Annotated in this window: 51 protein-coding genes and 1 pseudogene; 24 read left to right on the top strand and 28 right to left on the bottom strand. The window is 67.2% G+C overall.

The features are described 5' to 3' along the window. Positions 1–333: hypothetical protein (locus G3O00_RS10515; protein ID WP_206142909.1), on the bottom strand; the 333-nt coding region annotated here is incomplete at its 3' end. A 493-nt stretch (positions 334–826) separates the two neighbouring features. Between G3O00_RS10515 and G3O00_RS10520 the strand changes: the two genes are divergently transcribed. The 3 genes from G3O00_RS10520 to G3O00_RS10530 all read left to right on the top strand — a co-directional run bounded on the left by G3O00_RS10520 (position 827) and on the right by G3O00_RS10530 (position 3132). Further along, positions 827–1180 (top strand): DOPA 4,5-dioxygenase family protein, encoded by a 354-nt coding sequence (locus G3O00_RS10520; RefSeq protein WP_206142910.1) that lies wholly within the window; start codon positions 827–829, stop codon positions 1178–1180. A gap of 117 nt (positions 1181–1297) precedes the next feature. Continuing rightward, positions 1298–1729 (top strand): nuclear transport factor 2 family protein, encoded by a 432-nt coding sequence (locus tag G3O00_RS10525; RefSeq protein ID WP_206142911.1) that lies wholly within the window; start codon positions 1298–1300, stop codon positions 1727–1729. After that, the gene (locus G3O00_RS10530) at positions 1726–3132 is read left to right on the top strand and encodes an MFS transporter (RefSeq protein ID WP_206142912.1); all 1407 of its coding nucleotides are present in this window, start codon (positions 1726–1728) and stop codon (positions 3130–3132) included. The genes G3O00_RS10525 and G3O00_RS10530 overlap by 4 nt, the downstream gene beginning before the upstream one ends. A gap of 59 nt (positions 3133–3191) precedes the next feature. On the opposite strand, the gene G3O00_RS10535 is transcribed toward G3O00_RS10530, so the two are convergent. The 3 genes from G3O00_RS10535 to G3O00_RS10545 form a co-directional block, all read right to left on the bottom strand. Continuing rightward, the gene (locus G3O00_RS10535; protein ID WP_206142913.1) at positions 3192–3812 is read right to left on the bottom strand and encodes a hemolysin III family protein; all 621 of its coding nucleotides are present in this window, start codon (positions 3810–3812) and stop codon (positions 3192–3194) included. A gap of 194 nt (positions 3813–4006) precedes the next feature. Next, positions 4007–4213, bottom strand: a complete 207-nt coding sequence (locus tag G3O00_RS10540; protein ID WP_011353713.1) for a YbdD/YjiX family protein — start codon at positions 4211–4213, stop codon at positions 4007–4009. 12 nt (positions 4214–4225) lie between these two features. Next, positions 4226–6304, bottom strand: coding sequence for a carbon starvation CstA family protein (locus G3O00_RS10545; RefSeq protein ID WP_174934734.1), 2079 nt, complete (start codon positions 6302–6304; stop codon positions 4226–4228). A 431-nt stretch (positions 6305–6735) separates the two neighbouring features. Here G3O00_RS10545 and G3O00_RS10550 point away from each other — a divergent pair, with 431 nt between their 5' ends. Then, positions 6736–7464 carry a lysozyme inhibitor LprI family protein gene (locus G3O00_RS10550; RefSeq protein ID WP_206142914.1) on the top strand — a complete coding sequence of 243 codons (729 nt, stop codon included), beginning with the start codon at positions 6736–6738 and terminating at the stop codon, positions 7462–7464. 147 nt (positions 7465–7611) lie between these two features. Here the strand turns inward: G3O00_RS10550 and G3O00_RS10555 are convergent, their stop codons facing one another. Beyond that, positions 7612–9102, bottom strand: a complete 1491-nt coding sequence (locus tag G3O00_RS10555) for an alanine/glycine:cation symporter family protein (protein WP_206142915.1) — start codon at positions 9100–9102, stop codon at positions 7612–7614. Between the two features lie 324 nt (positions 9103–9426). Between G3O00_RS10555 and dapF the strand changes: the two genes are divergently transcribed. The 7 genes from dapF (at position 9427) to G3O00_RS10590 (ending at position 14901) form a co-directional block, all read left to right on the top strand. Further along, positions 9427–10227 (top strand): diaminopimelate epimerase, encoded by an 801-nt coding sequence (gene dapF, locus G3O00_RS10560; RefSeq protein WP_206142916.1) that lies wholly within the window; start codon positions 9427–9429, stop codon positions 10225–10227. Next, positions 10224–11108, top strand: coding sequence for an RNA polymerase sigma-70 factor (locus G3O00_RS10565; RefSeq protein ID WP_011353709.1), 885 nt, complete (start codon positions 10224–10226; stop codon positions 11106–11108). The genes dapF and G3O00_RS10565 overlap by 4 nt, the downstream gene beginning before the upstream one ends. Before the next feature lie 206 nt (positions 11109–11314). Further along, the gene (locus tag G3O00_RS10570; RefSeq protein WP_011353708.1) at positions 11315–11794 is read left to right on the top strand and encodes a carboxymuconolactone decarboxylase family protein; all 480 of its coding nucleotides are present in this window, start codon (positions 11315–11317) and stop codon (positions 11792–11794) included. Between the two features lie 76 nt (positions 11795–11870). Beyond that, positions 11871–12275: a cupin domain-containing protein gene (locus G3O00_RS10575; protein WP_011353707.1), complete on the top strand. Its 405-nt coding sequence runs from the start codon at positions 11871–11873 to the stop codon at positions 12273–12275. Positions 12276–12385: 110 nt separating this feature from the next. Further along, the gene (locus G3O00_RS10580) at positions 12386–13399 is read left to right on the top strand and encodes a LysR family transcriptional regulator (protein ID WP_041493144.1); all 1014 of its coding nucleotides are present in this window, start codon (positions 12386–12388) and stop codon (positions 13397–13399) included. A gap of 205 nt (positions 13400–13604) precedes the next feature. After that, the gene (locus G3O00_RS10585; RefSeq protein WP_206142917.1) at positions 13605–14360 is read left to right on the top strand and encodes an SDR family oxidoreductase; all 756 of its coding nucleotides are present in this window, start codon (positions 13605–13607) and stop codon (positions 14358–14360) included. 25 nt (positions 14361–14385) lie between these two features. After that, positions 14386–14901 (top strand): Ohr family peroxiredoxin, encoded by a 516-nt coding sequence (locus tag G3O00_RS10590; protein ID WP_011353704.1) that lies wholly within the window; start codon positions 14386–14388, stop codon positions 14899–14901. Between the two features lie 55 nt (positions 14902–14956). Here G3O00_RS10590 and G3O00_RS10595 read toward each other — a convergent pair whose 3' ends face one another. The 4 genes from G3O00_RS10595 to G3O00_RS10610 form a co-directional block, all read right to left on the bottom strand. Continuing rightward, positions 14957–15385: a PRC-barrel domain-containing protein gene (locus G3O00_RS10595; protein ID WP_174934723.1), complete on the bottom strand. Its 429-nt coding sequence runs from the start codon at positions 15383–15385 to the stop codon at positions 14957–14959. A 174-nt stretch (positions 15386–15559) separates the two neighbouring features. Then, positions 15560–16525, bottom strand: a complete 966-nt coding sequence (locus G3O00_RS10600) for a hypothetical protein (protein WP_206142918.1) — start codon at positions 16523–16525, stop codon at positions 15560–15562. A 16-nt stretch (positions 16526–16541) separates the two neighbouring features. Then, positions 16542–17672 (bottom strand): 3-deoxy-7-phosphoheptulonate synthase, encoded by a 1131-nt coding sequence (locus G3O00_RS10605; RefSeq protein ID WP_241025078.1) that lies wholly within the window; start codon positions 17670–17672, stop codon positions 16542–16544. 193 nt (positions 17673–17865) lie between these two features. Continuing rightward, complete coding sequence (locus G3O00_RS10610) at positions 17866–19182, bottom strand: lipase family protein (RefSeq protein WP_206142919.1); 1317 nt, start codon at positions 19180–19182, stop codon at positions 17866–17868. Between the two features lie 400 nt (positions 19183–19582). On the opposite strand from G3O00_RS10610, the gene G3O00_RS10615 reads away from it, so the two are divergent. The 3 genes from G3O00_RS10615 to G3O00_RS10625 are packed head-to-tail and all read left to right on the top strand — an operon-like array spanning position 19583 to position 21857. Then, positions 19583–20137 (top strand): hypothetical protein, encoded by a 555-nt coding sequence (locus tag G3O00_RS10615; protein ID WP_206142920.1) that lies wholly within the window; start codon positions 19583–19585, stop codon positions 20135–20137. Between the two features lie 29 nt (positions 20138–20166). Continuing rightward, positions 20167–20589 carry a hypothetical protein gene (locus tag G3O00_RS10620; protein ID WP_206142921.1) on the top strand — a complete coding sequence of 141 codons (423 nt, stop codon included), beginning with the start codon at positions 20167–20169 and terminating at the stop codon, positions 20587–20589. Continuing rightward, the gene (locus G3O00_RS10625) at positions 20589–21857 is read left to right on the top strand and encodes a hypothetical protein (RefSeq protein ID WP_206142922.1); all 1269 of its coding nucleotides are present in this window, start codon (positions 20589–20591) and stop codon (positions 21855–21857) included. Before G3O00_RS10620 ends, G3O00_RS10625 begins: the two co-directional genes overlap by 1 nt. 89 nt (positions 21858–21946) lie before the next feature. On the opposite strand, the gene G3O00_RS10630 is transcribed toward G3O00_RS10625, so the two are convergent. Then, positions 21947–22654 (bottom strand): YceH family protein, encoded by a 708-nt coding sequence (locus tag G3O00_RS10630; protein WP_206142923.1) that lies wholly within the window; start codon positions 22652–22654, stop codon positions 21947–21949. A gap of 381 nt (positions 22655–23035) precedes the next feature. On the opposite strand from G3O00_RS10630, the gene G3O00_RS10635 reads away from it, so the two are divergent. Next, positions 23036–23800 carry an SDR family oxidoreductase gene (locus tag G3O00_RS10635; RefSeq protein WP_206142924.1) on the top strand — a complete coding sequence of 255 codons (765 nt, stop codon included), beginning with the start codon at positions 23036–23038 and terminating at the stop codon, positions 23798–23800. A gap of 29 nt (positions 23801–23829) precedes the next feature. Here G3O00_RS10635 and G3O00_RS10640 read toward each other — a convergent pair whose 3' ends face one another. The 3 genes from G3O00_RS10640 to G3O00_RS10650 are packed head-to-tail and all read right to left on the bottom strand — an operon-like array spanning position 23830 to position 26263. Continuing rightward, the gene (locus G3O00_RS10640) at positions 23830–24537 is read right to left on the bottom strand and encodes an MOSC domain-containing protein (protein ID WP_174934710.1); all 708 of its coding nucleotides are present in this window, start codon (positions 24535–24537) and stop codon (positions 23830–23832) included. Continuing rightward, a complete protein-coding gene (locus G3O00_RS10645; RefSeq protein ID WP_206142925.1) occupies positions 24534–25430 on the bottom strand; it encodes a dihydrodipicolinate synthase family protein in 897 nt (298 codons plus the stop codon). The genes G3O00_RS10640 and G3O00_RS10645 overlap by 4 nt, the downstream gene beginning before the upstream one ends. A 50-nt stretch (positions 25431–25480) precedes the next feature. Continuing rightward, on the bottom strand, positions 25481–26263 hold the full coding sequence (locus G3O00_RS10650) for an aldolase (protein WP_206142926.1): 783 nt from the start codon (positions 26261–26263) through the stop codon (positions 25481–25483). Positions 26264–26397: 134 nt separating this feature from the next. Here G3O00_RS10650 and G3O00_RS10655 point away from each other — a divergent pair, with 134 nt between their 5' ends. Together G3O00_RS10655 and hutC are read left to right on the top strand one after the other, a co-directional pair. Continuing rightward, a complete protein-coding gene (locus tag G3O00_RS10655; RefSeq protein ID WP_011353691.1) occupies positions 26398–26940 on the top strand; it encodes an XRE family transcriptional regulator in 543 nt (180 codons plus the stop codon). A 30-nt stretch (positions 26941–26970) separates the two neighbouring features. Continuing rightward, positions 26971–27708: a histidine utilization repressor gene (gene hutC, locus G3O00_RS10660; RefSeq protein WP_174940596.1), complete on the top strand. Its 738-nt coding sequence runs from the start codon at positions 26971–26973 to the stop codon at positions 27706–27708. Positions 27709–27789: 81 nt separating this feature from the next. On the opposite strand, the gene G3O00_RS10665 is transcribed toward hutC, so the two are convergent. Further along, positions 27790–28638, bottom strand: coding sequence for a phytanoyl-CoA dioxygenase family protein (locus G3O00_RS10665; RefSeq protein WP_206142927.1), 849 nt, complete (start codon positions 28636–28638; stop codon positions 27790–27792). Positions 28639–28669: 31 nt separating this feature from the next. Beyond that, positions 28670–29473, bottom strand: coding sequence for an ABC transporter substrate-binding protein (locus G3O00_RS10670; RefSeq protein ID WP_174934704.1), 804 nt, complete (start codon positions 29471–29473; stop codon positions 28670–28672). Positions 29474–29961: 488 nt separating this feature from the next. On the opposite strand from G3O00_RS10670, the gene G3O00_RS10675 reads away from it, so the two are divergent. Then, positions 29962–30441, top strand: coding sequence for a helix-turn-helix domain-containing protein (locus G3O00_RS10675; RefSeq protein WP_206142928.1), 480 nt, complete (start codon positions 29962–29964; stop codon positions 30439–30441). A 27-nt stretch (positions 30442–30468) separates the two neighbouring features. Here G3O00_RS10675 and G3O00_RS10680 read toward each other — a convergent pair whose 3' ends face one another. Continuing rightward, positions 30469–31143, bottom strand: coding sequence for an ankyrin repeat domain-containing protein (locus tag G3O00_RS10680; protein ID WP_206142929.1), 675 nt, complete (start codon positions 31141–31143; stop codon positions 30469–30471). A 190-nt stretch (positions 31144–31333) separates the two neighbouring features. Here G3O00_RS10680 and G3O00_RS10685 point away from each other — a divergent pair, with 190 nt between their 5' ends. After that, positions 31334–32194, top strand: a complete 861-nt coding sequence (locus G3O00_RS10685; RefSeq protein WP_011353685.1) for a LysR family transcriptional regulator — start codon at positions 31334–31336, stop codon at positions 32192–32194. 112 nt (positions 32195–32306) lie between these two features. Here G3O00_RS10685 and G3O00_RS10690 read toward each other — a convergent pair whose 3' ends face one another. The 3 genes from G3O00_RS10690 to G3O00_RS10700 form a co-directional block, all read right to left on the bottom strand. Next, positions 32307–32780 carry a nuclear transport factor 2 family protein gene (locus G3O00_RS10690; RefSeq protein ID WP_206142930.1) on the bottom strand — a complete coding sequence of 158 codons (474 nt, stop codon included), beginning with the start codon at positions 32778–32780 and terminating at the stop codon, positions 32307–32309. 68 nt (positions 32781–32848) lie between these two features. Next, positions 32849–34033, bottom strand: coding sequence for an amidohydrolase family protein (locus G3O00_RS10695; RefSeq protein WP_174934698.1), 1185 nt, complete (start codon positions 34031–34033; stop codon positions 32849–32851). Between the two features lie 85 nt (positions 34034–34118). Beyond that, the gene (locus G3O00_RS10700) at positions 34119–35318 is read right to left on the bottom strand and encodes an amidohydrolase family protein (RefSeq protein WP_206142931.1); all 1200 of its coding nucleotides are present in this window, start codon (positions 35316–35318) and stop codon (positions 34119–34121) included. 464 nt (positions 35319–35782) lie between these two features. Between G3O00_RS10700 and G3O00_RS10705 the strand changes: the two genes are divergently transcribed. Beyond that, positions 35783–36433, top strand: coding sequence for a glycine zipper 2TM domain-containing protein (locus G3O00_RS10705; RefSeq protein WP_011353681.1), 651 nt, complete (start codon positions 35783–35785; stop codon positions 36431–36433). A gap of 226 nt (positions 36434–36659) precedes the next feature. Here the strand turns inward: G3O00_RS10705 and G3O00_RS10710 are convergent, their stop codons facing one another. The 3 genes from G3O00_RS10710 to G3O00_RS10720 form a co-directional block, all read right to left on the bottom strand. Further along, positions 36660–38051 carry an amino acid permease gene (locus G3O00_RS10710; protein WP_174934690.1) on the bottom strand — a complete coding sequence of 464 codons (1392 nt, stop codon included), beginning with the start codon at positions 38049–38051 and terminating at the stop codon, positions 36660–36662. Positions 38052–38157: 106 nt separating this feature from the next. Then, on the bottom strand, positions 38158–39408 hold the full coding sequence (locus G3O00_RS10715; RefSeq protein WP_206142932.1) for an FAD-binding oxidoreductase: 1251 nt from the start codon (positions 39406–39408) through the stop codon (positions 38158–38160). Between the two features lie 31 nt (positions 39409–39439). Next, a complete protein-coding gene (locus G3O00_RS10720) occupies positions 39440–39793 on the bottom strand; it encodes a RidA family protein (RefSeq protein WP_011353678.1) in 354 nt (117 codons plus the stop codon). A gap of 295 nt (positions 39794–40088) precedes the next feature. On the opposite strand from G3O00_RS10720, the gene G3O00_RS10725 reads away from it, so the two are divergent. From G3O00_RS10725 to G3O00_RS10735, 3 genes are all read left to right on the top strand, one after another. Next, the gene (locus G3O00_RS10725; RefSeq protein ID WP_206142933.1) at positions 40089–40724 is read left to right on the top strand and encodes an XRE family transcriptional regulator; all 636 of its coding nucleotides are present in this window, start codon (positions 40089–40091) and stop codon (positions 40722–40724) included. A 135-nt stretch (positions 40725–40859) separates the two neighbouring features. Further along, complete coding sequence (locus G3O00_RS10730; protein WP_206142934.1) at positions 40860–41369, top strand: GNAT family N-acetyltransferase; 510 nt, start codon at positions 40860–40862, stop codon at positions 41367–41369. A gap of 295 nt (positions 41370–41664) precedes the next feature. Then, positions 41665–43023: an aspartate aminotransferase family protein gene (locus G3O00_RS10735; RefSeq protein WP_206142935.1), complete on the top strand. Its 1359-nt coding sequence runs from the start codon at positions 41665–41667 to the stop codon at positions 43021–43023. 87 nt (positions 43024–43110) lie between these two features. On the opposite strand, the gene G3O00_RS10740 is transcribed toward G3O00_RS10735, so the two are convergent. The 3 genes from G3O00_RS10740 to G3O00_RS10750 all read right to left on the bottom strand — a co-directional run bounded on the left by G3O00_RS10740 (position 43111) and on the right by G3O00_RS10750 (position 46543). Beyond that, on the bottom strand, positions 43111–43671 hold the full coding sequence (locus tag G3O00_RS10740; protein WP_206142936.1) for a fimbrial assembly protein: 561 nt from the start codon (positions 43669–43671) through the stop codon (positions 43111–43113). 404 nt (positions 43672–44075) lie between these two features. Next, complete coding sequence (locus G3O00_RS10745; protein WP_206142937.1) at positions 44076–45251, bottom strand: M20 aminoacylase family protein; 1176 nt, start codon at positions 45249–45251, stop codon at positions 44076–44078. 59 nt (positions 45252–45310) lie between these two features. Next, positions 45311–46543: a diaminopropionate ammonia-lyase gene (locus tag G3O00_RS10750; protein WP_206142938.1), complete on the bottom strand. Its 1233-nt coding sequence runs from the start codon at positions 46541–46543 to the stop codon at positions 45311–45313. Between the two features lie 158 nt (positions 46544–46701). On the opposite strand from G3O00_RS10750, the gene G3O00_RS10755 reads away from it, so the two are divergent. After that, positions 46702–47178, top strand: a complete 477-nt coding sequence (locus G3O00_RS10755; RefSeq protein WP_011353671.1) for an Lrp/AsnC family transcriptional regulator — start codon at positions 46702–46704, stop codon at positions 47176–47178. A 69-nt stretch (positions 47179–47247) separates the two neighbouring features. Here the strand turns inward: G3O00_RS10755 and G3O00_RS10760 are convergent, their stop codons facing one another. From G3O00_RS10760 to G3O00_RS10770, 3 genes and pseudogenes are all read right to left on the bottom strand, one after another. Further along, positions 47248–48969: a tannase/feruloyl esterase family alpha/beta hydrolase gene (locus tag G3O00_RS10760; RefSeq protein WP_206142939.1), complete on the bottom strand. Its 1722-nt coding sequence runs from the start codon at positions 48967–48969 to the stop codon at positions 47248–47250. 28 nt (positions 48970–48997) lie between these two features. Then, positions 48998–50146: a porin gene (locus tag G3O00_RS10765; protein ID WP_206142940.1), complete on the bottom strand. Its 1149-nt coding sequence runs from the start codon at positions 50144–50146 to the stop codon at positions 48998–49000. A 68-nt stretch (positions 50147–50214) separates the two neighbouring features. After that, positions 50215–50364: pseudogene (locus G3O00_RS10770) on the bottom strand (3-(3-hydroxy-phenyl)propionate transporter MhpT); the annotation flags it as partial.

A 50364-nucleotide genomic window follows, 5' to 3' on the forward strand; every position in this document is an offset into this window, starting at 1 on the left:
TAACGCCTTGACCGGATGGCCGCCCTGCACGTCGCGCGCCGCGCGCGCTTCCATCTCGGCCCGCTCTTCGCGCGACCGGTCCGGCACCGGGTTGTGGACACGCTCGAGCGCACGCTGCATCGCGAGCGGATAGTTCTGGTTGCCGGCCGACGTCGCGCGATAGCCGGCGCGCGTCATCTGCATCAGTTGCGCGTCGGTTTCGGCACGTGCCGCCGACCAGCTCGATAGTGAGGCATTCGATCCGCCGTAGGTCACGGCAGACTGAGCGAAACTGACAGCGGGCAGCGCAACGAGTGCGCAGGAAAGTACAGCAACGGGAACGAGGGATCGCATAGTGGCCTCCAGGTGGTTGTCCCCGCATCGATCGTGTTCGACGATGCGTTGAAACCATCGTATGACGCGCCGCATTCCGCATGAATAGCCGAATCTGCAATTGATATTTTCGGCTTCGAAATCCGGTGCGCAGGCCGCGTCACGCGCGAATCCCGCCCAACAGGAATTTCTTTATTTCATTCAACGCCCTGATCGCATTTGTTCAGACGATCCGCAGCAGCGCACGTAGCGCTTTTTCAATTTCCGAAATGACGTGTTGCCGATGCGATCGCGGCTCGCGCACCTGCCGGCAGCGCTTCCGGCGTGATATCGCGCGTGCGGATACCTCACTCGCCGACCCGATCGAATCGAACGGTTCCTGTGATTCAGGACAAGTCATCGCATCCGGATTGCCGGATTGCGACACGACGCGCACAGCGAGGACGCGCGATAATCATGCATCGGCCGTTTCGCACGGCACCTCATGCATTCCCCTTTTTTATCGAGTCCTTCCATGGCTGCCCTCGACACCACCGCCATCCACAGTTGGCACGCGCACGTCTATTTCGATGCGGCCAGCCGCGACGCGGCCTGGGCGTTTCGCCAGGTCGTCGACGAACGGTTCGGCGCGGTCATCGAACTCGGCCGCTTTCACGAACGCCCCGTCGGCCCGCACCCGGCCTGGTCGTACCAGATCGCGTTCGACGCCGCGCGCTTCGACGACATCGTGCCGTGGCTCGTGCTGAATCACGGCGCGCTCGATATCTTCCTGCATCCGAATACGAACGACGAACTGCGCGACCATCGCGATTGCGCGGTGTGGATCGGCAAGTCGTATGAGCTGAATCTCGACGCGCTGGCCGGATAAGGGCCGGCACGCGGCCGCCTGCGTCGCGGCGACATCCACGTTTCGGGTCAACGTGAAACGTCCCGCGGAGGCGCGCCCATACAGTGGGTTCCGTTATCGATGCTTCCGGAACCCGCCATGTCACACGCCCACGCCGAGGCCCGGCACATTTATGAAGGCTGGCACGCGGCCGTCGTCGCGCGCGACGTCGATGCGCTGATGGCGCTGTATGCCGACGACGCGGTGCTCGAAACGCCGCTGATCGTCGTCACGCTGCCCGATCACGGCTCCGGCGTGCTGCGCGGCAAGGCCGCGATCGGTGCATTCTTCGCGGCGGGCCTGCGCAACCCGGGCAACCGGCTCGGGCGCTGGTACCGCACCGGGCTGTTCTTCTCGAACGGCCGCCAGCTCACGTGGGAATATCCGCGCGCCACGCCGGACGGCGACCAGGTCGATCTCGTCGAGGTGATGGATCTGCGCGACGGGCTGATCGCGCATCATCGCGTGTACTGGGGATGGGTCGGCTTTCTCGCGCTGCGAGCCGCCGCACCGGCGCCCGACCGCGCATGACGGCCGCCACGCCGAACCGCGCCGCGGCCCGCCGCGCGCTCGCCGCGACCTGCGTGAGCTACACGCTCGTGCTGCTCGACGCGTCCATCGTCAACGTCGCGCTCGTCGACATCGCCCACACGTTCGGCAGCCGCGTGGCCGGCCTGCAGTGGATCGTGAACGCGTACACGCTCGCGTTCGCGAGCCTGCTGATGACGGGCGGCACGCTCGGCGACCGGCTCGGCGATCGCGACGTCTATGTCGCGGGGCTCGCGGTATTCGTCGCTGCGTCGGCGTTGTGCGGCGTCGCGCCGAACCTTCCGGCGCTCGCGATTGCCCGCGCGCTGCAGGGCGTCGGCAGCGCGATGCTGGTGCCCTGCTCGCTCGCGCTGCTCAACCGCGCCTTCCCCGAACCGGCCGCGCGCGCGTCGGCGATCAGCCTGTGGATGGGCTGCGGCGGCATCGCGATGGCATCGGGCCCGTTGATCGGCGGCCTGCTGATCCATCTGTTCGGGTGGCGCAGCCTCTTCTTCGTGAACCTGCCGCTCGGGCTTGCCGGCATCTGGCTCGGCCGCACGGTCGCACGCGCCGACGGCGACGCCTCGCGGCATTTCGACTGGGGCGGCCAGGCCGCGGCCATCGTCGCGATCGCAGCGCTGATCGGCACGCTGATCGAAGGCCCGTCGCTCGGCTGGCACTCGGCGCCGATCGGCGGCGGCGCGATAGCGAGCGCCGTCGCGTGGATCGCGTTCATCGCGATCGAAGCGCGCCGCCGCGAACCGATGCTGCCGCTCGCGTTCTTCCGCAACCGGCTGTTCGCGGGCTCGACGTTCGTATCGATGGCGTCGGCGTTCGTGTTCTACGGCCTGCTGTTCGTGCTCAGCCTGTTCTATCGGCAGATCCGCGGCGCGAGCCCGCTCGACACGGGGCTCGCATTCCTGCCGATGACCGCGATGGTCGCGCTCGGCGGGCTGTGTTCGGGGACGCTGGTTGCGCGCTTCGGCGCGCGCGGCTCGATGTGCGCGGCATTCGCGCTCTATGCGGCCGGCGCACTCGGCATGACGGGTATCGGTGCGACGACGCCCGCGTGGCTCGCCGTCGCGCCGATGCTCGCGATCGGCTTCGCGTCGGGATTCATCTCGCCAGCCGCGACGTCACCGGCGCTCGGGACGATCGACCGGCGCCGTGCCGGCGTGGCGGCGGCCGCGCTGAACGCAGCGCGGCAGAGTGGATCGGCGCTCGGTGTGGCGATTTTCGGCGCGTGCATCGCTACGCTGCAGCCGTTTCCGGCGGCGATGCGGGTGGCGCTCGGCATCGCGACCGGATTGTCGGCGCTCGCCGCAACGATGTGGTGGATCACGGCACGGCCGGCACCGGCACCCGGCGAAACGGCCGCGCAGTTGCGGACCGCCACGCACCGCTAGAGCAGGCTCTGGCAGACGCGCCGGCTACTCATCGCCTTGGGGTCAGTGCAGCCTGCCGCTCACGCGACATACATCGCGACACTGACGAACTGGCACAGGCTCCCGGCCAGCACGAACAGATGCCAGATGCCGTGCCCGTGGCGGATGCGTTCGTCGTTGATGAAGAAGTAGATCCCCGCGCTGTAGATCAACCCGCCGGCCAAGAGCCACGCGGTACCGACCGGCGGCAGCGCATGGATCAGCGGACGCACCGCGACGAGCGCGAGCCAGCCCATCGCCACGTACAGGATCATCGACAGCAGGCGTGTGCGCCGCCCGAGCGTCAGCTCCTGCACGATGCCGAACACGGCCAGCCCCCAGCTCACGCCGAACAGCGACCAGCCCCACGGGCCGCGCAGCGTGACCAGCGTGAACGGCGTATAGCTGCCGGCGATCAGCAGGTAGATCGCCGAGTGGTCGCACTTCTGCAGGATCGCTTTCAGGCGCGGATTGCGCACGCTGTGATACAGCGTCGAGATTGCGTAGAGCAGGATCAGCATCGCGCCGTACACGCTGAAGCTCACCACCTTGTACGGATCGCCTTCGAGCGCGCCCATCGTCACGAGCGCCACGAGACCCGCCACCGACAGCACCGCGCCGACGAGATGGGAAATGCTGTTGAAACGCTCACCGACATGCACGACGTGTTCTCCTGCGGGTCCATCGGGAAAAATGAACCCTATGATACCGGCCGGCGGGTTTTGCCGTGCTGCGCACCGGCAAACGACGCGGCGATTCCCGCGGCATGCGCGCTGCCGGCCCGCCAAAGAAAAAGCGCCGCGAAATCCTTCGCGGCGCTTCCCTGTCGATCACCGAACTGCCGTGGCGGTGCGGCTCAACAGCACTTCCCCGCTCCCGACCCATACCGCGCATTCTGACGCTCGCGGAAGAATTCCTCGTACGTCATCGGCTCGCGGTCCGGATGGGTCGCGCGCATGTGCGCGACGTAGGTGTCGTAGTCGGGCAGGCCGACCATCAGCCGCAACGCCTGCCCGAGGTAACGCCCCGCGCTGCGCAGGTCGCTGCCAAGATCGCTGAACATCGCGGCCTCCCCTTAACGTCCGCTGCCGAGCGCCTGCGCGGCCGGCATGGCTTCGTACGGCGTCTCGCGCACGGTCGGCTTCGACTCGCGGCGCGCGCGCAGCACGGCGATCACGCCGTACACCGCGATCGCCACGACGACGAAGATGAACAACCCGGCCAGCGCCGCATCGATGTAGTCGTTGAAGATGATCCGCTTCATCTGCGCGATCGACTTCGCCGGGGCAAGCACCTTGCCTTCGTCCACCGCAGCCTGCAGCTTCGCGGCGTGCGCGAGGAAGCTGACCTTCGGGTTCGCGTCGAAAATCTTCTGCCAGCCGGCGGTCAGCGTGCAGATCAGCAGCCACACGGTCGGCACGATCGTCACCCACGCATAGCGCTCGCGCTTCATCTTGAACAGCACGACGGTGCCGAGCACCAGCGCGATCGCGGCAAGCATCTGGTTCGAGATGCCGAACAGCGGCCACAGCGTGTTGATGCCGCCGAGCGGATCGACCACGCCCTGGTACAGGAAGTAGCCCCACGCGGCCACGCACAGTGCGGTCGCGACCAGGTTCGCGGGCAGCGACTCGGTGCGCTTGAGCGCCGGGTGGAACGTGCCGAGCAGGTCCTGCAGCATGAAGCGGCCTGCGCGCGTGCCGGCGTCGACGGCCGTCAGGATGAACAGCGCCTCGAACAGGATCGCGAAGTGATACCAGAACGCCATCATCGCTTCGCCGCCGATCACCTGGTGCAGGATGTGCGCCATGCCGACGGCCAGCGTCGGCGCGCCGCCCGCACGCGCGATGATCGTCGTTTCACCGACGGCCTTCGCGGTCTGCGTCAGCATGTCGGGCGTCAGCACGAAGCCCCATTGCGTGACGGTGTTGGCCACCGCTTCCGGCGTCGTGCCGAGCACGGCGGCCGGTGCGTTCATCGCGAAGTAGATGCCCGGCTCGATCACGCTCGCGGCGACCAGCGCCATGATCGCGACGAACGATTCCATCAGCATCGCGCCGTAACCGATGAAGCGCGCGTTGGTTTCGTTGTCGATCAGCTTCGGCGTCGTGCCCGACGAGATCAGCGCGTGGAAACCCGACACCGCGCCGCACGCGATCGTGATGAACAGGAACGGGAACAGGCCGCCCGACCACACGGGGCCCGTGCCGTCGACGAACTTCGTCAGCGCGGGCATCTTCAGTTCCGGTGCGACGACCAGGATGCCGATCGCGAGGCCGAGGATCGTGCCGATCTTCAGGAAGGTCGACAGATAGTCGCGCGGCGCGAGCAGCAGCCACACCGGCAGCACCGAGGCGACGAAGCCGTAGCCGATCAGGATCCACGTGAGCTGGGTGCCCGTGAACGTGAACCACGCGGCGAGCGTCGGCGAATCGTGCACGTGCTGGCCGAACGCGATCGATGCCATCAGCAGCACGAAGCCGATGATCGACACTTCGCCGATGCGGCCCGGACGGATGTAGCGCGTATAGACGCCCATGAACAGTGCGATCGGAATCGTCGCGGCGACGGTGAACGTGCCCCACGGCGAATTGGTCAGTGCCTTCACGACGATCAGCGCGAGCACCGCGAGGATGATCACCATGATCAGGAACGCGCCGAACAGCGCGATCACGCCGGGCACCGTGCCGAGCTCCATCTTGACGAGATCGCCGAGCGAGCGGCCGTCGCGGCGCGTCGAGATGAACAGCACGATGAAGTCCTGCACCGCACCGGCGAACACGACGCCGGCCAGGATCCACAGCATGCCGGGCATGTAGCCCATCTGCGCGGCGAGCACGGGCCCGACGAGCGGGCCGGCGCCGGCGATCGCGGCGAAGTGATGGCCAAACAGCACGTACTTGTTGGTCGGCACGTAGTCGAGGCCGTCGTTGTACTTGACGGCCGGCGTCATCCGCAGCCCGTCGAGCTGCATGACCTTGCTGGCGATGAAACGGCTGTAGAAGCGATACGCGATCAGATACACGCAGACTGCGGCGATCACGATCCAGAGGGCACTGACGCGCTCGCCGTGTGCGAGTGCGATCGTGCCGAACGCGAACGCGCCGAGCAGCGCGACCGCAATCCAGAGCAGGGTACTGGAAGCCCGATTCATGGCGTCTCCTGGTCTCCAATGTGGTTTTAGATGGCATGCGGCGAGGGTGCCGCATGCACGTGACGTCGATGCGTCGTGCCACGGTCTCGCTGAGACCGGGGCGATGGGCCGTAGTATTCCGTGCGACCGGGGCGGCTTACAAGCGGTTAACTACGTATGCGGAGCTACGTAGAATTACGTAGATGCGTGCGCAACGTTCGGGTGGAAGGGTCGACTTGCATGACTGCGTTCCTTGCCTGCTATGTCCACGCCGCTCATGTTTCCGTCGAAACGACCGGTTCGTCTCGGCGAGTGTAGGGCGGACGGCGCTCCCGGGCAAAGGCGGGGGCCGTGGGTCACGATACTTTGAAAGTTCCGCTCGCGCGAATTAAGATCGTTTGGCGCTCGACGCCACGCCCATTCATCTCTTGATCAACCTTTGACCATCCGTCATGTACTTCACTCGACTTGCCGTTTCGACGCTCGCCGGCTTCTGCGCCCTGTTCTCTGCGAATGCGCTGGCGGAGGCCACGCTGCATCTTGACGTCGAAGCAGCCCGTGTCGACGAGAATTCGCCGCACGTGTCCCTGCTTGTGAAGGTCACGGACACCGACGCGAGCAAGGACAACTTCGGCCAGGTGACCGGGACGTCGCTCCCCCCGCCAGGCACTTGCATTGCACGGTTCGACGGTGACGAACAGCACCGGGTGGGGCCATGTGCTGCGGTTCATGTCCGCGAGAACGGGCGCCCGGTCAAGACGGTCAACGTGCGCGTTCTGGATACGCATGGCGATCATAACTGGATGGTCTTGACGTGGAATTCCGAATTCGCGGTTCCACGTTCGCAGCGATCGGTCCAAATGATCGTGGGCGTGGCCAACGGCTGGTATTCCAATAATCCGGAAGAAGCGTTCCCGTTCGGCAATTTCCCATCGTTCGATCCCGCGCGCCCCTACAACTGGCTCTATCAGCGCGCCGATCGGGCGCTCAACGACAACTACCGACGCATTCTTTCCGGCTACGCAAAAAACAACGATGAGGCTCAGGCTCGGAGTTTGCGCGTTGAGGAGCGCATTTGGGTCGACCACAAGGAGGACGAGTGTCGCGATTCAGGCGAGCCCGAGCGCTGCCGCTGGTTGGCGACTGAAGATCGTGTGGACATGATTCTCCACGGCAACTAGCCATCTCGCCGTCACGCACCGGCTTCCACGCGCGTCGCCATACAAAACGGCCGGCAACGAATGGGCCGGCCGCCGGTGCGAAACGAATCAATCCCGCGGCGCGCGCGGCCGCCGTCTCGGCCGGCCACGCCCATGCGGTGTGCGGCGCTACGACTGCCGTTCGGCCGCCACAACCGGTTCCGCCCGGTTGTCGCGCGCGCCGCTTGTCGCCGCCGGCTTCTCCCAGAACGTCGCGTTTTTGATGCCGAGCGCGGCCGGATCGAACGACGGCTCGCGTCCCGCGCGCTTCTGCGCTTCGTAATCGCGCAGCGCCTTGCGCGCCGGTTTCTGCAGCAGCAGGATCGCGACGATGTTCAGCCACGCCATCAACCCGACGCCAATGTCGCCCAGCGCCCACGCGACGCTCGCGCTCTTCACCGCGCCGTACAGCGTGGCGAGCAGGATCACCCCGCGCAGCACGAATGTGCCGGCGGCACTGCTGCGCGCACGGCTCAGGTACGCGACGTTGGTTTCCGCGATGTAGTAGTAGGCCAGGATCGTAGTGAACGCGAAGAAGAACAGTGCCATCGCGACGAACGCCGCACCGAAGCCCGGCAACACCGATTCGACGGCCATCTGCGTATAGCCGGGGCCGGCCTCGATGCCGGCCGCGCCCGAGAACAGCGCGCGACCGCTCGGCGCGACCACGTTGTACGCGCCCGTGATCAGGATCATGAAGCCGGTGGCCGAGCAGACGAACAGCGTATCGACATAGACGGAGAACGCCTGCACGAGCCCCTGTTGCGCCGGGTGCGTCACTTCGGCGGCAGCCGACGCGTGCGGGCCCGTGCCCTGCCCTGCTTCGTTCGAATAGACGCCGCGCTTCACGCCCCACTGGATCGCCATGCCGAGCACCGCGCCGAAGCCGGCCTCGAAGCCGAACGCGCTTTCGAACACCAGCTTGACGACGCCCGGCAGGCGCTCGATGTCGAGCGCGATCACGACGCACGCGATCAGGATGTAGCCGAGCGCCATGAACGGCACGACGATTTCCGCAACGCGCGCGATCCGCTTCACGCCACCGAAGATGATCAACCCGAGCAGCAGCACGAGTACCGCGCCCGTGACGGGCTTCGCGATGCCGAAGGAATTCTCGATCGCGGACGAGATCCCGTTCGCCTGCACGCCCGGCAGCAGCAGCCCGCACGCGAGCACGGTGGCAATCGCGAACGCGACCGCATACCAGCGGATGCCGAGCCCCTTCTCGATGTAATACGCGGGGCCGCCGCGATACTGCCCTTCGCGCCGCACCTTGTAGATCTGCGACAGCGTCGATTCGACGAACGCGGTGCTCGCGCCGAGGAACGCGACGAGCCACATCCAGAACATCGCCCCGGGGCCGCCGAACGTGATGGCCGTCGCGACGCCCGCGATGTTGCCGGTGCCGACGCGCCCCGACAGCGACATCGCCAGCGCCTGGAACGACGACACGCCTTCCGCTGACGCCTTGCTGCCACGCATCAGGCGCAGCATCTCGATGAAGTGGCGCACCTGCGCGAAACGCGTGCGCAGCGAAAAGTACAGCCCCGCGGCAAGACAGAGAAAGATGAGCGCGGGGCTCCAGATGACACCGTTGAGCGAATCGACGAGTTGTTCCATGAGGCGTTTCTGTTGAAGGCTGGATGACGCGTGGCGGAGGGTCGGATCCGTTACGCGAGCGCGCGGGAGTCACGACTACGGACAGATCCGAATGATCTTTCATTTATATTACATGCCTTACGATTACATTCGGAGTCGGGATGTCCCCCAAGCGGCGCGCGACGAGCCCGGGCGGCGTTGCAACGGCGTTCGCGACAATCGGGCAGCACGCCGCCCGGTGGGCGCGCCGAACGCATCGGCCCCGCGCAGCCCTGCGCCCGAACAACATTGATCCCGGCCGGCGCGCACCGTACAGTGTTCGCCTGCCTCGATACCGGAACCGCCATGCCGATCGGATTTCATAAAATGCACGCGAACGGCGACGACTTCGCGATCGTCGACCTGCGCGGCGCCACGCATGCCATCGACGGCCGCCTTGCCCGGCAAATGGGCGACCGGAAGCGCGGCATCGGCTTCAACCAGCTCGCGGTCGTGTCGGACTGCGACGACGCAGCGGCCCGCGTCGCGTTCTGGAACGCCGACGGCTCGCCGCTCGACACCTGCGGCAGCGCGACGCGCGGCGTCGCGTGGCAACTGATGCGGGAAACCGGCCTGTCGTCGCTCGTGCTGCGAACGCCCCGCGGGTATCTCGTGTGCTCGGCGGAGGCGAACGGCCAGATCACCGTCGAAATGGGCACGCCGCTCACCGGCTGGCGCGACGTGCCGCTTGCCGAGGCACTCGATACCCTCGCGCTGCCGCTGCCCGGCGCGCCGGCCGCGTGCAACATGGGCAATCCGCATTGCACGTTCTTCGTCGACGACCTCCGTGCGATCGATGTCGCGGCGCTCGGCCCGGCCATCGAAACGCATCCGCTGTTTCCGCAGAAAACCAACGTGCATTTCGTTCAGGTCATCGATCGCACGCATATTCGCCTGCGCATCTGGGAGCGCGGCGGCGGCGTGCCACTCGGTTCGGGATCGTGTTCGTGCGGGGCGGTCGTCAATGGCATCCGGCGCGGGCTGCTCGACGACATCGTGCGAGTCGAGTGCGACGGCGGCGACGTCACCGTTCAATGGAGCGGCACCGGCAGCGTGCTCCTGAGCGGGCCGGTTACGTTCGGGTTCAGCGGGGTGTGGCTGTCATGACCGACGACGCACAGACTTTCCGCGCGCTGCGCCCGCGCCTGCAGAAGATCGCGTACCGGATGCTCGGCTCCGTCGCGGACGCCGAAGACATCGTGCAGGACGTGTGGCTGCGCTGGCACGAAGCGGCGCGCGACAGTATCGAGAATACCGAGGCATGGCTCGTCTCGGTCACGACCCGGACGTCGATCGACCGCCTTCGCGCGGCGAAGATCCGGCGCGAGCACTACACGGGTATCTGGCTGCCCGAGCCGGAATTCGGCGAATCGCCTGCGACGCCCGAGGAAATGACGGAGCGCGCGGACGACGTGTCGGTCGCGTACCTGCTGCTGCTCGAACGGTTGACGCCGGAAGCGCGCGCCGCCTTTCTGCTGCGCGAAGTGTTCGATGCCGACTACGACGAGATTGCCGACGCGATCGGCAAATCCGAAGCGGCGTGCCGGCAGCTCGTCAGCCGCGCGAAAGCGCAGTTGCGTGACGACGACAGGCCGCGCCACATCGTGCCGCGTGAAACGCACCGGCAACTGCTGCAGACCTTTTCGCATGCGCTCGCACAAGGCGATTTTCCGTCGATCCAGGCGCTCCTCGCCGAAGACGCGATGCTGATCGGCGACGGTGGCGGCAAGGTCCAGAGTTTCCCGAAGCCGATGGTCGGCGGTCGCCGCATCGCGCAGCTGTTCTACGCGACCTGGTTGCGCTGCGGCAGCGGCGTCGAAATGCGTCCTGTCGTGCTGAACGACGAGTGGGCGATGCTGCGCTTCATCGCCGGTCAGCTCGAATCCGCGATGGCGTTCGAAACGGACGGCACGCGCATCGTCCGGATTCTCGTGCAGCGCAACCCGGACAAGCTCGCGCGCATCGCCGCCGTGTGCGGTGCCGGCTAGCACCTGACGATCGATGGGCTGAAACCCGGGGCGCGCGCCGTGCACCTCCGCTCGATGCGGCATTGGTGCAGCGCGCGCAACACGATGCGTCCCTCTGCGTGGCTACCGCGCGCCGCCACGCGCTCCTAAGATGATTTCGCGCGGCACCCTGCCGCCCCATGACACCCGCCGAGCGCGGGCAAGCCTCTTCGTCGCCAGGAGAAATCATGACGCAGCGTCTCAACTACATGCATCAATCGCCGGAGCTGTTCAAGCAATTCCTCGAACTCAGCAACTTGCTGCGCAGCAGCGCGATCGAGGAATCGATCCGTGATCTCGTGTCGGCGCGCGCATCGCAACTCAACGGCTGCGCATTCTGCCTCGACATGCACGTTAAGGAAGCTCGCCTTCACGGCGAGCGCGAACTGCGCCTTCACCATCTCGCGACGTGGCGCGAATCGACGCTGTTCTCGCCGCGCGAGCGCGCCGCGCTGGCGTGGACCGAAGTGCTGACGAAACTGCCCGAGCACGGCGTGCCGGACGACGTCTACGATCGCGTACGCGGCCAGCTCTCCGAGAAGGAATTGTCGGACCTGACGTTCGAAGTGATGGCGATCAACGGCTGGAACCGCGCCAATGTCGCGTTCCGAACCGTACCGGGTTCGGCCGACAAGGCCTACGGCCTCGACAAGGCGAATCTCGCCTGACGCCCGCGCCCGGCTACGGGCCGCCGCCCTCCTTCACCGCCGGCTGCCTGCCGGCGGTATCACTGGAATCCCTCCGATGATTCGCTTGAAACATGCCATCGCGTCCGCGCTCGTCGTCGCGGCCGCTTCCGCCGGCGCCGTCCATGCGGCGCCTGCTGCCATCGTCACCCCGCTGATGACGAAGCCGCTCGCCGAATACCCGGGCAAGGAAGCCGAGATGATCTCGGTCGAATATCCGCCCGGCGCGGTCGACCCCGTCCACCGTCACCACGCCGATGCGTTCGTCTATGTCGTGGAAGGCTCGATCGTGATGCAGGTGAAGGGCGGCGAGCCCGTCACGCTGAAACCGGGCCAGACGTTTTATGAGGGGCCCGACGACCTGCACACGGTCGGACGCAACGCGAGCCAGACCCGGCCCGCGAAGTTCATCGTGCTGCTGTTGAAGGACAAGGGAGCGCCCGTGCTCGTGCCGGAAAAATAACCGGCCCGCCCGCCGCCGCGTCCCTTTTTCAAAAAATGCGGCGGACGGTGTCACAGGCGGCAATGCTGAAACGTCTAGTCGCATATGGAAACCACGATTCCAGCGCCTCCATGTCAGATACCTCCATCCGCCGCCCTGACGCCGACGATCCGTTTGCACGCAGCTTCTCGACCTGCTACGCCGGTGTCGTCACCTTCCTGGCCGTCGTCACCGAAGGCAGCTTCGCCCGCGCCGCCGATCGCCTCGGCGTCGGCCGCTCGTCGGTCAGCCGCCACGTGCAGCGGCTCGAGGACCGGCTCGACGCGCGCCTGTTCCAGCGCACGACGCGCAGCATGTCGCTGACGCGCGAAGGCGAGCTCTTCTATGAAAACTGCCGGCCCGGCATCGAACATCTCGCGCAGGCGCTCGACGACATGCGCGAATTGCGCAGCGGCCCGCCGAGCGGACACCTGCGGATCGGCTCGACGCCGGGCTTCGGCCGCAAGATCATCGCGCCGCTGCTGCGCGATTTCCATGCGCAGTATCCGGACATCACGCTCGAGCTGCTGCTGAACGACCGGCCGGCCGATTTCTCCGCCGACCGCATCGACGTCGAGTTTCGCGACGGCCGCATGGAGGACAGCGCGATCGTCGCGCGCCAGCTGATTCCGATGCAGATGATCGTCTGCGCGTCGCCGTCGTACGTGCACCGGCACGGCTTGCCGCGTCACGTGGACGAGCTTGCGCAGCATCGCTGCATCAACCTGCGCACCGCGTCGGGCCGCGTGACGGAATGGGAATTCAAGGTCGACGGGCTGACCCAGCAGCGCCAGCTCGCCGCGCATCACACCTTCAACGACATGGATCTGGTCGTACGCGCGGCGCTCGACGGGCTCGGCATCGCGCAACTGCCCGCGTACCAGGTGTGCGACCTGCTCGCCGACGGGCAACTGGTGAGCTGCCTCGGCCAGCACGCGCCGGACGACGGCGGACACTATCTCTGTTACCTGAGCCGCAAGCACCTGCCGACACGCATACGCGTGTTCATCGACTACATGATCGAACAGACGCGCGCGCGCGACCTGCAGTGCCTGACGACGATGACCACGATGACGACGACGGCGCCGCTGGAGACGGTCGATTGATGCATTCGGAACAACATCGTGAGCCCCTGCGGGGCTCTACCGGATCGCGCGGCGTTTGCCTACGATGCGGGCTGGTCGAACGGCGTGCGGACTTCGTGGTGCGCCATTCGGCAAGGTGCCGGCGCACGCGCGCGAATGCGCTGCGCGCCGGCTTCGACCGGTTCAAGCGGCGGGCATCTCGCGCGCCCATTCAAGGAGAGCAATCGTGAAGATCGTCGTGATTGGTGGTACCGGCCTTATCGGCAGCAAAGTCGTCAGGAACCTGATCGCGCGCGGCCACAACGCCGTTGCGGCAGCACCGTCGACAGGTGTCGATACGATCACGGGCGCGGGACTGGGCGACGCGCTGGCAGGCGCGGACGTCGTGGTCGATCTCGCGAATTCGCCGTCGTTCGAGGAAGCGGCCGTGAAGGCATTCTTCGAGACGTCGGGGCGCAACCTGTTCGCCGCTGAACGCGCGGCGGGCGTGCGCCATCATGTCGCGCTGTCGGTGGTCGGTACCGACCGCCTGCAACAAAGCGCGTATTTCCGCGGCAAGATCATTCAGGAAGACCTGATCCGCTCAGCAGGCGTGCCGTACACGATCGTGCGCTCGACGCAGTTCTTCGAATTCGTCGGCGCGATCGCACAGGCGAGCGCCGAAGGCGGCACCACGCGGCAAACCACCGCGTTCTTCCAGCCGATCGCATCGGACGACGTCGCGGCCGCCGTCACCGATGTCGCGCTCGACGCACCGCGCAACGGCATCGTCGAAATCGGTGGCCCCGATCGGGTGCGGATCGCCGACCTGGTCGAGCATTTCCTGAAGGTCACGCACGACCCGCGCACGGTCGTCAGGGACGCGGGCGCCGATTACTTCGGCGCGATGCTGCAGGACGACACGCTCGTGCCCGGGCCCGGTGCGCGCCTCGGTGCGACGACTTTCGGCGTATGGTTCCAAAAAAACCAGCCCGCGCGCTGAGCCGCAGCGCAGGATCACGTACGCCATGACGCCGCTGCGCCCGCCGCCGCTCTCGCTGCTCGACAAGTATCGCGGGCGGGAACCGCAGACGCTCTATTCGACGACGGTGACCGTCACGGGTGGGGCGGCGGAGCACGGCCGCGCGTCGGGCGTTGCGCGTTCCGACGACGGTCGTCTCGATGTGGAGCTGCGCCTGCCGTCCGCGCTCGGCGGGCCGGGCGACGGCCCGAATCCGGAACAGCTGTTTGCCGCGAGCTATGCGGCGTGCTTTCACGGTGCGCTGAGCCTGCTCGCCGCGCGGGCCGGCGTGTCGATCGCCGGCGCTTCGGTCCGCGCATCGGTCGACTTCTGCCGCGATCCGGTGGATGGGCTGTTCATGCTGAGCGCGAACATTCGCGTGCGGCTGCCGGGCGTCGAGCGCACGGTGGCGGAAGAACTCGTCCGCAATACGGAACGCTTCAGCCCTTATACGAAGATGGCGCACGAAGGTATCAGCCACGTCGTGGCGCTCGCGCCGCCGGACGATCCATCGAGCAGCTGATCACGGACGGGACGCCCGGCGCATCGCGCGCCGGGCCGTGCAAGTCAGCGCTTGCTCACTGCTTTTCGTCGATCTTCTTCGGCTTCGGCGGCGACGGCACCTTCGCGTACTGGAACGCCGGCGTCGCCTTCAGCGCGTCCTTCGTCGCACCCGGCAGGTAGATGTTGCCCTTGCGCACGTCGAGCGACGCGATCGGCACCGCGACGTCGTGCGCGGCCACGCCGAGGAAGCCGCCGGCCGACACGATCGCGGCCGATACCGAGCCGTCCGGCGCGACGATCAGGTCGCGCACGGTACCGACCTTCTGGTTGTCGTCGTTGTACACGGCCTTGCCGAGCACGCTTTTCTTCACGCTCCAGCCTTCGAGCAGCGCCTGCGATTGCTCGACGGTCACGCTGATCGGCTGCGCGCCCGCGATCTGCGCGTGCGCGCTGACGCTCGAGGCGAGGATGGTTGCTGCGATGAGGGTCTTGTAGAAAGCCATGCTGTTATGTACTCCGGTGAATTGTCGTCGGTGTCGGCGGCCGGCCAAGCCGCCGCCGTGCCTGCGCCGCGTGAAGCACGGCGCATCGCACCGGCCCATGTTAGCGCCACTCGCGAAACGCTGCATCGGACGCGATGACGCAGCCCCCGTCACGCGACCCGCGCGATGGTGACATTACGGACACCGCAACGAATCGCGTACGCGGTCAAACTCCGGCAGATAACGCGCGTAATTTTCCTCGCGCGCCGTGTAGATCAGCGCGCAGGTCTTGGTGTCGCCGGAGGTTGCCACGACCGCCTGGTGGACGATTGCATCGTTGAGCGTCTCCTTGTGCTCGCACATCTGCGCGGGCCGGCCGGCTATCGTGCCGTTCGCCGCGTGCGACGATTCGATCGCGCCGCCACCTTCCCTGACCGCATCGTCCATCCCGTCGCAGAAGCTCGACAGCGTGTCGTCGCTCTTGTCGCCGATGACGAACTCGATCCCCGCCGAGATCATCCCGAACCTGAAACGCCGGATCCGGTAGGTCGCGTCGCCGCGATCCTCCGGCTGGTTCGCGACCCGCCACCCCGCCGGCAAACGCAGCTCCGCCGGCGCCGGATAATTGCGCACGAGTTGCAGGTCATTGTTAAAGTTCAGCACGCCCGCGACACCCAGCGCCACAACCACCACCGCAATCGACAACCAGACACCGAGCAGCGTCAGCAGGCCGATGCCCGCCGCGCGCCAGTTCGACTGCAGCGCGCCACCGGCGGCCCGGTGCGCATCGACCGCCGCGCCTTGCGCGTGCCGCGCGTAGATAATCGTCCCGGCGAGACCGGCAATGACGACCGCATGCACGAGCGCGTGCGGCACCATCGAGGTTTCCGGAATGTCCACGGCCGCGTAAAGCACGATCGACACGAGCGTGACGAGCGCCGTGGCGAGAATCTGCCGCTGCGCGAGCGCGCGTTGGCCAAGGCGCCGCGCGTTCGCCGCGAGCAGGATGCCGCCGGCGAGCGGCGAGCCGAGAAATGCCGCCCAGCCGATGCCCGCCATCGTGAACAGCTTGCCGGGCGGTACCGGTGCCGTCGATGCCGTCGGGCCGGAAGCAGCCGGTTCGCCCGGAATGGCCGATGCGTCGGACGGGAAATCGGTCATGTCGGCATCGCCCCCGTCACGCGTTGCGCGACTGCGCGCGCCGTTGCCGCACGGCATCGGCCAGTACGTCGAGCACCGGCTCCGTCTGCGTCCAGCTCAGGCACGCATCCGTGATCGATACGCCGTACTTCAGCGGCACACCCGGCTTCAGGTCCTGGCGCCCGGCCTCGAGATGGCTCTCGACCATCACGCCGACGATCCGCTGCTCGCCCTGCGACAGTTGCCGCGCGAGATCCTGCGCGACGTCGATCTGCCGGTCGTGCGACTTGTTCGAGTTCGCGTGCGAGCAGTCGACCATCACCTGCTCGCGCAAGCCGGCCTTGCGCAGCACCGCGCAGCTCGCCTCGACATGCTCGGCGTCGTAGTTCGGGCCGTTCTTGCCGCCGCGCAGGATCACGTGCGCGTCGTCGTTGCCGCGCGTCTCGAAGATCGCGGCCATCCCCATCTTCGTCATCCCCATGAACGCATGGCTCGCCGCCGCGGCGACGATCGCGTCGGACGCGACCTGCACGCCGCCGTCGGTGCCGTTCTTGAAGCCGATCGGACAGCTCAGGCCCGACGCGAGCTGGCGATGGCTCTGGCTCTCGGTCGTGCGCGCGCCGATCGCGCCCCACGCGATCAGGTCGGCGATGTACTGCGGGCTCAGCAGGTCGAGGAATTCGGTCGACGCCGGCAGGCCCAGCGCGTTGATGTCGAGCAGCAATTGCCGCGCGGCGCGCAGCCCTTCGTTGATGCGGAAGCTGCCGTCGAGGCGCGGATCGTTGATGTAGCCCTTCCAGCCGACCGTCGTGCGCGGCTTCTCGAAGTAGACGCGCATCGTGATCAGCAGGTCGTCCTTCAGCGCATCGGCGGCGACCTTCAGGCGGCGCGCGTAGTCGAGTGCCTGGTCGTGATCGTGGATCGAGCACGGGCCGACGACGAGCAGCAGCCGGTCGTCGCGGTCGTGCAGGATGTCGCCGATCGCGCGGCGCGTATCCTCGACGAGTGTCTGCGTGGCGGCCGGCACCGGCAGTTCGTCCAGCAGCAGCGCCGGGGAAATCAGCGGGCGCACGGCGCCGATGCGGACGTCGTCGATGCGGGTGGTGTCCTGCGTCGCGTCGGCGCTGCCTACCTCGCGATCGTGGGAAGGATTGTCGAGGTTCTGCATGGTGATTCTCCGGGGGACGTCTGGAATGATGGGCAGGCTCGATTATGGCACCCGGGCGGGGCGGCGGCGGGTTGCGGCGGGGGAGCGGGTGCGGCTGCGTGACGGCAGCGCGACGGAAATCAAAAGGCGAAAAGAAAAAGGCGACCCGCGGAGGGTCGCCCGGCCACGCGCCGCATCACATGCGGCATGACGGCTAGTGCAGCGTCTCGGGCGCCAGCGAATTGCTCGGCAGCAGCGACGTCAGCCAGCAGTTGCTCGGCGCGGCTTTCCCGTTGAAGCGGTCGTAGAGCCACGGCAGCATGCCGGCCACCCACGGCACGATCGCACCCGCATGTTCGAGCGGATACTCGTTGTACGTGACCGGCGTGCCGCTCGCGCAGAACTTCTGTGCCAGCGCGCGCACGTCGTACGCCATCATCACGCCGTCGCCCACCTGGCTGCTGAACGTGCCATCGAGCGCGCCCGCCGTGCCCTGGCCGATGAACATCGGGATCGTCGGCGATGCGGCCAGCCCCGCATTCACCTTGTTCGCATACGTCACGTACACCGGAATGCTGTTGATGTCGTTCGCGTATTGCGGCTTGAACAGCGTGCCCCAGTGCAGCCCCGTGTACTTCGGCAGGATGTATGCGAGCGACTGGCTCTGGATGTCCTTGAACACGGCGACGCCGGTATCGCTGAGATAGGGCGTCAGGTCGAAGCCGTAGCCGCGCGACAGCCCGGCCAGCGCGGCCGCGGCCACGCCGCCCCACACGATGCTGCCATCGACGTAGCGCAGGTTGTGCGCGGGATCGACCAGCACGCCGCCTTCCGCCGCGCCGACGAGCTGCTTGTTGATCTCGGGCGCATAGCTCGGCGCGAGCTGCGCGGCCCAGTTGGTCGCGATCGCGCCGCCGGAATAGCCGATCATCGCGACCTTGCTCGACGGGTTCAGGCCCGTCGACGGCGTATTGAGCGCCGCGCGGATCGAATCGAGCGTCGTCATCCCGTATTCGGGGCCGGCAGCGAAGTCGGCCGTCTGGCCTTCCGTATCGGGCACGATGACGTTGTAGCCGAGCAGCAGCAGCGTCGACAGCGGGATCGATTCCGCGCTGTAGAGCAGCGTGCCGATGTTGATGACCTTGGTGACGTCGCGGTCGCCGGCGATCACCTGCGACGGCTCGTCGTACGGGTTCAGCGAATCGTAGGCCGACTGGTACGAGATCGCCTGGCCGTTGCTGACCTGGCTCCGGATCACCGACGTCACGTTGACGACCGGCTGGTTCAGCGCGTTATTGGTGCGATACAGCAACTGCTGCGCGGTCAGCGCGGTGGGGATGCCGGCCACGTGATAGGTGACGTTGCGCGTCTTGAGCACCGTGCCCGGTGGAATCGATGCCAGCGGCGTGGTGCCGGTGTACGTGTAGAACGGGTCGGATACGGTCGGCGCGGCGGCGCTGGCCGGCGGTGCGGTCATGGCCAGCGTGGCGGATACAGCCGCCGCGGCCAGCATGAAACGTCTGGAGGACATGGTTGGGGCCCCTGGGATAACCTGCTTTCGTCGAAGGAAGTTTGCGGTGTTGCAGACCATCGCGTGTGTCGCTTCAAAACCGTTTCCAGGCCATCGACTGTCTCCTGTGAATGAGTAATCCGGGCTGTTCTGAATCTGTAATTTTAGTAGGAGTACAAACCGGATGAATTGAAGCACAACGCACGGGAAATCGAAGGGCGTTTTCCATTGTTTGAAGGTAAACGTCTAAACCCGTCGTCGTGCGATGCGGGTCGCTCCGGCCATTCGGCCGACTGTCCGCGTTTTGCCGAAGTGCCGTACGATCACGGCTGTCCGGTACCTGAGCGGCCGCGTCGTGCGATGCCCGCCGCGCCGCACACTGCCTGTAACCGCTCGTTCCCTGCCCAACCGACACGCCACGATGACCGTCTCCGAACTGCTCCGCGCCATCCGCCAACCCTATGCCGACCTGCTCGCGAAAGCGGCTGCGCAACCGGCCGTGATCGTCGAACCGGCCTACCGGCGTGCCGACGGCACGCTCGCCACCGAAGGGCCGCTCGCGTTGCCGTGCCGGGCCGACATCATCCCAACCGAAGGCGAATCGGCCGGCCAGCCGGTGATGGTCGATTCCGCCACGCAACTGGCGTTCGAGCCGTTGGCATTCGAACTCGAAACGGCGGCCGTGTCGATTCGCCCGTTCGTGTGGGACTGGGCCGCGATCGAGGCCGACGGTCTCGACGAAAGCGCGGCGGTCGAGGCATTCAAGACGTGGTTCTTCGCGTGGTTCGATGTCGACGACGAAAACACGCCGGCCGAAGACGGCCTGCATGGCATCGTTCACTACTTGTCGGAACCGGTTCGCACGGAACAGGGCTGGCGCGTCAATGCGGATCTCGGGTCCGCACCCGAGACGGCCGTCGAGGATCTGCTGTTCCGGCTCGTCGATGCGGGCGCTACGCGGATCGTGCTCGGTTGATGCCGCATTTCATCCTTCACCGGCCCATCATGAAAAAAGCCCTTGCCGCCCTGCTGCTCTGCGCGTCGCTGCCCGCGTTCGCCAAGGTCTCCACCGAGGTGTACTGCTTCAAATCGGACGGCGACAAACCTGTACGCTTCGAGATGCGCACCTACTACGACGACGCCGTCGACTGGTCGGGCGGCATGGTCCGCTATGCGAAAGCGAAAACGGCCCTGCCGCTGGTGGTCGAGCACGTGGACGAGGAAGTGCTCGCCGAAGGCCGCCCGCACCAGTTCACGACGACCTGGGTCGAAATGGTCGACGGCAGGATCAATGGACGGTACGAGATGATGTCGCAGGGCGCGATGATCTATTCGATGACCTATACCAGCGCGCGCACCGGCAAGCAGACCGCGTTCGGCAGAGTGCTGGACGTCGACGCATCCGAACAAACCGGGTGCCGCTGGTGATGCGCCCGCTGATCAGGATTGTGTGGGTGCTGGTCGCCCTGCACGCAGGCTTCGCGAATGCCGCGCCGCGCACGGTCTACGAGGGAGCGTTGCAAGGCGCCGGCGCCGTCGTGATGGAACTCGACGATCGCCCGGCTGCGGATGGTTCAATCTCGGGCCGCTACTTCTATGCGCAGCACGGCGTCGATATTCCGCTGCACGGCACGCCCGCGGAATTGCTCGAGCCGCTCGTGCGATCGCAGTTGCCGGACGATGCACGCAGTCCGTTGGGATTCGGCCAGCAAGCCGATTTCGATCATGCCGCGGCCACCTGGCAGGGCACGCGGGACAAGGCCGGCTATCGCGGCCGCTGGACCGATGCGCGCTCGGGCAAGACACGTGCCTTCGCGTTGCGCCGCGTCGCCGAATACGATCCCGACGCAGTCGCGCCGGGCGCTGTCGAGGCGATCACCGCTGTGTCTGGAAGTGGTGTCGGCAGCGGCATCGCGCGCAGCGCGGACATCGACATGCAACACGCGCCGTATGCCACGCTGAAGCTTGCCGGGCACGCACGGCCCGTGGGTCCCGAAATCGGCGACGGCACGGTCGCGTACCGGATGTGGAGCGACCCGCGCACGGTGCTCGCGTATCCGCGGCTGAGCCGCCATCCCTATCCGGCCGTGATGGCGCGGGTCAACCATCTGCTGGAACAACGGCACTGGCAGATGAGTCTCGCGGCGCTCGCATGCGCATCGACGCGCTACAGCGACGACGGATCGGCCTCCGGATCGCTCGGCGGCTACGACGACGACGAGCACGTGACGGTCACGTGGCTGTCGCGTGCGGCGATGGGTATCGTGGAATCGGGCAGCCTGTTCTGCCGCGGCGCGTACCCGGACAATCACTACGATCCGGTCACGTTCGACCTGCTGCGCGGCGCATACCTCGACTGGAATCGCGTGATCGACGCAACCGCGACGGGCAAGGACGGCAATCCGGAAACGAGTCCCGCGCTGGCGGGTTTCATTACGCGGTTGCGCGACAAGGCAACACACGGTCTGCAAGTGACGGACGGCCAAGGCAATTCACTGTCGTGTGCCGACGTGTTCCCGCAGTATCTGGCGTTCGAACTCGATGCGCCCGGCAAGCTGTCGTTCGCCGTGTCCGGGATTGGCCACGCAGCAGGCGCCTGTCTCGGGCCACAACTCGATGCGCCATTTGCGGCGCTCGCGCCGATCCTGAAACCGGGTGGTTCGCGCTACCTCGTACCGGGCGTCAAGCTGAAGTAACGCGGCGGTGCGTGGCAGTATCCGCATCGCGCACCGGCCCGGCCGCGTAGCGACGGGGCCGGGCGATGCCCACGCCCCGCACGCTTATGTCAGGACGCGTCGCCTTGTGCATCGACATCGATGCCCAGCTCGCTCGCCATCCGCAGAACCAGCGCATTCAGCCGCGCCACTTCATCCGCGAGGCGCTTCTGTTCGGCCTTCAGCGCTTCGAATTCCGAAGGCGGCACGGAATCAGCACCGCCGGCATCCGCGCTCGCGAAGTCGGCCAGGTCCACTTCGCCGCACATCAGGTGCATCCAGCGGTTCTCGCGCGCACCCGGCGCACGCGGCAGCCGGACGACGAGCGGCTGCGCGCGCGCCGCGAGCTCGTCGAGGAATGCCTCGACCGACGAGATATCCGCGAAACCATGCAGGCGCGCGCTGTTCAGGCGCAGCTCGGCGGCCGTCTGCGGGCCGCGCAGCAGCAGGATCGTCAACAGTGCGATCGCCTGGCTCGGAATGCCAAGCACGCGGTTCACGTTGTGTTCGAAACGCGGCACGCGGCTGCTGCTGCCTTCCATCACGAGGCTCAGGTGCTTCAGCCCGTCGAGCGCGGTCGTGACTTCGTCCTCGCTGACGCTCATCACCGGCGAGCGCGCGGTTTTCTGATTGCAGCCCGCGGTCAGCGCATTCAGCGACAGCGGATAGGTGTCCGGCACCGTGTGCTGCTTTTCGACGAGCACACCGACAATGCGGGCCTCGAGGGGCGTGAGTTCGCGAAGGGCGCGTGGCGTGGGCGTATCCGGCGTGGTGTTCATGATTGGCGTCGCAGCGTGCAGCAGGTGAAGGGAAACGGTCGCGGCCCGTCCGGCATCGCGCACGGGCGAGCCATATGATAGCTCGCGTCGCGTGGCCCGGCGCCGCGCGACCTGCCGGCGCGCGCACTTGCCGCAGCCGGCTTTCGTCCAACGTATCGGCGAGCCGGTGCCGCGTGGTGGATTCCGCCTCCTTGCACGCGGCGGCGTTTGTGCGCCGCGCATGCGGGCGTACGATATGCGTTACCCTGACGCACGCGGCGCCGCGCGACCGCCTTCGCACGCCGCAGCACGCGTCGCTCGTCCCGCACGCGATGCCGCCATGCATGCGCACCGCTCATCGACGCCGCTCGTCCCGTTCACCCCTTCGAACCGCCCACCACCATGACCGCATCCTCTTCCGCACCGCACGTGCGCGCCATCGTCACCGGACACACACGCGGCCTCGGCGCGCAGCTCGCCGAACAACTGCTGCTGGAAGGCGTCGCCGTGCTCGGCGTATCGCGCAGCCGCCATCCGTCGCTCGCGTCGCAAGCCGGCGACCGTTTCGCCGAAGTCGAACTCGATCTGTCGGACACGTCGGCCGTCGCGGCCTGGCTGGCGGGCGACACGCTACGCCGCTTCGTCGACGGCGCGTCGATCGTGCTGCTGTTCAACAACGCGGGCATCGTCGATCCGATCGGCCCGCTCGCCACGCAAGACCCGGCGATCGTCGCACGCGCGGTCGGCGTGAACGTCGCGGCACCGCTGATGCTGTCGGCCGCGCTCGCGCAAGCGGTGTCGGCCACGACCGAATGCCGGATCCTGCACGTGTCGAGCGGCGCGGCACGCAACGCGTACGCGGGCTGGAGCATCTACTGCGCGACCAAGGCGGCACTCGATCACCATGCACGCGCAGTCGCGCTCGACGCGAACCGCGCGCTGCGGATCTGCAGCGTCGCGCCGGGCGTCGTTGATACGGGCATGCAGGCGACGATCCGATCGAGCAGCGAAGACAATTTCCCGATGCGCGAGAAATTCGACCAGCTGAAGTCGAGCGGCGCGCTCGCGACGCCCGAGGCGGCCGCGCGACAGCTGATCGGCTATGCGCTGAGCGACGCGTTCGGCTCGGTACCGACCGCCGACGTGCGGGAACTGCCGAGCCACTGAGTCACGCGGCCACGCGGCCGCGCAGCTCGTCAACGCCCTTCGAGCCGCTTCGTCCAGTCTTCGACCTGCCGCTCCGTCCGGCGCTTGTCGAGCATCTTGCGCCAGCCGGGCGGCAGTATCGGGACATCGCACAGCGCGTCGAGCGCGGCCATGTCGAGCGTGCGCCGGTACAGCACGTCGAGTACGGTCGACAGCGGCCATTTCGGGTAGCGGCGCTCACGCAGCGCCAGCACGTCGCCCGGCGCCACCCAGCCTTCCTGCAGCACACGGTAGTACCAGCCGGTCCGGCCGCTTTGCTGCACGAGCGCGGCCATCCGCGGATGCTCGAAACGCGCGTTGAGCTTCCAGCACGGCTGCCGCGACTGCGATACCTGCAGCACGGCACCGCCCAGCGTGAACATGTCGCCGAGGCACACGTCGTGCTCGGTCATGCCGTGCGTCGACAGGTTCTCGCCGAACGCACCCGGTTGCACGAGCACGTCGCGCGCACCGATCTCCGCGGACCACCACGCATAGTGATCGTGCGCATAGTGGTGGACCGCCTTGTCGGGGCCGCCGTGATGCCGCGCATCGGCCTGCTCGTCGCCGGCAAAGCCGAGCGTGCCCAGCCACAGACGCGCGCCGACCGGCTGCTTGTCGATCGCACTGGCGTGCGGCGTGCCGGCCAGCGGCCGGCTCTTGCCGACCCTCACCGCGCCGATCGCGGCCGAGATCGCCGGCCGTGCCGCATCGCTCATGCCGTCACACCGTCGGGCAGTGCCGCGAGCAGGCGTTCGAGTTCGCGCGTGCGCGCGTCGCCGAGCGGCATCAGCGGCTTCCTCGGTTCACCCGCATCGAAGCCGCGCAGGCGCAAGCCAGCCTTCACGGTCACCGGCAACCCGCCGTTCACGATGAACTGCAGCAGCGGCAACTGCGCATGAAAGACCGTCCTCGCGCGCGCCAGGTCGCCCGAGCGCATCGCGTCGAACAGCGCCAGCGGCAACGCCGCATTCAGGTTCGGCGCGGCCGTGCACCATCCGGCCGCGCCCGCTGCAAGCGCGGCGAGCGCCATCGGATTGCTGCCGTTGTAGAACGGAATCGCGCCGTCGCTCAGCTGCGCGAGCCGGTGCATCCGCCCGATGTCGCCGGTGCTCTCCTTCACCATCGTCACGTTGTCGACGGTCCGGCAGATCGTTGCGATCAGGTCCGGCGACATGTCGACGCCGCTCGTCGCGGGGTTGTTGTACAGCATGATCGGGATGCCGATGGCAGCGCCGATCGCGCGATAGTGCGCGACGATCTCGTCGTTGGCGAGCTTCCAGTACGACACCGGCAGCACCATCACCGCATCGGCGCCAGCCTGTTCGGCGAAGCGCGCGCGGCGCACCGCTCCCGCCGTGGTGAGATCGGAAATGCCGACGACGGTCGGCACGCGCCGGTTCACCGCGCGAATCGACGCGGTGGCAACGGCCTCCCATTCGGCGTCGGACAGGTACGCGCTTTCGCCGGTACTGCCCAGCGGCGCGATCGCGTGGACGCCGTCGGCAATCAGGCGCTCGATCAGCGCGTCGAGCGCTTTCAGGTCGATGTCGCCGTCAGCGGTGAACGGCGTAACCGGGTAGGCAATGATGCCTTTCAGCAAGATGGACACGATAGGTATTCCTCAGTAAATGTCTGACACGGCAGCGACGAATCGCCCGCTCATTCGACACAGTCTCGATGCGTACGCAATGCCCTGCGCGCGTAATAGTCGAACGTCACCGCATCGCGCTTCGGCTTCGAAATCCAGTCGTGCGCTTCGCGCGCCAGCGCCGGCGGCACCGGCTTGATCTCGCCGGCCGACATCGCGAGCAACTGCAGCTTCGCCGCCCGCTCGATCAGCAGCGCGAGGATGCACGCTTCCTCGATCGTCTTGCCGACCACGAGCTGGCCGTGGTGCGACAGCAGGATCGCGCGCTTGCTGCCGAGCGCCTTCGAGATGATCTCGCCCTCCTCGTTGCCGACCGGCACGCCGGGCCAGTCCTTCAGGAACGCGCAATCGTCGTACAGCGGGCAGGTATCCATGTGCGACACGACGAGCGGCTGCTCGAGCATCGACAGCGCCGCGACATGCGCCGGATGGGTATGGATGATGCAGTTCACGTCCGGGCGCTCGCGGTAGATCCACGTATGGAACCGGTTGGCCGGATTCGGGATGCCCTCGCCGTCGACGACGTCGAGATCCTCGTTGACGCGCAGCAGGTTCGCCGCCGAAATCTCGTCGAAACCGAGCCCGAGCCGCTGCGTGTAGTACGTGCCGGCGTCGCCTGCGCGGCAGGTGATCTGCCCGGCCAGGCCCGAGTCGTGACCGGCGTCGAACAGGATCCGGCACGTGAGCGCGAGCTTCTGCCGCGCGGACCAGCCGCTGTCGCCAACCGCGTTGTCGAGACGCCGCTCCGCCAGCGCGACCAGCGCCTCCTTCGTCAGGTTCAGCGTTTCCGCCATGTTCACCTCCTGAATGGATCGGGCCGGCCGCGCCGTCCGCAGCCGCTTTCCCGGGAAAACATGACACACGATACACCAAAGGACACATTGTGTCATGCGTTACAATCGGTTTTTCGAAGGACACCTGGCGCCCCATGACGATTCGCCTGAAGCTGCTCAGAAAACAGAAGGGCTGGACGCTCGACGTGCTGGCCGACGAGACGGGCCTCACCAAGAGCTATCTGTCGAAAGTCGAGCGCGGCCTGAGCGTGCCGTCGATCGCGGTCGCGCTGAAGCTGTCGAAGGCACTGAACGTCGACGTCGAGCAGTTGTTCTCGGAAAGTCACAACCGCGAGCTGATCACGGTCACGCGCGCGGGCGAGCGCACGGCGATGGGCGCGGCGGCCGACAGCCAGGCCCATCGCTTCGAAAGCATCGCGGCCGGCGTCGCGCCGAAGAAGATGCTGCCGTTCGTCGTGCATCCGCCGCACGAATTCGTCGCATCGACGTTCCGCGAGCACGAAGGCGAGGAGTTCCTGTTCGTGCACAAGGGGCGCGTCGAAATCGAATTTCCGAACGAAACGGTGCAACTCAAGACCGGCGATTCAGTCTATTTCAACGCACTCATCCCGCACCGCACGCGCAGCCTGGGCACCGCGCAGGCGGAGATCCTGGTCATCGTCAGTCACGACGACTAGCATCGTCACCTTTTCGCGCAAGGATCCCCGATGGTCACGAAGGCCACCGCACCGTTCCAGCAGATCAAGACGCTCGTTCGCCAGAACGTCGAGGCGGGCGACTGGCGCCCCGGGGACCGCATTCCGTCCGAACTCGATCTCGCCGCGCAGTTCGGCGTCGCGCGCATGACGGTCAATCGCGCGCTGCGCGAGCTGACCGAGGAAGGCGTGCTGAAGCGCATCGCGGGCGTCGGCACCTTCGTCGCCGAAGTGAAGCCGCAGTCGAACCTGCTGATGATCGCGCACATCCGCGACGAAATCCGCGCACGCGGGCACGAATATCGCTGCCGCGTGCTGAGCCAGTCGAGCGAACCCGCGTCGTTCGACGTCGCGGCCGCGTTCGGCTTGCCGGTCAACACGCCGGTGTTTCATGTGGTGTGCGTGCACGAGGAAAACGGCCGCCCGATCCAGCTCGAGGATCGCTACGTGAACCCGGCGGCCGCGCCCGGTTTCATCGACCAGGATTTCCAGGTCGAGCCGCCGTCCGAGTACCTGTACAACAACGTGTCGCACTACGAACTGGAAATCGAGCACGTGGTCGATGCGTCGCTGCCGACCGGCGAACAGGCGCGGCTGCTCGACATGCGCGCCGACGAGCCGTGCCTCACGCTCACGCGCCGCACCTGGACCAACGGGCAGCCCGTCACGTTCGTGCACTTCCTGCATCCGGGCAACCGCTACCGGCTCGGCTCGCGCTTCAAGCCGGGCGCCGGACGCCACCCGACCTGATCCTTTTCCCCACGCACAAAAGCGCGCGGCGGCCGTTTCGTCAGAAGCGGCCGCCGCGTCCGTCATCCACGCCCGCCCGCGTCAGATCGCGCCGGCCTGCCCCGCGCCTCGCGACCACACGACCGGAAACAGCGGGTGATCGAGCGGCGCGCCGTCGGGCAGCTGCCCGGCGAGCCCGGGGAAATCGGGCGACGTCTTCCAGCGGCGCGGCGCGTGACGGATATCGTCGCCGACGAAGCGGATCGAGAACGCGCGCCGACGGTTCTGCGTACCGCCCGACGCGTGCAGCGTGAGCATCCGGAAGCACACCATGTCGCCGGGCTCGAGCGCCCAGTGGCGGATCGGGAACGCCGCACGGTCGCCTTCAATGTCGGGCAGGTCCGCCAGGCTGCCTTCCGGGAACCACTTCGCCTCCTTGTCCATGAACGTGCGCGGCATCAGCCACGGCCCGAGATGCGAGCCCGCGACGAATTCCAGTGTCGATTCGAGCGGCACCGGATCGACCGGAATCCACATGCTGACGTTGTCGTCGCCTTCGATGTTGTAGTACGGCTGGTCCTGGTGCCACGGCGTGCGCTGCCGCGTGCCGGGCTCCTTCACGAGCAGGTGGTCGTGATGCAGCCGCACGTTGTCGCTGCCCATCAGCGCGGCGGCGACCGACGGCGCCGGCGAGCGCACGATGAAGTCGCGATACGCGTCGTTGTGCTGCCAGTTGCAGAAATCCTCGAAGAACCAGCCCGGATCGTCGGGCCGGCTCGCGACTTTTGCGCGCTCGCTGGGCTGCGCGAGATTCGTGTCGATGCCGGCGCGCAGCGCGGCGACTTCGTCGGGCGAGAAGATGCCCTTGATGCAGACCGCCCCTTCCTCGCGGAACGCGGCGATCAGTTCGGGGGTCACGGCTTGCGCGACGCGATCCTGGATACTCGTCATGGTGTGCCTGTCGATTGAATGAATCACGGAATCACGGTGCCGAAGTCAGCTGCTGCTTCGTGCCGTAGATGTCGAAGTCGAAATATCTGGCGGCGATCTTCTGGTACGTGCCGTTCGCGCGGATCGCGACGATCGCGTCGTTCAGCCGCTTCTTCATCGCTTCGTCGCCCTTGCGCACGCCCATCGCGACGCCGTAGCCGGTGATCCGCACGTCGGTCACGTCGGGGCCCGCGAACGCGTAGCCCTTGCCTCGCGGGGTCTTCAGGAACGAGTAGCCGGCCTGCGTCTTGTCCTGGAAGGTCGCGTCGAGGCGGCCGTTGACGAGATCCTGGTACACCTGGTCCTGGTTCTGGTACGAGACGATCGTCACGCCCTTGGTCGCCCATTCGGCCTTCGCGTACGCCTCCTGCGTCGTGCCCTGGTCGATCCCGATGCGCTTGCCCGCGAGCGACTCCGCGGTCGGCAGCAGCTTCGAGCCGGCCGGCGCGACGAGCGCGCCCGGCGACGCATACAGCTTGTTCGAGAAGTCGATCTGCTTGAGCCGCTCGTCGGTGGCCGTCATCGCGGACATGATCACGTCGAACTTGCGGGCGCGCAGTGCCGGAATCATCCCGTCGAAACCCTGCTCGACCCACACGCACTTCGCATGCAGTTGCTCGCAGATCGCATTGCGCAGGTCGATGTCGAAGCCGGCGAGCGAGCCGTCGGGCTGCTTCGCCTCGAACGGCGGATACGTGGGGTCGATGCCCCAGCGGATCGTCGACGCGTCCTGCGCGAACGACACGAGCGGCGCGAACGCCAGCGCGGTAACGAGGAGCTTTGCAGTGCGGTTCATGGCGTGTCCTTGATGGTCTCGACGCGGCGGGCGAACGCCGGCGTCCGGTGGGGAGCGTTGCGCCGGTATGCCCGGCGCGGTGCGCGAAAGACAGGGACTTCGATGAAACTGCGATGCAGTCTAGACCGCTCAATTTTTGAGCGCAAGCGGGGGAAACGGGGGCGGGGTGGAGGGCGGGCCGGCGCGTTCCGGAATCGGGATGGAAAGATGGGATGGCGCTTTAAATAAGGCCATCTTGCAGGATTTACATGGCTTCCCGGTGTTTACCCTTTGCGACGCACATCTGCCACAAAGCGAGTTTTTCCGGATATCCGTCAGATGGTGATGTCTATACAGGGAGTCAAGACGAAGCCTCGCCCGCTGCCTTTCGTAGGAAATCGATGACGCATCCTATACCGCCAAAAGAGCTGCTCGAATACGCAGGCACATCCGGCGATGCAAGATATACCTTACATTCATGAACCATTGATCCGTGCAGGAAGACCCGCATGCAACTTTACGAGATCGGTCAGGCCGTGGCGAAACGGAGAGCGGAACTCGACCTCACGCAGGCTCGGCTGGCCAGGCTCGCCGGACTTTCTCGCCTCACCGTGAATCAGCTGGAAAACGGCAAACTCAAGGATCTCGGCGTCAACAAGCTGATCCCGTTGCTTGGCCTGCTCGGCATCGAACTCATGACCCGACCGCGGCCGGCTCGGCGCGGTCTTCACATGGCCGTCATTGGTGCGAACGTCAGCCACAAGAGCGAGTTGACCGAGCGATTGCTCGTCGACGCGTTAGTCTTCGGACAAATCCCCGCCGGGTATGAAGCGCAGTTCGCCGTCATCCTCGTCGAGGTCCCGCTACCGGTTGTAGTAAGGGCGGCCGAGGAAGCTGCCGAGCGCTCGGGCACGCCACTACGCGCCATCTGGAAAAATCTGGCCGAGTGGTCGAAGGCGCTTCATCTCTATCGGGAAGTATGGGTCTGATCGCTGCCCCCTTCGCCCACGCTGCCCCTACCGCGCCCCCGCCGCCACCAGCACCCTCTCGATCGCCCCATACCCGCGCTGCCGCGCATGCTGCAGCGGCGTCTCGCCGTTGGTATCGGCGAGATCGACGTTAGCGTGCCCGTCCACCAGCAGTTGCACGATCCGCACATACCGCTCGCTGCCGTCGCCGAGCATGATCGCCTCCAGCAGTGCGGTCCAGCCGAGCCGGTTCACATGATCGACGTTCACGCCCGCATCGATCAGCGTGCGCACCGTCTCGACATGCCCGCGCTCCGCCGCCGGAATCAGTGCGGTGCCACGATACCGGTTCGTGCTGCGCAGGTCGGCGCCATGCGCGAGCGTCATCCGCAGGATGTCGAGATAGCCGCGCGCACCGGCATACAGGTACGGGCTGTCCTGGATCGCATCCTTCGCGTTGACGTCCGCGCCCGCGTCGATCAGCACGCGCGCCGCATCGACGTGATTGCCGTGCGTCGCGATCAGGAGCGCCGTGCGGCCCTGCCCGTCACGTGAATCGATCTGCGCGCCGCGCTCGAGCAGCGTGCGCACGTCGCCCGCATCGCCGCGATCGGCCGCGCTGCGCAGCCTGCCTTCGAGCGCGCCGCCGTCGGCGGCGGCCACTGCCGACGTGAGCGTGGTCAACGCAAACGAGCCGATGATCGCAATCCGTTTGAACAACATCCCGTTTCCTCCTTGCGTGCCGCGCACGCCGATACGCGGCCGATGCAATACGTCAGGCGAGGCGCCCCCGTGGCGCAGTACGACGCCGCGCCGCGTCCGGCGAAACCGCGATTGCCCGCGGCGTCCGGCCATGTTAAAAGTCGTCGCACGCATTTGGAAATGAAATGTTCGAATCCGCAAAAGTGCAGAAATGAATAGACCCCTGTTCGACCTCGACCTGCTGCGCGCGCTCGTGATGGTCGCCGACTGCGGCAGCTTCACGACGGCATCCGCGCGGTTGCATTCGACGCAGTCGACGGTCAGCCAGAAGGTGCGCCGGCTCGAGGAAATCGCCGGGCACCGGCTGCTCGACCGCGGCACGCGCGACGTGCGGCCGACCGACGCGGGCGTGACGGTGCTCAGCTATGCGCGGCGCATGATCGCGCTGAACGACGAGATGCTGGAAGCGCTGTCGGGCGCCACGGTCGCACTGACGATCCGGCTCGGCGTGCCCGACGATTTCGCGGCAGGCCGCACGACGCATGCGCTCGCCGCGTTCAAGCGCGCGCATCCGCAGGTGAAGCTCGAAGTGATGTGCGGGCTGAGCCGCGACATCAGCGCCGCGTACGATCGCGGCGAGCTCGACCTCGTGCTGATCAAACAGCGGCGCGACAGCCGCGAGGCCGTCGTGCGCTGGCCCGAGAAGCTGCGCTGGATCGACAGCGCGAAGCATCCGACGATCGATCTCGACCCGGTGCCGATCGTCGTGTTCCCGCCGCGCGGGCTCTATCGCGACGACATGATCAAGGCGATCGAGGAGCGTGGCCGCCGCTGGCGGATCAGCTTCACGACGTCGAGCCTGAGCGGCATCCAGGCCGCCGTCGCGGACGGGCTCGGCATCAGCGTGCTGCCCGCGCGCGTGGTGACGGACGAGCACGTCGTGCTGACCGCGAAACAGGGTTTCGCGCCGATCGAGCACATGGACATCGCGATCCTGCATCGGCCGACGGCCGACCCGATGGTCAGCGAACTGACGAAGGCGCTCGCGACGATGCTGGAGTTGGAGGAGTAGCAAGAAGGCTGGGAGCGGCGGCAATGTGAAGGACACCGCGGAAGCGGTGCCGCCGGCACGGCCGATGCAACGGGATCGCGGGCGCATCGACACGCACGCGCACCCGGCCCCGTCAGAACATCGTGTTCCCGTTCGCGGCCTGTTCTGGCACGGGTTGATTGACATCCCAGTGCTCGACGATCTTGCCGTTCTCGAGCCGGAAGATGTCCATGATCGCGCTGCCGCGCGTGCCGGGTTCACGCACCGCGTGTACGTGCAGGATCACGTAGTCGCCGTCGACGAACGAGCGCTTGATCTCGCTGTGCGACTGCGGATACTTGTCGCGCAGGAACGCGACGAACTTGCGGAAACCGTCGCGACCGTCGGCCGCATTCGGGTTGTGCTGCACGTAGCGATCGCCGACGTATGCGAGCGCGGCGTCCGCGTCCTTCTCGTTCAGGCCTTTTTCATAGAACGCGAGCACCGTTCGCCGGTTGGCTTCCTGCTGCGCGTCGGTCGGGCCGGCCGCCACCGCGTGCGCGGCCGTCACGGCGAACAGGGCCGCCGCCATCCATCGTGCGGCCCGTGCCGCTGTCGTGCGTCGCATCGTCGTCTCCCGGGGAAATCCGGCTGAAAACCGGATCATACCGGGGCGACGCCGCGCGCACGCTTCGCTCACACCAGCGCGCCGTTGCGCGCAACGATCTTCCCCGACGACACGACGAGCCGCCGCACCGGCCGCGCGACAACGGCCTCGGCAAACGTCAGCGCGTCGACCAGCACGACATCCGCGCGGCTGCCCGGCTGGAGCCCGTAACCGTCGAAGCCGCAACCGCGCGCCGCGCCGTGCGTCACGCAGTCGAGCGCGACTTCGAGCGCATCGTCGCGACGGAAATCATTGCGCATGCCGATCAGCATCGCGCGTTCGAGCATGTCGGGCGACCCGTAAGGCGTCCACGTATCGCGCACGCCGTCGTTGCCGCCGATGACCGTCACGCCCGCCGCGCGGCACGCGGCCACCGGCGGCACCGGCACCGCCGCCGGCGCGGTCGTGACGAGCCCGACGCCGAGTTCGGCCATCCGCGCGAGCAACGCATCGCGCTCGCGTTCGGCGATATCGCCGAGACAGAACCCGTGGCTGATCGTCACCTTGCCCTGCATGCCGTGCGCAGCCGTGCGCTGCAGGATCAGGTCGAGCGAGTACGCGCCCATCGATCCGCGCTCGTGCAGATGAAGGTCGAGCCCGCGGCCGTGGCGCTCGGCGATCGCGAACAGCACGTCCACCGCCTCGACCGGATCGCCTTCGATCGCGCACGGGTCGAGCCCGCCGAGCAGATCGGCGCCTGCCGCCAGTGCTTCGGACAGCAGCGCATCGGTGCCCGGACGCTTGAGCACGCCCGATTGCGGAAACGCGACGATCTGGATCTCGACCTGCCCGCGCAGCGTCTCGCGCGTCGCGAGCACGCCGTGCAGATGCCGCAACCCGGCTTCGGTGTCGATGTCGACGTGCGTGCGGATGCGCGTCGTGCCGGCCGCGAGGAACGCGCGCGACAGTGCGAGCGACGCGACACCGGCGTCATGCCCGCTCGTCGCGCGATAGTGGCGCTCGTTCTCGATCCGGTCGACGAGGCGCGGCCCGACCTGGTTGCGATACCACGGCATGCCCCAGTGCGTCTTGTCGAGATGCGTGTGGCCTTCGACGAGGCCGGGCAGCGCAAGCGCGCCCGCGCCGTCCTCGATCGCGCAGCCGGCGGGCGCGTCGAGCGACGGGCCGATACGCGCGATGCGATCGCCTTCGATCAGGATGTCGAGCGCAGCGTCGGCGCTCGGGCGGACGTTGCGGATCAGCAGGTTCGTCATGTCGGTTCCGATGTGGTCGGTCAGTACGGTCAGTGCAGTCAATGCGAAGGCGGCACGGCGCGTGCCGCTCCGCCGGTCAGGTTGGTCAGCGCGTAAAGCGCAGCGCGGGGGCGAACGGCGCGCCCGTGTCGCTTTCGCCGCGACGGAACACCCAGCGTTCGGCCGGCACGCCCGCGACGGCCGCTGCCGCATTCGGCGCACGCACCGCGACGAACGTCGCATCGCAGCCGACTGCAATTCCATAGTTATCCTTGCCGATCACGCGCGCGCCGGCGTGCGTCGCCATGTCCAGCGCGATACCGAGCGCTTCGTCGGTATAGAAGCCCGACCGGTAGCCGACCATCATCGCGCGCTGCAGCATGTCGCCGTTGCCGTACGGCCACCATGCGTCGCGGATGTTGTCGTTGCCCGCGAACACGTGCACGCCCGCGTCGCGCAGCGCTTGCACCGGCGGAAACGCGCAGTCGCCCGGCGCATTCGTCAGGATCGACACGCCGGCTTCGGCCAGTGCCGCCGCGGTGCGCTGCACGTCGTCCTCGCTCACCTGGCCGAGCGCGTACGCATGGCTCACGTTCACGCGGCCACCGAGCCCCGCCGCGCGCGTGCGCGCCGCGATCCGCAGCAACTGCGCGATGCCCGTTTCGCCCGGCTCGTGCAGGTGGATGTCGATCTTCGCGCCGCGCTTCTCGGCGATGCCGAACACGATGTCGAGCTGGCCATCCGCGTCGCCGTCGAGCGTCGTCGGGTCGATCCCGCCGACCACGTCCGCACCTTCGCGCACAGCTGCGTCGAGAATCTCGGCGGTGCCGGGGCACGACACGACGCCCGCCTGCGGGAACGCGACGAGTTCGATATCGACGATCCCGCGCCATTGCTCGCGTGCAGCCATCACGGCCTGCAGGTTCGACAGGCCGGTGGTCGCATCGACGTCGACGTGGCTGCGCATCGCGACCGTGCCGAATGCGGCGGCCTGCGCGATCAGCGCATTCGCACGTTCGACGATCGGCGGCGCGGCCGCGAGCTGGCGCTTTTCGACCGCGAGCCGCTCGCGCAGCGAGCCGACCGATTCGTGCGGCACCCAGCGATCGCCGACGAAACTCTTGTCGAGGTGGATGTGGCCGTCGACGAAGCCGGGCAGCACGACGCGGCCGTCGAGGTCGATCGTTTTCGCGCCGGGCGCGGCGGCGCATTCGGCGCCGATCGCGGTAAAGCAGCCGTCACGGACGACGAGGTTGATGGGCTGGCCGCCGGCGTCGACGGCGTTGATGAAGAGGCGTTCGGTCATGGCTCGGAATGTGGGGCGGTCGCTGCATGTCACCAGTGCGGACAGGGGAAGGAACCGCAGCCGGCACGGCGCGACCGTTGGCAGGGAATCCGGCCACGATATCGGACGCCATCACCCGAGGCCAATTAAATGTCGCGATGCCGCGCATTCGATTTCGCGATGCAGAGCGCGCGCGGCCGCCGGGCGTGGCTCGGCGATGGGGCGGGATCGCGGGGAAAGCGACGGAAAAGCCGATGGCCGTGCAGCGTCGGCATCAGCGGAATGCGGGCGCCAGGAAGCCGCGTCGCGCCCTTGCCGGGCGTCGCTTCCGCACCCCGCCGGGGCGGCGATTTACGCGGCAACAGACTTTACACGTTGTTACCCGGCCGCACCGGACGCGCCACCGGCCATTCCTTATACTCACGCCGAGTTCGCCACCCGTCCCGGGATTCGTCGGCGAACCCGTTGCCGATGCAGGAAACATCATGATGCGCATGCCTTCCACGAAGACCGTTCTGTTCGCCTCGCTCGTCGCCGTCGCGGCGCTTCCGCTGACCGCCTGCGTCGCGCCGGGTTACTACGGCGCGCAGCCGGGGTATCCGCAGCAGCAGCAATACGCGACGCCCGGCTACGCGCAGCCCGCGTATTCGCAACCGGGCTACGTGCAGCAGCAACAGCCGTATCCGAACCAGGCGCCGCAACCGTACGATCAGTACGGCAACCAGCAGCAATACGGGTCGCAGCCGTATGACCAGTACGGTAATCAGCAGCAGCAATACGCCACCCCGTATGGCACCCAGTACGGCACGGTCTCGAACATCCAGCCGGTCAACGGCTCGGTCGGCCCGTCGGGCGTCGCCGGTACCGTCGTCGGTGCGCTGGTCGGCGGCCTGGTGGGCAACCAGTTCGGCCGCGGCCACGGCCGCGATGCGGCGACCGTGATCGGTGCGCTCGGCGGTGCGGTGGCCGGCAACCAGATCGGCCAGCAGATGGGCGCCGCGCAAGGCCCGAGCAGCTACCGGATCGACGTGCAGGTCAGCGACGGCTCGATGCGCTCGTTCGACGTGCAGTCGCCGGGCAACCTGCGGCCGGGCGATCGCGTGCAGATCAACGGCAATCAGCTCGCGCGATATTGATCCGGATGCGGTGCGCCTGACCTGATCGGGCGCATCGTCGTGCGTTTGCCGTCGGGCGCCGCAGCGGCGCGACGGCACGCCTGTTTCACCTCACCCTCATGCTGCGTGCCGGGGCAGCGCGCATGACGCGCCGCCGACACTGCCGCGGCGCCACGCCTTCGCCTCGAGCGCGCTCCGTCGCACGACCGCTCTCCCGCACCACCATCAGCGACCCGGCGCCCAGCCGTCACACACGCTCGACGCCGAACCCGACACGCGTCGACCGCGCAGCCGCCTGCAGGTGCCGCGAACGCCGGTAGACGATCGCCATCAGCGCCATCACCGCCGCGCCGGCATACAGCGACCCGCGCGTCGTCGGGTCGACACCGAGCATCACGAACACGAACGCGACGAACACGAGGCAGATCCACGACGTGACCGACGCGTACGGCATGCGGAACGCCACCGTCTCGCCGCGCGCGGCCAGCGCGCGCCGGAACCGCATGTGGGTCAGCACGATCATCGCCCAGATCACGGCCACGTCGAACGACAGGAACGACATCAGCCAGCCGAACACGCGTGCAGGGATCACGTAGTTCAGCACCACGCCGACCGACATGAACAGCACGGTCGCCCGCACCGCGCGCGACGGCGACCCGCTTGCGCTCAGCGCCGCGAACGACGCGGGCGCGAGGCCGTTGCCGGCCATGCTCGACAGCATGCGCGCGCCGCTGAACACGATGCAGTTGAAGCTCGACAGTGCAGCCGTCACGACCACGAAGTTGACGATGCCGGCCGCCTGCCGCAGCCCGAGCGATTCGAACGTCGTCACGAACGGGCTGCCGTGCTCGCCGAGCTCGTGCCACGGGTACAGCGCCATGATGATGAACAGCGCGCCGACGTAGAAGATCAGGATGCGCCACAGCACCGAGTTGATCGCGCGCGGAATCATCTTCTGCGGCTCGCGCGCCTCGCCGGCCGTGAGGCCGATCATCTCGACGCCCGCGAACGAATACGCGACGATCGGCAGCGCGCTCACGACCCCGAGCACGCCGTGCGGAAACACGCCGCCGTGGCGCCACAGGTTCGACAGCCCGACGGGCACGCCGCCATGGCCGATCCCCGTGAACACGATCAGCGCACCGCCCGCGATCATCAGCACGATCGTCACGACCTTCACGATCGCGAACCAGAACTCCAGCTCGCCGTACACCTTCACGTTGAGCAGGTTGAACGCCGAGATCGCTGCGATCGCCGACACGACCCACAGCCACTGCGGCACATCCGGAAACCAGAAGCCCATGTAGATGCCGATGGCGGTCGTCTCCGCGACGCCGACGCCGACCATCAGCAACCAGTAGCTCCAGCCCACCACGTAGCCGGCGAACGGCCCGACGTATTCGAACGCATACGCACCGAACGAGCCGGACACCGGCCGGTGCACGGCCATCTCGCCGAGCGCACGCATGATCAGGAAAATCATCGCGCCGCCGATCAGGTAGGCGACGAGCGCGCCGGGCCCGGCCGCCTTGATCGCGGACGCCGAGCCGAGGAACAGGCCGACGCCGATGGCCATGCCGAGGGCCATGAACGAAATCTGGCGCGCGCCGAGCTCGCGCCGCATCGTGTGCTGTTGCATCTTGTCTCCAGTCATTGATCGTCGCGGCGAGCCGGATCGGCCGGCCGCTGGATGGAGCGGCCGGCGTCGTGTGCCGGCCGCCCTGCTGCAGCGCACGGTCGCCGGTTCAGCGGCCGTGCAGAAAGCGTTCGACGCGGAACGGCGTCGGGTCGACGAACGGTTGCGTGCCGGTCATCAGGTCGGCAACCAGCCGGCCGGTCACGGGGCCGAGCGTGAAACCGTGATGCGCATGCCCGAACGCGAACCACAGATCGCGGTGGCGCGGCGCGGCGCCAATGACGGGCAGCATGTCGGGCGTGCACGGCCGGCGGCCGAGCCACGGCGTGCCGTCGACGCGCGCGCCGAGCGGAAACAGCTCGCGCGCGACCGGTTCGACGGCGGCGAGCTGGGTGGGCGTCGGCGGCGTATCGCAATAGCCGAGCTCGACGCCGGTCGTCAGTCGGATGCCGCGCGTCATCGGCGTGATCAGGAAGCCGCTGTCGGCATCGAGCACGGGCCCGTTCAGCCGCGCGCCCGGCTGCGCCGCGTAATGCATGTGATAGCCGCGCTTGACCGCGAGCGGCAGCGCATAACCGAGCCGCTCGCACAGCAGGTCCGACCAGGGACCGAGTGCGACGACCGCAGCGCGCGCGTCGACCGGGCCTTGCGCGGTGTCGACGCGCCAGCCGTTCGCGGCCGACAGCGTCAGCGCGTCACCGGTCAGGATGCGGCCGCCGAGCTGCTCGAAGTGGCGCGCATACGCGGTCACGAGCGCATTCGGATCGCTGATCGAATCGGAGTCCGGATAGCGCAGCGCACCGACCAGCGCGCGGCTCAGGTTCGGCTCCGCGTCGCGCAGCGCGGCCGCATCGAGCGCGTCGAAGGTCACGCCGTATTCGGCGTGCCAGCGCTCGGCGTCGCGCGTTTCGGCATCGCGTGTCGCGGCCGTGCGGAACACCTTCAGCCAGCCGCCTTCACGCAGCAGTGCGCCCGCGCCGGACGCTTCGATCAGCGCGCGATGCTCGGTCACGCAGTGTTCGATCAGCGGCGCATACGCACGCGCGATCTCGGCGTGGCGCGCCGGATGCGAGTTGCGCCAGTAGCGGTACAGGAACGGAATCAGTTTCGGCAACGCACCGACGTGATAGCGGACATCGGGCGAGCGGTTGCACGCGTATTTCAGCAGCGTGCCGAAGCCGCGCGGAAACGCATACGGATACACGCCTTCGCGCTGGATCAACCCGGCATTGCCGAGCGACGTCTCGTTGCCGGGCGCCTTGCGGTCGACGAGCGCAACCGACAGGCCGCGCTGTTGCAGGTGCACGGCAACGGACACGCCGATCATGCCGCCGCCCAGGACGAGCGTGTCGAATGTCATCGGAAGTTCCTCGGGGCGGGCGGCGCCGGCGTCAGGCGAGCGCGGTCACGGCGATCTCGACGTCGAGACCGGGCTTCATCAGCAACGCCTGCACGCACGCGCGGGTCGGCGCGTGGCCGGCCGGCACCCAGGCGTCCCACACCGCATTGAACGCGTCGAAGTGCGCGGCATCGCTGAGCCACACGTTGGCCGTCAGCACGCGTGTCTTGTCGACGCCGGCCGATGCGAGCAGCGCGTCGATGCGCGTGAGGATTTCGGTCGCCTGCACGGCGATCGGCGCGCCGGCCGTATCGGGCACCTGGCCGGCCAGGTGGACGAAGCCGTTCGCGATCACGACCTGGCTCATGCGCGTGCCGGTCTGCAGACGTTTGATTTCACTGGACATGATGGTTTGCACCTTCGCAGGCCCGGCCGCGACCGGCCGGGAAAATAAATGGCTGGAAAAACCGCTCCGTGTACGGAATCGTCGGGCAACCGCCGCACGGGCGAGCTGCGCCGATACGCACACGTGTCGTTCACGCCGGCCGCACCGGCCCCGCGAGTTTCGCGCCGTCCGATGCTAGAGTGGCCGTCACGCCCACCGTCGGCGATTTCGACGTAAATTATCATATACGAGAAAATTTATTCTCGTATACGACAAAACCCGTATTCACGTCACGCACGTCGCGCCCCGTATCCGCATGCCCAAATCCACCGTCCCCGTTCCGCCGCCCACCGACGCCGCGCCGCAGCTCGACCACCAGACGGTCGGCGCGCGGCTGCGCGACGCGCGCAAGTCGCGCGGCCTGACGCTCGCGCAACTGTCGGAGCGCTCCGGTATTGCGGTGTCGACGATTTCGAAGGCCGAGCGCGGCGACATCGCGCTCACCTACGACAAGTTCGCGGCGCTCACGCATGCGCTCGCGCTCGACTTCGACACGATGTTCGGCCGCCCCGCACCCGCCGGCGCGATGACGCCGTCGTTCACGCCGGCCGGCCAGCAGATGGTCTACGACACGCCGAACTATGCGTACGGGATGCTTGCGAACGACCTGACCGGCAAGCGGATGGTGCCCGTGCGCGGGCGGATCCATGCGCGCAAGCTGTCGGACTTCGCCGACTACATCCGGCACAGCGGCGAGGAGTTCGTGTTCGTGCTGAGCGGCGAGCTGGAGCTGCGCTTCGAGAACGGCCATGCGTACCGGCTCGGCGCCGGCGACAGCCTGTATTTCGACAGCGCGGTCGGGCACGTGTACCTGAGCCTCGGCGACACCGATGCCGAGGTGCTCGCGTGCTGCGTCGACGGCGATGCCAAGCGGCCGCGCGACGTGATCTGACTATCTGATTTCGGGCACGCGGCAGCGTCGAACATCGCCACGCGACAACCGGATTCCTATTACGATAAGGACGATGCATCCCGCGGCCGCAGCGGCCCGCGCCGGCATGCACGACCTTCAACCGGAACGCCCCCGATGACGATCACCACCCGCCTGCTCGATGCGGCCGACGCCGCCCGTTTCCAGACCGTTCGCCTGCGTGCGGTCGACACCGCCCCCACCTCTTTCCTGCCGACGCTCGACGAAGAATCACAGGTGCCGGTCGACGAATTTGCGACGCGCATCACGCCGACCCACGAACGTGCCGTGTTCGGTGCGTTCGACGGCGATACGCTCGTCGGCATCACCGGCGTGCGCCGCGATGCACGCGTGAAGATCGCGCACAAGGCAACGATCTGGGGCGTGTTCGTCGATCCCGCGTATCGCGGGCAAGGCATCGCGCAAACGCTGCTCGAACGCGCGACCGAGCATGCGGCGCAGGAATGGGAATGCAAGCAGTTGATGCTGTGCGTGAACGAGGTCAACGCCAACGCGGAGCGGCTGTATGCGTCGCAGGGGTTCGTCCGGTTCGGTACGGAACCGCGCTCGATGTGCGTCGATGGCCGCTTCTACGACGAGCACCACATGGTCAAGACGCTCGCGTAACGCGACACGGCGGCGAACGGGCATCGCGAGACGCAGCCAGATGCGTCCCCGTGCCCGCTTCGTCCGCACCGGATCCGGCGCGAAAGATGTGAGCGCCCACTAACTTTCCATGCAGTAAATCCGGCCGGGCCGACCCTCGACGGTTTATGCGCAAAAACTTTTAGAAGAAATATCTGCGCGTCGGCCTCGCCCACGCTGCCGCGCCCAACGCAACCCGCCTCCGTAATTCCGCCCCTGTTCATCCCCCCAGCGCCCGCGCTATCGTCTCCGTACCTTCACAGCCCAGGAGCTGCCTTTGCCTTCCCGTCACGGAGTCGACCTCATCCGCGCCCGCGCGTTGTTCGATCGCGAGCGCCGCGCATTCACCGAAGCCATGCCGGTCTCCCGCGCGCTGTCCGCGGAAGCATCCGAGCATCTGCTGTTCGGTGTGCCGTTGCACTGGATGCAGGACTGGTCGACGCCGTTCTCGCTGTATGTGAAGGAGGCGCGCGGCGCGACATTCACCGACGTCGACGGCCATCGCTATGTGGATTTCTGCCTCGGCGATACCGGCGCGATGTTCGGGCATGCGCCCGAACCCGTCGCACGCGCACTCGTCGAGCAAGCCACGCGCGGCTACACGACGATGCTGCCGAGCGAGGACGCCGCGTGGGTCGCGCGCGAACTCGCACGGCGCTTCAAGCTGCCGGTCTGGCAGTTCGCGCTGAGCGCGAGCGATGCGAACCGCTTCGTGCTGCGCTGGGCGCGCGCGGCCACCGGCCGCAAGACGATCGTGGTGTTCAACGGCTGCTATCACGGCACGGTCGACGACGTGTTCGTCGATCTCGTCGATGGCCGCCCCGTGCAGCGCGACAGCCTGCTCGGGCAGTCGTACGACCTGCTCGCGAACACGCGCGTCGTCGAATTCAACGACCTGGCCGCACTCGAAGCGGCGCTGAAAGGCGGTGACGTCGCCTGCGTGCTCGCCGAGCCCGCGATGACGAACATCGGGATGGTGCTGCCCGATCCGGGCTTCTGGGAGGCGGCCCGCGAACTGACGCGCCGCTACGGCACGCTGCTCGTGATCGACGAAACCCACACGATCAGCAGCGGCCCGGGCGGCTATGCGGTCGCGCACGATCTCGAGCCGGACATGCTGGTGGTCGGCAAGCCGATCGCGGGCGGCGTGCCGTGCGCGGTGTACGGGTTCAGCACGGAATTTGCCGAACGCGCGAAGCAGGCCAAGCTGAACGCACCCCCCGGCCATTCGGGGATCGGCACGACGCTCACCGCGAACATGCTCGCGATGCATGCGATGCGCGCGACGCTGGCCGAGGTTGCGACCGACGCAGCGTATGCGCACATGTTCGAACTCGCCGCACGGCTGGCAGCGGGCCTCGAACAGGCGATCGCGAAGCACGGGCTGCCGTGGTGTGTGACACGCATCGGCGCGCGTACCGAGTTTCAATTCGCACCCGTGCCGCCGCGCAACGGGACACTCGCCGGCGCGCAACTCGACAGCGAACTCGAACACATCGTGCACCTGTACCTGCTGAATCGCGGCGTGCTGATCACGCCGTTCCACAACATGATGCTGGTGTGTCCGCAGACGACGGCCGACGACGTCGACCGGCTCGTGACGCAGTTCGACGCGTGTCTGGGCGAGCTGGTCTGAGCGCATCTCGCGCGGATACGGGCCACGTGGCGCGACCGTCGATCGCGCCGTGCATCTTCCGCCGCCCGCCCCGCGTGGCGGCGGCGCCTACTCCTCGCCCACCTTGTCGTCGCCGGCCGACGCGCGCGGTTCGAACAACAGCACGAGATCGCCCCGGTAACTCCCGTTGACGCCGGCGCTGCTGCGAGGCGGTGCATCGGCGCTGATCTTCAGGTCGTGGACTTCATCGAATCCACCACTGCCCGCGCCGGCGCCCTGTTTGACCTGCGCAATCGTCTGGGCTGCCCCGGGCGCGATCGTCGACGTCCCTGCGGCGCTCGTGAGCGTGACCGTCGCATGCGTCATTTCGAGCGGGCCGTTCGACAGCGTCAGCGGATGGGCGACCTCGACGATGAAATCGGGGTTCGTCGACCAGACGCGGATCGGCACGGTCTTGCGGAAGGATTGCTGCGTGCGATCGGTGGCCTCCAGCTCGACCACACCATACCCGGCCGGACCGTCGGGCCGCGACACGTAGAGGCTGTCACCGATGTGGGCGGTCAACCTGATCGTCTTCACGACTGCCTGATTCGACACCGTGCCCGCTTGAGCGACGCCCGCCAGCGCGCCGCTCACGCCAAGCGCCACGATCCATTTGCCGATGTTCATTTTTCACCCCGAACGTGAACGATTTCAATGCATGCGCATTTTGATAATCATTCGAGGCGGGCTAATTTCGCTGGACCATGCCGGATTTAAGATCAATTCACTTATTCATGATTTCATGAAATTCAGACGACCAAAAAAGTCGAAAGAATTCATACAAAATCATTTCAAAAAAATTAAATCAATCCAACATTCGGCGCCGCATCTCTTTGGCAGTCAAGCAAAAGCCCGGACCCCGATGAACACCGACATTAACCCAGCTATATCAAAATCAATAATTCGTATAAACCTGCACTCCCGCTCACAAAACAAATTCACGCGTAATTACCAGGTGGCACGCGTAAATTGTTTGATCGATCAATTCACGACATTCGGCTTTATCGAGGTAATTCGTCAAATGCCGACAATCACGCCGCCCTCAACGCCAGCCGCGCCACTTCCGCGAAATACCGCGCCCCCACCGGCAGGATCTCGTCGTTGAAATCGTAGCCCGCGTTATGCAGCGGCACGCCGCCGCGCCCGGCCGCCTCGCCGTTGCCGATGAACACGAAATTGCCGGGCACCGCCTGCAGGAACGCGCCGAAATCCTCCGAGATCATCATCGGCTGCACGTCGGCGTTCACCGCGTCCCCGCCCGCGACCTGCGCCGCCGCCTGCACGGCCGTATCGACCCACTCCGGCGAATTCACCGTCGGCGCAAACTCGTGCGTGTACTCGAACGCGCAGGTCGCGCCGTGCGTGCGGCAGATCCCTTCGCTGATCTCGCGCATCCGCGTGGCCAGCAGCGCCTGCACGTCGCGCGAATAGCTGCGCGTGTCGCCCTTGATCGTCACCGTCGACGGCAACACGTTGCGCAGCCCGTCGGTGATGAACTCCGTGCACGAGATCACGGCCTGCTGGCCCGGATCGAGATTGCGCGACACGATCGTCTGCAGCGCGAGCACGACCTGCGCGCCGATCACGATCGGATCGATGCCCATGTGCGGGCGCGCCGCATGCGTGCCGCGCCCGTCGATCCGGATCACGAAATTGTCTTCGCTCGCCATGATGCCGCCAGCGCGCGTCGAGAACGTGCCCGCGCGCATGCCCGGCATGTTGTGCGCGCCGAAGATCGCGTCGACCGGAAAGCGCTCGAACAGCCCGTCGGCCATCATCGCCTTCGCGCCGCGGCCATGCTCCTCGGCCGGCTGGAAGATGAAGCGCACGGTGCCGTCGAAATCCTTGCGCTCGGCCAGCAGCTGCGCGGCGCCGAGCACCATCGACATGTGGCCATCGTGCCCGCACGCATGCATCTTGCCGGGCGTGCGCGACGCATGTTCGCGACCCGGCGCGTGCTCGGTGATGTTCAGCGCATCCATGTCGGCACGGATGCCGATCGCGCGCTTGCCGGTGCCAGCCGTCAGGTTCGCGACGAGCCCCGTGCCGCCGATCCCGCGATGCACGTCGAGCCCGAGCGTCGTCAGGATGCGCGCGACGTAGTCCGACGTGTTCACTTCTTCGAAACCCGTCTCCGGATGCTGGTGCAGATGGCGGCGCCAGGTCTTCAGTTGCCCCTGCAGCGTGCTTTCTTCGATTGTGTCCATGGCGTTAGCCTCGTCAGTCGTGGTCAGTCGTGGTCGATCGGGATCGGTCGTGATGTCGTTCAGGCCGCGAGCGCCGCGCGGTCCAGCCAGGCACGCTGCCGCGCGAGCACCGCGTCGGCCGTCTCGCCGACGCAGTTCCGGTACACGGACGGCGCCGTCGCGCCTTCCGTATTGATCGCCAGCACGCGCGATTGCGCATCGAGCCCCACCTGCCGCGCGAGCACCGGGTCGCGCATCAGCACTTCCAGCCCCGCGACACCGGCCGCACCCGATTCGCCGGCCACGAGCGGTACGTCGCGTTCGCTGCCGGCCGCGAGGCCGCGCATCGCCTGCACCGCGTCCTCGTCGTCGATCAGCATGAAGTAGTCGATGCACATCTCGAGGAAATCCCACGCCAGCGGCGACGCCTCGCCGCACGCGAGCCCGGCCATCACGGAATCGACGCTGCCGGTCGCCTTGGACGCCCGCCCTGCCAGCGCGCTCTGGTACAGGCAATCGGCCTGACGCGGCTCGACGACGATGAAATGCGGCCGCTGCACGCCGTCGCGCTCCCACAGGTAACTCGCGACGCCCGCGGCGAGGCCGCCCACGCCGCCCTGCAACAGCACATGCGTGAACGGCCGACCGTCGTCCTGCGCTGCCTGCACGGCGGCTTCGGCGGCGATCACGCCATAGCCCTGCATCACGTCGCGCGGAATCGCTTCGTAGCCGTCGTACGACGTATCCGACACGACATACCAGCCGTTCGCCTGCGCAAGCTGCGCCGCGCAGACGACCGACTCGTCGTAGTTCCCTTCGATGCGCACGATCCGCGCGCCGTATGCCGAGATCGCACGTTCGCGCTCGGGCTCGACGTTCGCGTGCAGCACGATCACGCACCCGCAGCCAATCGCACGCGCGGCGGCGGCGAGCGCCCGGCCGTGATTGCCGTCGGTCGCGCTGATCACCGTCAGGTCGGCCAGCTCCGCCGCGTAGCGGCCGGTGACGAGTCCTTGCGGATCGAGATCCTGCGTGCGCCGCAGGCGCTTCACGAGCCGCACCAGCGCAATCGGCGCGCCAAGCGCCTTGAAGCTGCCGAGCGGCGAACGGCACGACTCGTCCTTCACGCTGACGCTCGCAACGCCGAGCCGCGCGGCGAGATCGGGCAGCGCGCGCAGCGGCGTGCGTGCGTTGCCGACGAGCGGCCAGTGCGACAACCACGCGCCGCTTTCGTCGGCCGACGCGATGTTCATCACGCGGCGCAGCGCGTGGGGATAGGCGGCGCGCGAGGCGCGGGGGTTGGCGATCAGCATGGCGGGCAGCACTCCGTGAGTCGGTTCGGGTCGGGCGCGCACGGGTTGCACGCGCCGCCGGTTCGAAAAATAATATTGCGCACGTCGGTCAATAAAATCGCCAATTCGGCGGCCGCCACGCAAAAATTTCTCATTCTTTCGAGGCCTCACGCGCCATCATGACCACCTCACTCGATGCGTTCGATCGCAAGCTGCTGATGGAAATCCAGCGCGACGCGCAAACGCCGCAAAGCGAACTCGGCGCGCGCGTCAACCTGTCGACCGCGGCCGTGAACCGGCGCCTGAAGCGTCTCGCGGACGACGGCGTGATCGAGCGCTACACCGCCATCGTCGCGCCGGACAAGGTCGATCATCCGCTGACGATCGTCGTCAACGTCGAGGTCGAAAGCGAGCAGATCGACCAGCTCGACGCGATGAAGCGGACCTTCGAGCGCTGCCCGCAGATCCAGCAGTGCTATTACGTGACGGGAGAGTGGGATTTCGTGCTGATCCTGGCCGTACGCAACATGGATCAGTACAACGCGCTCACGAGAGAGCTGTTCTTCGCGAACAACAACGTGAAGCGGTTCAAGACGCTGGTGAGCATGAGCCGCGTGAAGGTCGGGCTCGAGGTGCCGGTCGAACCGGGCGAGTGAGTGAGCGTTTGCACACTTGAGGCGGCCGGCACGCGATAGCGCACCCGCCGCCTCCCATCGACGGCTACGTCAGCGACAACTGAAGCTCGCCGCCGAATTCACGTCGCCCGACCCGTTGTAACGCGCCACCTGCGGATACGGGCACAACGGCCGCGTGCGTCCCGCGCCCCACGACGCTGGCACGTCCGCATTCGGCACCGCGTTCGTCGCATCGCGCGCGGTGGCCACCACCGCACCGGGCGCCTGCCCCTGCTCGACCCACGCAACGAGCGGCGTCAGCAGGTCGAACTGGTCGGCCGCCGGCCCGCCCGAGCAGTGGTTCATCCCCGGCACCGGATAGAAGCGTGCGAAATCCGACGCATCGCCGCCGTTCGCCTGCGCGACCCGCGCGTACCAGTCGCGCGTGTCATCGAACGAGAACACCGGGTCGCCGGTGCCGTGATAGACCAGCAGCTTCGCACCGCGCGCCTTCAGCGCGGACAGGTTGGTCTCGTCGGGCGGCGTCATGAACGACCACGCCGATTGCGTGTACACGCCGTTGGTCGCGAAGATCGCGGGCGCGTCGTTGTCCATGTCGAAACCGAGCGCGAAACCGGGCAGGTTCGCGAGCGTCGCAGCGGTTTTCGGTGGCGTCATGAACGTGAACGCCATCGCGGCCGGGTCGAGCGTGATCGAATTCGACTGCTTCCACGCGGCCCAGCCGCTGCCGGCGATGCCCGGATCGTACGGAAAGCCCGCGTAGAGCGCCGTGCCCGCGCTGTTGCGTGCGCCCGTGAACACGTTCTCGAGCGCGGTCTTTTGCGCGGTCGTCAGGCACGCGCCCGTGCGCGTGCCGTTCGCGCAGGTCGGGAGGTCCGCATCGACGCTGAAGTGCGCCTGGCATGCGGCGACGTCCTGCACCATCCCGTCGGCCGCGCCATCGAGCGCATCGCATTTCTCGAGGATCTTCGCGCCGACGAACTGCCGCTCAGCATCGGTGAAGCCGCTGCGGATATCCGGCAGCCCGTTCGACCCGGTCGCCGATGCGATCTTCGCGAACTGCTGCGCGCCATACATCTCGCCGATCGCCGCCTTCGGCAGGTGAAAGCCCGGATCGCCCGCGATGATGCCGTCGTAGTCGGCCGGGTTGCGTACCGCCGTGACCATCGCGTGACGGCCGCCGTTCGAGCAGCCGTCGAAATAGCTGCGGTCGGGCGCCTTGCCGTATGCGAGCCGGATCACCTGCTTCGCCATCGGCGTGAGCGCATCGACCGCGCCATAGCCGTAGTCGATGCGTGCCTGCGGATCGATGCCGAACAGCGGATTCTGCGCGGCGCTGTGCCCGGAATCCGAGCTGATCACCGCGAAGCCCTGGTTCAGCGCGTCGGTCAGCGGCCCGCCGCCGCCGATCTCGCCGGTCGCGGTCACGACGTTGCCGTCGAGCCCGCCGTTCGCCTGGTAGAAGAAGCGGCCGTTCCACGCCTTCGGCAAGCGCATTTCGAAACCGATCGCATAGGTCTTGCCGTCGACCGTGCTCACGCGCTCGTTCATCTTCCCTTCGATCACGCAGTGCTCGGCGATCGGTTTGCCGGCCACCGTGAGTGCGCCGGCGGCCGCGGTCGTCACCGATGTGAACGACGTGTTCGCGTATGCGAGCTTCGCGGCGAGCGCATCGCAGGTCTGCGCCATCGCGGCCGGTGTCGCGGCGCTCAGGTGGGTTGGTGCGGAATTCACCGAGTCGTCGCCGCCGCAACCGGTGAGCATCGCGGCGGTGAGCGGCGCAATGCAGAGGAATGCAGATTGTCTGTTCAAGATAACTCCCGTTCGTCAGGCCGTTGGGTCAGAACATGTGCTTGATGCCGACCATCGCGCCGAGCTGTCCCATCCCTTCGCCGGGCGTCGTGCCCGCGCCACCGCCGCTGACCGCGTAGCGTGCGTGCGCGCTGTTCCACAGATACGAGCTTTGCGCATAGACTGACGTGCGCTTCGTCAGCAGGTACGTCGCGCGCAGCGTCGCCATCGTCGCGCGCGTGTCGTGCGCGGTGTTGACGATCCGGTAGCCTTCGCCGTCGACGACGAAATCCGGCTTGACCGCATACGACGCCCCGACGAAGAACAAGTCCGAATGCGCGCCGGGCGCGGCAGGCGTACCGGTCGACACGCGCCGCCCGATCCAGCCCGCGCCGATCCGCGCACCCGCTGCCTGCGCATAGGCGCTCACGTGCACGCGCGCGTCCTTGCCCGCGCTGCTCGTGAAGGCAACCGGTGCGACGCCGTCGAAGAAGTTCGCGGCCGCGCCGGTGCCGCCGCGCTGTTCCTCGTACGAGGCCGCCGCACCGAAGTACGCGCTGTCGTACTTGAGCATCACCGACCAGTTGCGGCACTGGACGGCGTCACCCGGCACCTGCCCCGCGCACGTGCCCTGCCCCGGCGAGTTGCCGGTGCCCGCGCCGTCGCGGCCGAACGAATACGCGGCGCCGAGCGTCACGCCGCGGTAGGTGCCGATGTAGGTCACCGCGTTGTCGGCGCGGCCGTTCGGCACGTACGCGTCGAGCGAACCGAGCCCGTAGATGTCGGGGCCGATGATGTCCGCGCCCTGTAGCGCGAGGTAGGTCATCGTGTACTGACGACCGAACGCGAGCGTACCGAAGCCGCCCTTCAGCCCGACGAACGCCTGCCGCCCGAACAGCCGCCCGCCCTGGCCGAGATCGCCGCCACGCACGTTGAAGCCGCTTTCCAGCGTGAACACCGCCTGGTAGCCGCCGCCGAGATCCTCCGCGCCACGCAGCCCCCAGCGCGACGGCAGTTCGCCCGTCACGGCCGGCATGCGCACCACGTGGTCGCCCGCCGCGTTCGCGTGCGACACGAATTCGACGCCCGTATCGATGATCCCGTACAGCGTCACGCTCGACTGCGCGTGTGCGGCCGGCGCGGCCAGTGCGCAGCATGCGCCGGCGGCCAGCAGGCCGTTCCTGGTGCTCTTGTTCATGTCGTTGTGTCTCCAGACCTTGAGTAAAACGCGCGCTCTGACGGCACGCATGGAAGAAACGGGAAATATCAGTCGTCGGCCTGCGGGCGGCGGATCAGCAGCAGCGCGGCAACGGCCGCGACCAGCGTGACGGGAATGCTCGCGCCGATCACGACCGGTGCGCTGCGGCCGGCAGCCAGCAGCGTCGCGGCTGCGAGCGGCCCGACGACGGAGCCGAG

This window comes from Burkholderia sp. Ac-20384 (genome assembly GCF_017104605.1).
GTDB classification, from domain to species: Bacteria; Pseudomonadota; Gammaproteobacteria; order Burkholderiales; family Burkholderiaceae; genus Burkholderia; species Burkholderia lata.

What these genes read in the sequence shown, in the direction of transcription:
- dapF (WP_206142916.1), top strand. Translation starts at nt 9,427, where the DNA reads ATGCCGATCGGATTTCATAAAATGCACGCGAACGGCGACGACTTCGCG.
- G3O00_RS10530 (WP_206142912.1), top strand. Translation starts at nt 1,726, where the DNA reads ATGACGGCCGCCACGCCGAACCGCGCCGCGGCCCGCCGCGCGCTCGCC.
- G3O00_RS10650 (WP_206142926.1), bottom strand. Translation starts at nt 26,263, where the DNA reads ATGGCGGAAACGCTGAACCTGACGAAGGAGGCGCTGGTCGCGCTGGCG.
- G3O00_RS10750 (WP_206142938.1), bottom strand. Translation starts at nt 46,543, where the DNA reads ATGCTGATCGCCAACCCCCGCGCCTCGCGCGCCGCCTATCCCCACGCG.
- G3O00_RS10700 (WP_206142931.1), bottom strand. Translation starts at nt 35,318, where the DNA reads ATGACCGAACGCCTCTTCATCAACGCCGTCGACGCCGGCGGCCAGCCC.
- G3O00_RS10525 (WP_206142911.1), top strand. Translation starts at nt 1,298, where the DNA reads ATGTCACACGCCCACGCCGAGGCCCGGCACATTTATGAAGGCTGGCAC.
- G3O00_RS10655 (WP_011353691.1), top strand. Translation starts at nt 26,398, where the DNA reads ATGACGATTCGCCTGAAGCTGCTCAGAAAACAGAAGGGCTGGACGCTC.
- G3O00_RS10565 (WP_011353709.1), top strand. Translation starts at nt 10,224, where the DNA reads ATGACCGACGACGCACAGACTTTCCGCGCGCTGCGCCCGCGCCTGCAG.
- G3O00_RS10730 (WP_206142934.1), top strand. Translation starts at nt 40,860, where the DNA reads ATGACGATCACCACCCGCCTGCTCGATGCGGCCGACGCCGCCCGTTTC.
- G3O00_RS10545 (WP_174934734.1), bottom strand. Translation starts at nt 6,304, where the DNA reads ATGAATCGGGCTTCCAGTACCCTGCTCTGGATTGCGGTCGCGCTGCTC.
- G3O00_RS10685 (WP_011353685.1), top strand. Translation starts at nt 31,334, where the DNA reads ATGAATAGACCCCTGTTCGACCTCGACCTGCTGCGCGCGCTCGTGATG.
- G3O00_RS10720 (WP_011353678.1), bottom strand. Translation starts at nt 39,793, where the DNA reads ATGTCCAGTGAAATCAAACGTCTGCAGACCGGCACGCGCATGAGCCAG.
- G3O00_RS10665 (WP_206142927.1), bottom strand. Translation starts at nt 28,638, where the DNA reads ATGACGAGTATCCAGGATCGCGTCGCGCAAGCCGTGACCCCCGAACTG.
- G3O00_RS10615 (WP_206142920.1), top strand. Translation starts at nt 19,583, where the DNA reads ATGACCGTCTCCGAACTGCTCCGCGCCATCCGCCAACCCTATGCCGAC.
- G3O00_RS10570 (WP_011353708.1), top strand. Translation starts at nt 11,315, where the DNA reads ATGACGCAGCGTCTCAACTACATGCATCAATCGCCGGAGCTGTTCAAG.
- G3O00_RS10675 (WP_206142928.1), top strand. Translation starts at nt 29,962, where the DNA reads ATGCAACTTTACGAGATCGGTCAGGCCGTGGCGAAACGGAGAGCGGAA.
- G3O00_RS10695 (WP_174934698.1), bottom strand. Translation starts at nt 34,033, where the DNA reads ATGACGAACCTGCTGATCCGCAACGTCCGCCCGAGCGCCGACGCTGCG.
- G3O00_RS10580 (WP_041493144.1), top strand. Translation starts at nt 12,386, where the DNA reads ATGTCAGATACCTCCATCCGCCGCCCTGACGCCGACGATCCGTTTGCA.
- G3O00_RS10715 (WP_206142932.1), bottom strand. Translation starts at nt 39,408, where the DNA reads ATGACATTCGACACGCTCGTCCTGGGCGGCGGCATGATCGGCGTGTCC.
- G3O00_RS10640 (WP_174934710.1), bottom strand. Translation starts at nt 24,537, where the DNA reads ATGAGCGATGCGGCACGGCCGGCGATCTCGGCCGCGATCGGCGCGGTG.
- G3O00_RS10740 (WP_206142936.1), bottom strand. Translation starts at nt 43,671, where the DNA reads ATGAACATCGGCAAATGGATCGTGGCGCTTGGCGTGAGCGGCGCGCTG.
- G3O00_RS10680 (WP_206142929.1), bottom strand. Translation starts at nt 31,143, where the DNA reads ATGTTGTTCAAACGGATTGCGATCATCGGCTCGTTTGCGTTGACCACG.
- G3O00_RS10540 (WP_011353713.1), bottom strand. Translation starts at nt 4,213, where the DNA reads ATGTTCAGCGATCTTGGCAGCGACCTGCGCAGCGCGGGGCGTTACCTC.
- G3O00_RS10690 (WP_206142930.1), bottom strand. Translation starts at nt 32,780, where the DNA reads ATGCGACGCACGACAGCGGCACGGGCCGCACGATGGATGGCGGCGGCC.
- G3O00_RS10520 (WP_206142910.1), top strand. Translation starts at nt 827, where the DNA reads ATGGCTGCCCTCGACACCACCGCCATCCACAGTTGGCACGCGCACGTC.
- G3O00_RS10605 (WP_241025078.1), bottom strand. Translation starts at nt 17,672, where the DNA reads ATGCAGAACCTCGACAATCCTTCCCACGATCGCGAGGTAGGCAGCGCC.
- G3O00_RS10620 (WP_206142921.1), top strand. Translation starts at nt 20,167, where the DNA reads ATGAAAAAAGCCCTTGCCGCCCTGCTGCTCTGCGCGTCGCTGCCCGCG.
- hutC (WP_174940596.1), top strand. Translation starts at nt 26,971, where the DNA reads ATGGTCACGAAGGCCACCGCACCGTTCCAGCAGATCAAGACGCTCGTT.
- G3O00_RS10745 (WP_206142937.1), bottom strand. Translation starts at nt 45,251, where the DNA reads ATGGACACAATCGAAGAAAGCACGCTGCAGGGGCAACTGAAGACCTGG.
- G3O00_RS10710 (WP_174934690.1), bottom strand. Translation starts at nt 38,051, where the DNA reads ATGCAACAGCACACGATGCGGCGCGAGCTCGGCGCGCGCCAGATTTCG.
- G3O00_RS10555 (WP_206142915.1), bottom strand. Translation starts at nt 9,102, where the DNA reads ATGGAACAACTCGTCGATTCGCTCAACGGTGTCATCTGGAGCCCCGCG.
- G3O00_RS10590 (WP_011353704.1), top strand. Translation starts at nt 14,386, where the DNA reads ATGACGCCGCTGCGCCCGCCGCCGCTCTCGCTGCTCGACAAGTATCGC.
- G3O00_RS10725 (WP_206142933.1), top strand. Translation starts at nt 40,089, where the DNA reads ATGCCCAAATCCACCGTCCCCGTTCCGCCGCCCACCGACGCCGCGCCG.
- G3O00_RS10755 (WP_011353671.1), top strand. Translation starts at nt 46,702, where the DNA reads ATGACCACCTCACTCGATGCGTTCGATCGCAAGCTGCTGATGGAAATC.
- G3O00_RS10595 (WP_174934723.1), bottom strand. Translation starts at nt 15,385, where the DNA reads ATGGCTTTCTACAAGACCCTCATCGCAGCAACCATCCTCGCCTCGAGC.
- G3O00_RS10610 (WP_206142919.1), bottom strand. Translation starts at nt 19,182, where the DNA reads ATGTCCTCCAGACGTTTCATGCTGGCCGCGGCGGCTGTATCCGCCACG.
- G3O00_RS10575 (WP_011353707.1), top strand. Translation starts at nt 11,871, where the DNA reads ATGATTCGCTTGAAACATGCCATCGCGTCCGCGCTCGTCGTCGCGGCC.
- G3O00_RS10670 (WP_174934704.1), bottom strand. Translation starts at nt 29,473, where the DNA reads ATGAACCGCACTGCAAAGCTCCTCGTTACCGCGCTGGCGTTCGCGCCG.
- G3O00_RS10600 (WP_206142918.1), bottom strand. Translation starts at nt 16,525, where the DNA reads ATGACCGATTTCCCGTCCGACGCATCGGCCATTCCGGGCGAACCGGCT.
- G3O00_RS10550 (WP_206142914.1), top strand. Translation starts at nt 6,736, where the DNA reads ATGTACTTCACTCGACTTGCCGTTTCGACGCTCGCCGGCTTCTGCGCC.
- G3O00_RS10630 (WP_206142923.1), bottom strand. Translation starts at nt 22,654, where the DNA reads ATGAACACCACGCCGGATACGCCCACGCCACGCGCCCTTCGCGAACTC.
- G3O00_RS10635 (WP_206142924.1), top strand. Translation starts at nt 23,036, where the DNA reads ATGACCGCATCCTCTTCCGCACCGCACGTGCGCGCCATCGTCACCGGA.
- G3O00_RS10765 (WP_206142940.1), bottom strand. Translation starts at nt 50,146, where the DNA reads ATGAACAAGAGCACCAGGAACGGCCTGCTGGCCGCCGGCGCATGCTGC.
- G3O00_RS10625 (WP_206142922.1), top strand. Translation starts at nt 20,589, where the DNA reads ATGCGCCCGCTGATCAGGATTGTGTGGGTGCTGGTCGCCCTGCACGCA.
- G3O00_RS10705 (WP_011353681.1), top strand. Translation starts at nt 35,783, where the DNA reads ATGATGCGCATGCCTTCCACGAAGACCGTTCTGTTCGCCTCGCTCGTC.